Below are 49,652 nucleotides of genomic sequence, written 5' to 3' on the forward strand. Positions count from 1 at the left end.
GTAACTCGGAGCACGCTTCGGAGCCAGGGTCTGCACAGGCGGCAGCCATGGAGTCGACTGAAGCTGATTCCGCACCGGGCAACGGCGTCGGCAAAGGCGCCGAGAACCACGCTGCGGCTTCGGACACTGCGAGCGTGTCAGCGGCAGTGCAGACCACAGAGCCGGCCGTCGTGGAGCACGGCAATTCGGGGCACGATTTATCCTCGACCTCTGCAAACGCCGCGGATCAAGAACTGGTATTCCGCTTCGATAGCGAGGTAACTCCCTCCACTCCCGTCGCGGTAGCTGAGCCTGAAGAGCTGAATCATCCGCACGTTCCGCCCGGTCAGGAGAACCTCGAGGTCATCGTCAATATACTCCCCAATGCACTGGACGGACACGCGGCCGACCACGGCAATAGCGGTCTGCATCATGTCGTTATAGCTACGCCTCATGACTTGCTGATTTGAACTGTTGCATTGTCATTGACCGGAAATGGCAATTGTCAGTGACAATGCGCGCGTTCCTGGCAAAAGCTTTCGTCGGGCGAATGCCGGTGCATGTTCACTCCGCGATCCTCGACGTCGCCATGTCACCGGCGGGCTGGCGATAATCTCGGTGGCGGCGAGGCAACTCATCGCCTGGATGAGCCGGCTCCAATCGGAATTCGTGCCCCGGCCGCGGAGCGTCAACGCACCTGACAGATCGCCCCGAGGTCTTCTCTCGAAGGTATCGCCGACGAGATGTTGGTGATTTGCCGGCTACGGGCGCTCATGGGCTGAATACACTGTGGAGAAAGCGCTCCTTTTCGCCCGGCGCGTAACCCTGCGAAGCGCCAAAATACGGTTCACTTTGGCCTTGGTCGGGTGCGGGCCCGTAGTGCATCGGCGGCGCGGATTGTGCGTAGGCCGAACTCCAGGCGGGGTCCGAGGCGGGACGAACAACAACATGCGACCGGTGCGAATGGTGCACCGTAGCCGCGTTCGCAGCGCCCGCGAGGCTAATCAAAAGGCTCAACGCCAAAATAGAACGCATTGCTTCTTCTCCAATCGAGAGCCGCCCCCTGCCTAAATAGGAAACAGGTCACGTCGCTCCAGCGATGAGCGGGTTCACGATTGGTCACATCGTTGGCATCACGCGCGCGGGGCCCCATGCCAACCTTTGGCTGTCATCCCCTGGCTATTGGCGGATCGACCGGATTTTGCCTCCAAGCGGTCATCGCATTCCCACTTCACGTTACTCCGGGAGCCCGGCCGTCTTCAGCGCATCGCCAAGAGTTTCCGCAAGCGCCGGGGCACAGTTCACGCCCGCGAACTGGCGGCTGTAGCGAAAGGTCGGTTGAAGTTCGAGCACCCGCTCCGCGGCCGCCCTCGCTTCATCCAGCCGTCCGAGTTTGGCAAGCGCAGCGGCCAGTTGGACATAGGTGATGCTGTGTGCGGGATTGGCCTGAACGGACTTGTAGGCGGCGCGACAGGCCTCTTCGTAGCGGCCGCGCAGCAAATGACTCATCGCCTGCGCGTCGAATGCGGCGAAAGCCCACGGGTCGAACGGGCTGAGCCGCATGCCTCGCTCGCTCCACTCGATGGCGCGCTCGGGTTCTCCGCTCCATCCGAGAATGACGCTGCCGAGGATGTAGGTCAGCGCCGAGGAGGGGCTGACGGCAAGCGCGGCTTCGAATGCGGTGAAAGCCGCGTCGCGATCATGCCCATCCATGCCGATTGAAAAACCCGCAAGCGCCAGCGCAGTCGCGTCGTCCTGGCCGTGAAGGATCGCCGAACGGGCATGTCGGATCGAAGCGGCACGATTCGTCTCCCGCAAGCCGACGCGAAGGAAGAGGCAATGGTGGCACATCGCCGCGTTGCCATGTGCCAGCGCGTAGGTGGAATCGAGTTCAATGGCACGTTCGAGCAGCACGAGCGCTCGAGACACCTGCTCTGGCATCCCGGAATCGACGTCGAGCTGGGCCCGCAGAACGAGATCGTAGGCATCCAGGCTGTCGGGGCGCTTCCGCTTGACCCTGTCGATTTCGGCACGGCGCAAGCTCGGCGCAATCGCGCCCACCGCCGAGAGCGCAATCTCATCCTGGAGTGCGAAAATATCGTCGGAGCTGCGGTCGTAGCGCTCGGCCCATACATGAGCGCCGGTCGAGGCGTCGATCATCTGGCCCGTCACGCGCACGCTGCCTTCGGCCTTGCGCACGCTGCCTTCGAGAACGTAGCGCACGCCGAGCTCGCGGCCGACCTGCTTCACGTCCACGGCACGGTCCCTGTAGGTCAAGGTCGAGTTTCGCGCAATGACGAACAACCACTTGATGCGGGCCAGGCCGGTGATGATGTCTTCGACCATCCCGTCGGCGAAGTAGTCCTGCTGGGGATCGCCGCTCAAGTTCGAAAACGGCAGAACCGCGACGGACGGCTTGTCGGGCAACGTCGGTGCGTACGCCGCACGGGCGGCAGGTGACGCATCCGGACCATGGGTGGCGACGGGCGGTCCGACATAGCGATAGCCGCGGCGCGGCAGCGTTTCGATCCAGCTATCGGCCTTCTCGTCGGCGAGCACCCGGCGGAGGGCGGCGATCTGCACCGTGAGATTGTTGTCGGCAACGGCCAGTCCGCCCCAGCCGGCCTCGACCAGCGCATCCTTGGAAACCGGTACGCCCGCGTTCTCCAGCAGCAGCCGCAGCAGCGCGACGGCGCGCTGCCCGAGCATGGTGGGCCTGGCCCCATGGTAGAGAATGCCCGCCTCCGGGTCGAGGCGGAACGGGCCGAACTGGTAGAGATCCGCCGTTGCCATTCGATGCTTTTAGCAAATTTTTGGGAACTGTTTCACGACTTCCGACACAGATGGGCGATGTTGCTTCAGTGCCCGTGGGAGCACGCACCTGGACGATGGAGGAATGTCATGAGCGCCGATGCTGTCATTCGTATGCCTGACGAGAAGAAGGGCGTCATGCTCCGTGGTCATCCCATGGTTTTCCTCGTCACTGGCGAGGATACCAAATACACGAGCATGTTCGACTGGACGATCCCGGCGGGCTTCGCCACCGGGCTGCATGTTCATCGGGTGCAGGAGGAGACCTTCTATCTACTCGAGGGGGAGTGTGAGTGGCATGTTCGCGACAAGACGCTGCGCGCAAGCCCGGGGACCTATTTGTTCATCCCGCCGGGGGTCCCTCACAACATCACCAATGTCAGTGACAAACCGGCCCGCGTGCTGATGACCGTCTCCCCGCCCGGCCACGAGCACTATTTCGAACAGCTTGCGAAACTCGCGGCGCAGGGTGCGCCGGATCCAGAGGTTCTCTCCGACCTCCGCGACCGTTACGACACCGATCAGTTGTCGACTTTGACAACACGGGCGTAAGCCTTGGGGGCGGGCTTCGATGGTAGCTTGGCCCAGAGCGGACCCCGACAGAGTTACGTCGTCGATTCTATTTTTCACCGATGATCATGGAGTTTCCGCCTGGAAGATCGCGCACGGTAGTCTTTACGAACCCGGTAGAACGCATCCAGTCGGTGCATTCCGTTGCCGTATATCCAAACCCTCCCGACGTCCAAAGCAGCATGTTGAGAGATGAGAGCAGGCCAGTTGCGCTTGCGCGTCGGTCGTCGTCGATCAGCATGTCATAGACGACAATGGATCCACCTTTTGGGATTGCTTGATAGGCCTTATCCAACAGCATCCTTTTGGTCTCGAGGTCCCAATTGTGCAGGACGCGACCAAGCACGACAACGTCAGCCGGGGGTAACCGATCTTTGAAAAAATCGCCTTCCGTGAAGCTCACCCTGTCGGTGACGTTGCATCTGAGTGCGTACTCCTCGAATGCCGGACGCAGCGCCGGAAGGTCGAAGCCGACCGCACGGACGTGAGGATGCGCCAACGCAATTTGGACCGGCAGGCACCCCTGAGCAGTGCCGACATCACAAAGCGTCGCATGGTTCCGCCAGGGAAACTGTTGAGCGATACCTTGAGCGGCGAGCAAGCTGCCGGAAGTCATTGCTGTAACGAAAGTCCGGAATTTCGCCGCGTCGGCGTACAATGACCCGAAGTGATCTTGACCATGAGTCTCGGCGGCAGGATTGCCGGTCCGCAGCGCCTGCGTCAGCGATCCCCACATCCCGTATTCGCGACGGTTGTACTGATCGAAGCTTGCGCCGAGATAAGTTGGCTTCGCCTGATCAAGGTAGTGATCGCACTCCTCAGTGTTGCGATATAGCCCTTTGTCATCTCGCGTCAAGAGACTCATCGAGACAAGTGCATCGAAGAAGTCGCGAGCTGCGCGACTATGCACCTGAATGCGGCGGGTGAGTTCCCCCGCATCAAGCGGGCCGGTTGCCAGCTGCGAAAAGACTCCGAGCTCGATCGCGCTAAGTAGAATTTTTGCTTGTCGATAGGCGCTGCCGATCGCGAAAAGCCGATCAGTACGCGGATGCTCGCAGGTCATGAAGGTAGCTCCTAGCTCAGTGTTTTCACGCCCGCTATTGCGGCGCCGCCTTGGTGTAACGGGCGAGTGCCGCGCGCTCGTCTTTGACAATCTTTTGCAGCTCTGCCGGAGAGGTTACCCGTAGCTGCATGCCGATCGCATTGAAGCGCCCCGCCAGATCCGAAGCCGCGCCGATTTCATGCAGGTCGGCCCCGATGCGTTCACGTAGCGCTGCTGACATTCCGCGGGGCGCGAAAAAACCAAGAAACGCTTCGTACTCAAGGTCCGGGAAGCCCGACTCGCGCGCCGTCGGCACCTCTGGCAGGGAGGGTGATCGCCGACTGTTCGTAATCGCGATGATCTTGATCTTGCCGGTTTGCGCCATCGGCAATTGGGTCGCGAGGGCAGAAACATAGAATTGGAGTCGATCCTGCGAGAGGTCCTGCATCGCCAGGCTCACGTCCCGGTATGGGACGCGCAGGAGATCAATGCCGGCGCCTTCCAAAAACCCCGGCACCAGATAGTCGAGACTGCCCGGAGTTCCGCTCCAGTTGAACTGACCCTGCTTGAGGCGTGCCTGCGCGACAAATTCAGACAGCGAGGTCGTGGCCAGGGAGGCAGGCACCCCTATAGCCACATAGACTTCGGCGGCGGCCGCGACCGGCAGCAGATCATCGGGATTGTATGGAAGGCTACCCGGGTGCGTGAGCAGGTTGCTCGTGAGCGGCCCCCCGTTTGTATAAAGCAGAGTATGCCCATCGTTTGAGTTGAGCACTGCAGTTGCGGCGATGATGCCGTCAGCGCCTGGACGGTTCTCGACGATGACGGGCTTCCCCCATCGCTCCGCGAGCTTCTCGGCGAAGGGCCGCGCCGTGACGTCGCCGCCACTACCCGGCGGAAACGGCGTGATGATCTTCACGACCCGGGTCGGCCACGACTGGGCGTTGCCCGGAAACGCCGTAAGCATCAGGGCAATGATTGTAAGCATTCCCAGCGCCAAATTCGCGGTGCGCATGAAGGTGTCTCCTCGCTCCGACCGCCCACGCGGCGGTTTTGTCAGGCTCGATGGACACTAGGAGGGGATGCCTTTAAGGTCATTGTTTCAGGGTCTGAAGAGTTCTGAACAAGCATGACACTTAATCCGAAACCGGATCGAGGCACTGTTCGATTTGGGAAGTTCGTGCTGGATCTAATCGACCGGCGGCTGACCTGTTCGGAACAGCCTGTCAAGCTTTCAAGCCGGGCCCTCGATATCCTTTGCGAACTGGCTTCGGTCCCAGGCGAAGTCGTGAACAAGGATCGCCTGATGGAGAAAGTCTGGCCTAGCCGCGTGGTGGAGGAGAACGCAATCCAGGTGCATGTGTCCGCGCTGCGCAAGGCCCTCGAACCCGGAAGCGACGGTCACGTGTACGTCGTCACGGTTCCGGGACGAGGCTATCGCCTGGTTGGGATCGACAATGCATCAGACATGCCGACGTATCGGAGCTCCACAGATACACCGGCGCGCGGGACCTCGGTTGCCGTTCTTCGGTTTGTCAATCTGAGCGGGGATTCGAGGCAGGATTACTTCGCCGACGGCATCGTAGAAGACATCATCACCGGACTGTCACGTATCACAGGTCTGTCAGTAGTCGGCAGCACGTCGAGTTTGCTGTTCGAAGCCGGCTCCGGCGACCTGGCGAGTATCGGGCGGAAGCTTGGATGCCGCTATCTTGTGCAGGGAAGCGTGCGTAAGGCCGACAATCGGATAAGAATCACGGCGAGGTTGGTTGAATCCGACACCGGTGTCGCATTATGGGCTGAACGCTACGATCGCAGGTTTGATGATATTTTCGAGGTTCAGGATGCAATCGCGATGAGCCTGATCGGGGCTCTCGAACCGAATTTGCGCAAAGTCGAGATCAGCCGCGTTCGAAGAGAGCGACCCAACAGTCTCGACGCCTATGACCTTGTGTTGAGGGCGATCTCCTCGATGCGCACGACGATGCCGACGGGCGCTGGTGAAGCCATTCCGCTATTGCAGAAGGCATTGGAGCTGGAACCCGAATATTTGGCAGCGCAAGCGCAGCTTGCACGATGCTTTCAAATAAGATTTAGCCGGAGCGGTCTGAAGGAGGAAGACCGTGTGACTGCGGTCCGTTATGCTCGCGCTGCCACGAGAAGTGATGACGCGACCGCACTGGGTGCTGCGGGCCTCGTCATCTGGTTTGCCGATGCCGACTTCGGTAGCGCTTTCGAGGTCTTTGACCGTGCGCTGTCCATCAGTCATTCGAATGTCGTTGCTTTGGGAAACAGCGCGTTCGCTCATGCGTTTATGGGCCACGGGGAAATTGCCCTCACACTGGCGCAACGCGCTCTGGCGGTGAGTCCGTTAGACACGCTGATCGCTCATATGGCGATCGCGGTGACCGAGCTTCATGCCAACCGTTTTGACGAGGCGCTCAAGGCAGCGGCTCACGCCGTCGAAGCAAATCCGTCCTTTAGCGTGCCGCAAGTCCTTTTGACGGTCGCTCTCGTCCGGCTTGGTCGCCTTGAGGAGGCGAGATCAACCGCCGAACGTGTCTTGAGCCTGGATCCAACGTTCACGATGCCAGTCTGGGCAGTCACCGTACGGAAAAATCCCGCCGTTTTCGACCCGATGGCGCAGGCTTGGGCCCAGCTCGCCACTCACTGCTAGTGTCTGCTTGTGGCCCTTGTGCGCCATCCGGCATGGTTCGGCCGTGCTCAGCGCGTCGCGGCGTTCGTGTGATCAGCGCGTCCGGGGCGGAGCCGGCGGTCTGAACCTCACGCGCGGGTTCACAGCGCAAGAGGTGTTCCACCGTCCGGATGCCGAGGCCATGCACTGTTCTCGGGTCTCATACATGCACTCGCCGGAAGCGCCGAGCTCTCCGCCAAAGACGCACCAGGGGTAGTCGCGCTCGGCGTGTGCCGCGGGAGCAAGCCCCGCCACCATGAAGGCAACCAGCACGGCGATTCGCATGAGATACTCCATCATGTCAGCCGAACGGCGCCGGAAAAAGCTGGCGCCTGGAAAAGGGAGCCGGTCGCTGAATGGCTAGCGAATTGCTGCCCCAACGGCAAGCACCAATCCGGCATTGCGCGATATCGTTCCTATCGTATTGCAGAAGTTTGTCATCAGCTCCTGGGAGGTCCGAGTGACCCGAAGCGGGCATACGGCTTGCCCCGCCTTCCCGCGTCGTTCGGTTGCCGCTGCCTGTTCTATCACTGCTATTCAATCGTTGCGTTCACCGTCATGACCGATCTGCCCGAGCCGTACGGACCTTTTCCTTCGCCATATATGGCAAAGGTGTCGTTGCCCCTGTATCCGGATGTCGCCGTGTATCTGAACGTCGTTACGTTAAGCTGCCTCAGCGTCCCGTGTGCAGGCTTGCGGGAAACGCCCGAGCTATTCATCACGCCTGGAATTCGCATCGGGAAATTGCACGTTTCGCCCGTCTTGACCGCGACGTAGGCAGTCATGTCGACACCGAACGCTGATGGATGGCCTGTGACCCGGCAGTCAGAGACGGCAAAAGCCGAAACCGTCGTAAAGCTCAGCGCAGCCGCTATGACCCGCAACCACATGTGACTCTCCCGTCCGGGTGACATCGCCAGCAGTTGACTTCGAAGCGGTTGGACAACAATTGATTTGAATCAACATGCCGACCTGCGTCGGCGAAACGGTCGGAGGACGAATCGGCTTGGTTCCGCCCGTGGGCTCGTCGCGTCGGTGAAGAATTACGGCGAGAGTGCCGCGTCATTGCGGGGCGGTTGTTTCAGGGTTGCAGCCGTGAGAGCAGACGTTGTCGATCCTGATCGCGACGTCGCTGATCTATGCGCATCCGTTCAAGTTCGCCTTCTGCTTTGGTTGTCTCCTGGTTCTGGCGCTTCATCTCGATAATCAGCGCCTCTTGCTCTGCGAGTCGCCGTTCTCCTTCGACGACATCGCGCTCTATCTGGCTCAGCTCATCGTATATCGCAGTCGTGTACATCACGATCCTCGTGCGGCGGTGCCGCGCACGCTGGAGAGCATATTCCGCCCCTTGCTGGACCTCGACCAGGCCCGCGCGGTGCGGCCTTGTCCGGAGTGCGAGGCGCATGACTTTCAACTCAGCGAGCTTCTTGAACGTTCCTGTTGATGCCATTTTTTCCCGAGCTTTGATCGAGAGGCTATCTTGGTGACCGGAACTATCTTGGCACTATCTTGGCGAAAGCGGCCCGCCTGACACGGCGACAGCCGTCACTGCCCCGGAACGAACCTCGTCAACCGAACGGACCCGTTGCTGACGACCTGTACAACGCGTACCGTCGCCGATGCCGATGCAAGGAACCCCAATGACTGATCGAGAAAAGATTCTAATTGCCCTGCGCGAAAAGCCTCTGAAGACTTTCGAAATCATGAAGCGTGTGAACATAAAAAATCAAGACGACTGTCAATCGCTCCTGCTGAAGATGCGTGACGACGGCGCCGTGAAGTTCGATATTCACAAGGGGCATTGGCGCGTTGCGTGACGACGTTCGCTTCGTCGCCAGCGGCCGGTGGAAATGCTTCCAGTTCCTTTCAGTGGAGAGAACGACTGGCTGTCTCCGGGCCGTATTTTCCTTCGGCGGTAACTTCCGTGGGGGGTGGCCGATGTCCGCTATCGCGCCGTTCTCGGCGGATAAGCGGACATCGCGCGTCGGAGGTAGTACTCCGTTTCGATCCAATCAGGACGCGGCGTTAGGCGTGCCTACTCCTCGTCTTCATCGTCCTCGTCTTCATCCTCGTCGTCTTCGTCCAGTTCTTCCAGTCGCTCGAGCACGGCGAGCGGCAGCGTCTCGCGAAACAAGTCGCCTTCGACGCCCATCCAGAGGCAGATGACGTCGTCGCCTTTGACGTCCGCGACGGTCAGCGGCTGGCCGCCGGATTTCAGCATGACGATATCGCCGGCTTTCAGTTCCATGGATGGTCCTTTCGGGTTGATTGACTTAAGAAGCTAGCAGGCCGGCATGACACGCCGATCACGGATCGCCGGATCAGTCGATGTGCTGCGGCAGCGCGCATCCGCCACCAGACTGCTGAAACGCCGATGATGGAGCCTCAGGCCGGGAGCGGGACCATGACGGAGACAAGGTACCTGCTCGATGGGTTGCGCAGGGGCTTTTCCGTCCCATGCGCCGCGATGATGGCATCATGCGCCTGTTTTGCCCGACGGGTCAAATGATTTCGCAAAATCCGCAATCTGCCGCGTTTGCGGCAAGCCGTTGATTTTGCAGCAGCCGGCTACTGTGCATGGGGTTGTTTTCGAAATTGTTTCTTCGCGCACCAGTTAGAGCCGGTCCGGCACCAGCTCGGTCAGCGAGCGGATGATGCGGTCGGGCTTGACGGTCGAGCCTTCGGGCAGGCCGTCGCCGTGCACGTCGATCCAGATCGAGTAGATGCCGAGGCGCTGCGGCGTCACGACCTCCCACTCCAGATTGTCGCCGATCATCCAGGTGTCCTGGGCGGTGACGCCGAGCGCCTCCATCGCGTGCAGATAGGCGCGCTCCTCGGGCTTGCCGAAACCGTGCTCGCCCTCGATCTGGATGTGATGGAAGCGGTGCGCCAGCTCGAAGCGCTCGACCTTGGCGCGCTGGGTGTCGGCGGCGCCGTTGGTCACCAGCGCGAGCTTGATGCCGAGCGCCTTCAATTGGTCGATCGCCTCATGCGCGCCGGGGAAGACGAACATCTCCTCCTCACGATAGGTGGTGAAGCGGTCGGCGAGGCGAATGGCGAGGTCGTCGGGCAGGGCGCGGTGGCCGGCCGCCGCGAGCGCGGCGAAGCCGCCCTTGACGGTGATGTGCCGGGCCTCGGCAAGCTTCAGCCGCCACGCGGCTTCCGCATTGGCCCAGAAGTTTCGCGCGAAGGCCAGCACCGCGGTGGCGACCTGATGCGGCGGCAGCGGCGCGAGCTCCTCGGCGAACTCGGCCGTGATCGTATTCCACGCGATCTCGGGCCGGCCATAGGCCGACAGGATGGTGTCGTCCATGTCGATCAGCATGGCGCGCGGCAGCGGCGTCATGGCGGGCTTCATCGCGGTCATGGCCATTTCACCTCCGGCGGCAGCGACGACAGGATCGAATCGACATTGCCGCCGGTCTTGAGCCCGAAGATGGTGCCGCGGTCGTAGAGCAGGTTGAATTCGACATAGCGTCCGCGCCGGACCAGTTGCTCCTCGCGGTCATCAGCGGTCCAGGCGCTCGCGAAATTGCGCCGCACGATCTCGGGGTAGATATTCCGGAAAGCACGGCCGACGTCCTGGGTGAAAGCGAGGTCGGCGTCCCAGTCGCCGCTGTCGTGCCAGTCGTAGAAGATGCCGCCGATGCCGCGCGCCTCTTTGCGGTGCGGCAGATGGAAATACTCGTCGCACCATTTTTTGTACTTGTCGTAATCGGCGATGCCGTTCGGTTGCGCGCAGGCCTGTTTCATCGCGGCGTGGAAGGCGATGCTGTCGGCGTCGTCCTGCGTGCGCCGGCGGTCGAGCACCGGCGTCAGATCGGCGCCGCCGCCGAACCATGCTTTCGTGGTGACGACGAAGCGCGTGTTCATGTGCACGGCGGGGACGTGCGGATTGCGCAAGTGGGCGATCAGTGAGATGCCGGAGGCCCAGAACCTCGGGTCTTCCGCCGCGCCCGGAATCTGCGCGCGAAACTCGGGCGCGAACTCGCCGTGCACCGTCGAGCAATGCACGCCGACCTTCTCGAACAGGCGGCCATGCATCATCGACATCACGCCGCCGCCGCCGGCCGCGCCGGTGTGATCGGTGCGCTGCCAGGGTGTCCGCAGGAAACGGCCGGCCTTGCCCGGATAAAGGCTTTGCGGCGCGTCATCCTCCAGCCGCTCGAAGCTCGCGCAGATGTCGTCGCGCAAGGCTTCGAACCATGTTCGTGCGCGGCTCTTGCGGTCTTCGATCAAATTGGGGTCCATTGCAGATGTCATCGCGTCAACCCTTGCGGACCGTAATAGCTGCAGCTCTCGTTGCAACTGTCGCGATGGATGCTGACTCGGGTGAGCTTGCCGATATGGGCCAGCCGCTCCCAGACGAAGCGCGACAGATTCTCCAGCGTCGGCGTGCCCAGCGCCTCGATCTTGTTGAGGTACTTGTGGTCGAGCGTCAGCCTGACGTCCTCGATCGCGCGCTGGACGAGACCGAGATCGACCACCATCCCGGTTTTGGGATCGGGCGTGCCGCGCACCGTCACCTCGGCGCGGAAGGAGTGGCCGTGGATCTCTTCGCTGGCGGCGCCGAACGTCGTTCCCGACAGTGAGTGCGCCGCCTCGAAGCGGAACGATTTCGTCAATTCCCACATCTGTTCGAAAACCAATCCTATCTGATGCCGAGCGATTTATGCGTCTGCACGCTCAGCCGCCATTGCGGATGATTGAGGCAGTAATCGATCGCGCGCGCGGTGTTCTCGGTGACCTCCGGTCCGTCCATCGGCTGCAGCGAGAAGCGCTCGAAGGCGAGATCCTCGAAAGTCTCCGGCGCGGCGAGGGCCTGCGGATAGACCAGCTTCAGCTCGTGGCCGCGCCGGATCACCAGATCGCTGCCGCCCTTGGGGCTGACGCAGATCCAGTCGAGCCCCGCGGGCGGGGCGATCGTGCCATTGGTCTCGACGCCGATCTCGAAGCCATTGGCGTGGAGTGCGTCGATCAGCGCGTCGTCGACCTGGAGCAGCGGCTCGCCGCCGGTGAGCACCACGTAGCGGTTGGCGGTGGAGGCCGTCCATTGCGCGGCGATGGTGTCGGCAAGTTCCACGGCCGAGGCATAGCGCCCGCCGAGCGTTCCGTCGGTGCCGACGAAATCCGTATCGCAGAATTTGCAGGTGGCATCCATACGGTCGGCCTCGCGCCCGCTCCAGAGATTGCAGCCGGCAAAACGGCAAAACACGGACGCGCGCCCGGCATGGGCGCCTTCGCCTTGCAGGGTCAGGAAGATTTCCTTGACCGCGTAACTCAACCGTCTCTCCTCAATCCTGTGGGCCCTTCCTGTGGGCCCTTGGGGTTCCGGAGCTGCCGCAGCGCTTCGCCGGCGGCCATGGCCGCGGACATGGCGACATTGAGCGACCGCAGCCCGGCCGTGATCGGGATCACCAGCCGCGCATCGGCGGCCTCGACCACCGCGTCGGTGACGCCGGCGCTCTCGCGCCCGAATAGCAGGATGTCCGCCGTCTGGTAACGGAAATCGCGATAGTCGGTGGCCCCTTTGGTGGTGAACAGCAGCAGGCGGCAGCCCTGGGCCGCACGCCACGCCTCGAATTTCGACCAGGAATCGTGGCGGGTGATGCTGACCTGATCGAGGTAATCCATTCCCGCCCGGCGGAAATGCCGGTCGGAGACCGGGAAGCCTGCCGGTTCGATGATATGGGCGGCCACGCCCAGACAGGCGCAGAGCCTGAGAATCGTGCCGGTGTTCTGGGGGATGTCGGGTTGGAAAAGCGCTATCTGCATGGGCTGTGCTTAGGCTGTATCGGGGTCGGCGCGGGCCGGAAATGTCTCAATAAAACATCGCTAGCGCGGGAATTCGTGCATTGCACGCTTCCCCGCCGTTAGCGGGCTTGCGCTCGCCCGGCAAGGGTGCCAATAGAACGATTCTGGACTGCTGTTTTCGCCTTGTTTTGGCGGGGACGAGTGAAGTTCTGCCGCCGCGGGGGGCCGCGGGCGCCGGCAGGCTGTTCTGGGGACCTTGGGGGCTCCCGGAGCGGTTCCGCCGGCAGCATAAGAAGAAAGGGTTGGAATCGTGACGACAGCGTCTTCGGCGGACCATCCGACACGCCGTGATTTCTTATTCGTTGCAACGGGGGCGGCTGCAGCAGTAGGGGGCGCAGCTGCGCTCTGGCCCTTCATCTCCCAGATGAATCCTGATGCGTCGACCATCGCCGCCGGTGCGCCGATCGAGGTCGATCTCAGCCCGGTCGCCGAGGGACAGGACATCAAGGTGTTCTGGCGCGGCAAGCCGATCTACATCAGCCACCGCACCAAGAAGCAGATCGACGAGGCGCGCGCCGTCAACGTGGCGAGCCTGCCCGATCCGCAGACCGACGAGGCTCGGGTCAAGTCCGGCCATGAGCAATGGCTGGTCGTGATCGGCATCTGCACCCATCTCGGCTGCATCCCGATCGCTCATGAGGGCAATTACGACGGGTTCTTCTGCCCCTGTCATGGTTCGCAGTACGATTCGTCCGGCCGCATCCGCCAGGGGCCCGCGCCCGCGAACCTGCCGGTGCCGCCGTACCAGTTCGTTTCCGACACCAAAATCCAGATCGGCTGAGCTTCGGACCGCCGTCCGAAGCTTCGCGCCGTCTCGCCGTACATTTCCTCAGGATCGCATCATGAGCGGACCATCCGACTACCAGCCGAGCAATCCGGCCCTGCAATGGATCGAGCGGCGTCTGCCGATCCTCGGCCTCATGCACTCCTCTTTCGTCGTCTACCCCACCCCGCGCAATCTGAACTACTGGTGGACGTTCGGCGCCATCCTCTCCTTCATGCTGGGGATGCAGATCCTGACCGGCGTGATCCTGGCGATGCACTACACGCCGCATGCCGATCTCGCCTTCAAGTCGGTCGAGCTTCTGGTCCGTGACGTCAATTACGGCTGGCTGCTGCGCAACATGCACGCCTGCGGCGCGTCGATGTTCTTCTTCGCGGTCTACGTCCACATGCTGCGCGGCCTCTATTACGGCTCCTACAAGGAGCCGCGCGAGGTGCTGTGGATCCTCGGCGTCATCATCTACCTCTTGATGATGGCGACCGGCTTCATGGGCTACGTGCTGCCGTGGGGCCAGATGAGCTTCTGGGGCGCCACCGTCATCACCAACCTGTTCTCCGCCATTCCCTATGTCGGCGAGAGCATCGTGACGCTGCTGTGGGGCGGCTATTCGGTCGGCAATCCGACGCTGAACCGCTTCTTCTCGCTGCACTATCTGCTGCCGTTCCTGATCGCGGGCGTTGTCGTGCTGCACGTCTGGGCGCTGCATGTCGCCGGCCAGAACAATCCTGACGGCGTCGAGCCGAAGACGGAAAAGGACACGGTCCCGTTCACGCCCCACGCGACCATCAAGGACGGCTTCGGCGTCGCCTGCTTCCTGCTGCTCTATGCCTGGTTCATCTTCTACATGCCGAACTATCTCGGCGACGCCGACAACTACATTCCGGCGAACCCGGGGGTGACGCCGCCGCACATCGTGCCGGAATGGTATTACCTGCCATTCTACGCGATCCTGCGCTCGATCCCGAACAAGCTCGCGGGCGTGATCGGGATGTTCTCGGCGATCATCATCCTGTGCTTCCTGCCCTGGCTCGATGCCGCCAAGACCAAATCGTCGAAGTACCGGCCGCTGGCAAAACAGTTCTTCTGGATCTTCGTCGCGGTCTGCATCCTGCTCGGCTATCTCGGCGCGCAGCCGCCGGAAGGCATCTACGTGATCGCCGGCCGGGTCCTGACGGTCTGCTACTTCGCCTACTTCCTGATCGTGCTGCCGCTGCTCGCGCGCATCGAGAAGCCGCGGCCGGTGCCGAATTCGATCTCGGAGGCGATCCTCGCCAAGAGCGGCAAGGCGGTGGCCTCCGTCGCCATCGCGCTCGTCGCAGCCGGTGCGCTGTTCCTCGGCAGCCTGCAGGATGCGCGCGCCTCCGAAGGCAGCGACAAGCCGCCGGGCAACAAATGGTCGTTTGCCGGTCCCTTCGGCAAGTACGATCGCGGCGCATTGCAGCGCGGCCTGAAGGTCTACAAGGAAGTCTGTTCCAACTGCCACGGCCTGTCCTACGTCGCCTTCCGCAATCTCGCGGAAGCCGGCGGCCCCGGCTATTCGGTGGCGCAGGCTGCGGCCTTCGCCTCCGACTACAAGATCAAGGATGGTCCGAACGATGCCGGCGACATGTTCGAGCGCGCGGGCCGGCCGGCCGACTATTTCCCCTCGCCGTTCCCGAACGAGCAGGCCGCGCGTGCGGCGAACGGCGGCGCGGCGCCGCCGGATCTGTCGCTGATCACCAAGGCGCGGTCCTACGGCCGCGGCTTCCCGATGTTCATCTTCGACTTCTTCACCCAGTATCAGGAGCAGGGCCCGGACTACGTCTCGGCTGTGCTCCAGGGGTTTGAGGACAAGGTGCCGGAAGGCGTGACCATCCCGGAGGGCTCCTACTACAACAAGTACTTCCCGGGCCACGCCATCAAGATGCCGAAGCCGCTCAGCGACGGCCAGGTGACCTATGACGACGGCTCGCCGACCACGATCGCGCAATATTCCAAGGACGTCACCACGTTCCTGATGTGGACCGCCGAGCCGCACATGGAAGCGCGCAAGCGCATGGGCTTCCAGGTGTTCATTTTCCTGATCATCTTCGCCGGCCTGATGTACTTCACCAAGAAGAAGGTCTGGGCCGACTCCCACTGAGGGGCCGGAGGCGAGACGAGAATGAAGAGGCCCCCGCAAGGGGGCTTTTTTGTTGCACACGCGCGTGTGTTGTCTGGCGCGATTGCCTATCGCGCTCGCAGCGGCCAAAATGCCGCCAACCGCTCCCCAGAAACTCGTCGGAGGACACCATGGGAACCGCCATCACCTTCAAGCGCCCGGACGGCAAGGACGCCTCGGGCTATCTTGTCAACGCCGCGCGCGGCAATGCGCCGGGCGTGGTCGTGATCCAGGAATGGTGGGGCCTGTCGGACCAGATCAAGGGCCTCTGCGATCGCTTCGCGCTGGCCGGTTTCGATGCGCTCGCGCCCGATCTCTACAAGGGCAAGGTGGTGCCGTATCACGACACGGACGCGGCCGGCAAGGAAATGAACTCGCTCGACTTCATGGATGCCACCACGCAGACCGTGCGCGGCGCCACGCAATATCTGTCGCGCAACGGTGCCAAGGTCGGGCTGACAGGCTTCTGCCTCGGCGGCGCCGTCACCATCATCGGCTCGGTGCATGTGCGGGAGCTCTCGGCTGGCGTCGTGTTCTACGGCATCCCGCCGGAGCAGGCGGCCAAGCCGGCCGACGTCAAGATCCCGCTCCAGGCCCACTTCGCCAACAAGGACGATTGGTGCACGCCGGAATTGGTCAACGGTTTCGAAAAGGCCATGAAGGCCGCCGGCAAGTCGCTCGAGCTGTTCCGCTATGACGCCGAGCACGCCTTCGTCAACGAGCAGCGCCAAGCCGTGCACGACCGCGAAGCCGCCGAGCTCGCCTGGGGCAGGGCGACGGAGTTTTTCCGGAAGCATCTGGGATAGGGGCTGCGGGGCGCGCGTCGGTCATCAACGCTCTTGCCGCGTCGCTATTGAAACGAGCCTGATGCAATTATAGGCTGTAGTCGGGTGGCGTGTCGCCATGGCGACTGTGGGGGTGGTTGATGATTGTAGAGGGACGCTTGACGACGGTTGTCGTGCCTCGCAAGGCGCTGGAAGCGGCTCTGGACCCCGCGGAGGCCAAATATCTGACTGGCGCTGTGGTCGACTACGTCAACGAAATTCAACGTGTCGGCGTTTACTCGGGACGTGAGCTACCGGCCGTGGCTATACAAGCCTATCACGCGGACTTTTATCTCGCTCAGGTCAACAATGGCGGTCACAGTCAGTTCATCGGCAACACGGGCATCGCGATGCTGCCGACGACATCCGGCGATGCGGTCGCTGGATTGAAGGCCATGGGAGCGAGCGCGCAACACCAGATATTGCAGGAGATGATCGCGTGGGTGGAGGCACACCCCGGCGAGGCTGCGCTACAAAACGGTTTCGAAAATCGCGCTGCGGAACTCAACGCGCTTGACACTCGCTTCTATGAGGCCGAGCGACTTAAGCCGATGACGCCACTCGCGGCCCGATGGATCGCGAACTGGCCCGAATTGCGCGCCGTAGCAAAGGAGCAATACGCCTCCGAAATCGAGCGGCTTGCGCAGCTCAATCCGCATCTGTCGCAACGCCGGATCTGGCTGGGTGTTCGCCAGATCAGCTACCAGATGACCGACCGCCTGGAGCTGACCGTCGCCGCGGCGTGTGGGGCCGTGATGCCTGACCCGGAACTCAATCTCATGATTCTTCCGGGATTCGACATGGATGTGGAGGGAGAGCCATGCAGGGCCTTCGGCGTTAAGACCAACAAGGGCTCGCGGCTATGCGTCTTTGACGAGGCGGGTGGACGACTTTATGAACTTGCCACGCGCAGTCCGCTAGTGGGCGCGCGGCTGTCAACTGTGGGGGCTGACACAATCCGGAATTTCTCGAGAATCGCCGAGCAAAACTTTGCGGCCGAAGCGATCGATCTGCTGTTGCGGAAGTCAGGTCTGGATCCGGCGGCGATGATCACGGCATTGAACGTGAGCGACGACCGGGCGGCATGGTATGCGGTCACAGGGAATACCTGCGTTTTGATTGAAACCTTGAGCGACCGCGCCAACATGATTGGATCTGACGGCAAGGCCGCGCTCATAGTGACGCGAGCCGAAATCGAACGACATGCCGCCGAGGCGGCTGTGGGGCGCGACAGCCTGCAGATCCGGGCATAATCCGCAACGCGGTCAGCGCCATTTTGGTGATCGAGGCGGTCTGGCCACCCTTGACGCCATCCCCGGGCCATGGTGAGTATCCGCCCTATGAGCACCGCCGTCCGCCCAGCCCGTCTTTGGTGGCGCACCTCCTGAGAGGTGGCCGGTGCGATTTCTTTTCCCAAAATCGTCCAAGGTCGCCCACGCAGTGCGGCGGCCTGATCGTTTGTCCTGTGTGGCGTTCCCTCGGCAAGTTTCGTAAGAGGACGACATGAACAGGACAGTCTTTGCCCTCCCGCCCAAAAGCGATTACGTGACCCGCGCCGGTCTAGCGATCACGCGCGTGGCGGAGCAATTTACCGGCGGTGCCAACAGGCTCGACGACCTCGTCAACCTGCTCGACCGCCGCCGCGGCGTGGTGCTGTCGTCGGGCACGACTGTGCCGGGTCGATACGAGAGCTTCGATCTCGGCTTTTCCGATCCGCCGCTCAAGCTCGAGACCACGGGCTTCAATTTTGCGCTGGAGGCGCTCAACGAGCGCGGGCAGGTGCTGATCGCATTCCTCGCCGACGTGTTGCGCGATCCCTGCGTGGTGATCTCCGAGAAGACTGCCACGCGCCTTGGCGGCCATATCATCCGGGGCGACGCGCCGATCGAAGAGGACCAGCGCACGCGGCGCGCCAGCGTGATGTCGCTGGTGCGCGATCTCGTCGCCGCCTTCTCCGCCAATGACGACGGGCTGCTCGGCCTGTTCGGCGCCTTCGCCTACGACCTCGTGTTCCAGATCGAGGACCTCGTGCAGAAGCGCGCGCGTGAGAGCGACCAGCGCGACATCGTGCTCTACGTTCCTGATCGCCTGCTCGCCTATGACCGCGCCACCGGCCGCGGCGTCGTGCTCACCTACGATTTCGCCTGGAAGGGCAAATCCACCGCAGGCCTGCCGCACGAGACCGCGGAGAGCCCGTACCTCAAGACGCCGCGTCAAGGCTTTGCCGATCACGCGCCCGGCGAATATCAGGCCACCGTCGAGACCGCGCGCGCGGCTTTTGCCCGCGGCGACCTGTTCGAGGCGGTGCCGGGCCAGCTCTTCGCCGAGCCCTGCGACCGCTCGCCGGCCGAAGTGTTCCAGCGGCTCTGCGTCATCAACCCCTCGCCCTACGGCGCGCTGATGAATCTCGGCGACGGCGAGTTTCTCGTCTCGGCGTCGCCCGAAATGTTCGTGCGCTCCGACGGACGCCGCGTCGAGACCTGCCCGATCTCGGGCACGATCGCGCGCGGCACCGATGCGATCGGCGATGCCGAGCAGATCCGCCAGCTCCTGAACTCGGAGAAGGACGAGTTCGAGCTCAACATGTGCACCGACGTCGACCGCAACGACAAGGCGCGCGTCTGCGTTCCCGGCACGATCAAGGTGCTGGCGCGGCGGCAGATCGAGACCTATTCAAAGCTGTTCCACACAGTCGATCATGTCGAGGGCATGCTGCGCCCCGGCTTCGACGCGCTCGATGCGTTCCTCACCCATGCCTGGGCCGTCACCGTCACGGGCGCACCCAAACTCTGGGCGATGCAGTTCGTCGAGGATCACGAGCGTTCGCCGCGGCGCTGGTATGCCGGCGCGATCGGCGCGGTGAATTTCGACGGCAGCATCAACACCGGCCTCACCATCCGCACCATCCGCATGAAGGACGGTCTGGCCGAAGTGCGGGTCGGTGCGACCTGCCTGTTCGATTCCGATCCGGCGGCGGAGGACCGCGAATGCCAGGTCAAGGCGGCGGCCCTGTTCCAGGCGCTGCGCGGCGATCCGCCGAAGCCGCTGTCGGCCTTTGCACCCGATGCGACCGGAAGCGGCAAGCGAGTGCTGCTGATCGATCATGACGACAGTTTTGTGCACATGCTGGCGGATTATTTCCGCCAGGTCGGTGCCGACGTCACTGTGGTCCGCCATGTGCATGCGCTCGACATGCTCAAGCGAAAGACGTGGGATTTGCTGGTGCTGTCACCCGGACCCGGACGCCCTGAGGACTTTGGGATCAAGAAGACGATCGATGCCGCGCTGGAAAACAAGCTGCCGGTGTTCGGTGTCTGCCTCGGCGCGCAGGCGATCGGCGAATATTTCGGCGGCGAGCTCGGCCAGCTCACGCATCCCGCCCACGGCCGGCCCTCGCGGGTGCAGGTCCGCGGCGGGCGGCTGATGCGCAATCTGCCGAACGAGATCGTCATCGGCCGCTATCACTCGCTCTTTGTCGAGCGCGACAGCATGCCCGACGTGCTGAACGTGACGGCCAGCACCGAGGACGGCGTCGCCATGGCGCTGGAGCACAAGACCCTGCCGGTCGCCGGCGTGCAATTCCACCCGGAATCGCTGATGTCGCTCAGTGGCGAGGTGGGCTTGAGGATTGTCGAGAATGCGTTCCGGCTGGACGCACGCGTTGATTGAGAGGCACCAATGACCTTTGACCACGATCTGAAGGCGAGCGTCCGTACCATTCCCGATTATCCAAAACCGGGGATCATGTTCCGCGACATCACGACCTTGCTCGCGGACGCGCGCGCGTTCCGCCGCGCGGTCGACGAGCTGGTCAATCCCTGGGCCGGCAACAAGATCGACAAGGTCGCCGGCATGGAGGCGCGCGGCTTCATCATCGGCGGCGCGGTGGCGCACCAGCTCTCGGCCGGCTTCGTGCCGATCCGCAAGAAAGGCAAGCTGCCGCACACCACCGTGCGCATCGCCTACTCGCTCGAATACGGCATCGACGAGATGGAGATGCATGTCGACGCCATTTCGCCCGGCGAGCGCGTCATCCTGGTCGACGACCTCATTGCCACCGGCGGCACTGCGGAAGGCGCGGTGAAGCTGCTGCGCCAGATCGGCGCCAATGTCGTCGCTGCCTGCTTCATCATCGACCTGCCCGAGCTCGGCGGCGCCGCCAAGCTGCGCTCCATGGACGTGCCGGTGCGCACGCTGATGACGTTCGAAGGGCACTGAGAGGTTCAGATCGCTTCGGCCTTCAGCTCGGCCCGCCAGTGCAGCGCGCGCTCCTTCAGCAGCGCGTTCCTGACATAGGCCGTCTCCTCGTCCTCCAGACGCTCGCATTCGCCAAACGTCAGTCCCGCCACGCCATGCGCGTTCCACGCGGCCTGGAGGCTGCGGCAGGTGTGGCTGCCCTGGCGCAGCGCGAACCAGATGCGGTTCTGAATCGTCTCGAGGTTCGGGGCTTGGCCGACCCAGGCCTGGCCTGAGGCCGCGCAGCGGACGACGTAGATGCCCGCAACGGTCTTGCGCTCCTTGTAGGCGGCGATCGCAGCTTTCCGGTCGATGCTCACGGTGAAGGGCCTTGCTGAGGGACGCTGATGCGCACTCAGTACGGCTTGGGACGCCAGACGTCAATATTGCCCGGGTAAATATTCAGGACCGTTGCAGGATCAGGCTGAGCTCGAGCTCGCGGAAAGCAAGGTAATTGCGCCGGGTCCACTGGTGCAGCTCGGTCGAGGCGTCCTTCTCCTGGCGCAGATAGCCGGTGAAGGAAAAGTTGAGCCGGTCGACATAGGTCTTCAGGAAGCCGGGCAGCGCTGGCAGGCGGAATACCCGCCCGGTAGCCATCGCGACCGGCAGCTCGCCGCGCACGATGTACTCATTGTCCACGGTGATCAGGTTCATCCGCGGGATCTGGTCGCGCAGCATCTCGTGGGCGCGGGCCGAGACGCGGTCGGTGTCGGCAACGAACAGGATCATCGGCGCGACATGGCGGCGCGCGGCCTCCTTCAACAGGCCGATCTCGCCGGCCATCTTGAAGAACTCGTCGAAGGCGTGGAAGCCGAGGTCGATCACCTTGGCAAGGCCGTCATCGACGATGACGCGGTCCATCAGCTGCATCTTGCCGTAGGTGTCGATCACGTCGGCGGTTTCCGTGATCTTCGGCAGATAGTCGAGCAGTGACGGCTCCTTCAGGTTGACGTCGAAGGCCGCGACGTTGCCGTTCTTGAGCAGCAGGAATTCGGCGAGCAGCCGCGCCAGCAGGGTCTTGCCGACCTGCGGGCGGGGCGAGCAAATGATGTAGACGGGTGTCGCGGGCATCGACAGCTATATCAGGCCAACTTGCCGCCCAATCCAGCCGCATCCGCCCGGCTTGCGCAACTATTTTTCGCTGTTGCGGGAGCTGGGCTTGGATCCGACGATGTCAGTCAGGTGGATGCGGTCGAACTCGCTCCAGACGTTGGCGAGCCAGTGCCGGACATAACCGCGCAGCACGAACGAATAATTCGCGGCCTCGTCGTTGATGCCCTTGTTGGCGACGAATTTCAGGAACGGGACGGAGGACACCTCGACCTGCTCATAGGCCATTTCGTTGAGCTTGGGGATGGTCAGTTCGGTGGCGTCCTTGATGCGGTGGAAGTAGGAATTGTAGGTCGCCTGGTCCCATTGGAAGAACTGGGTGTCGTTGATGAAGTTCTTCACCAGGAAATATTTTGCGCCGGTCATGAAACCCGCAGTCTCGGCGATCTCGTCCAGCGAGGCGATCGAGGGTCCGAGAATGTGGAATACGGCAAAGGTGATCTGGCCGGCCTTGGCGGCGTCGAGGAAACCGATGTCACGCAGCGAGGCGAGCGCCGGCGAGAGCAGGCCGGCGCGGACGTCGATCACGGTGACCGACGGGCTCGTCGCGTTGAGCGTATCGAAGATCTTCATCTGATCGGCCGTCGTCGTCATGTCGACGATCTCGGTGATGTCAGGGTGGAAGCGCTTCAGGGTTCCGCGCGGCGACTCCGTGTCGAAGGCGCGGGTCGGCACGTTGTTGGCGGAAAAATAATCGAGCAAGGTGCGCGACACCGTGGTCTTGCCGACCCCGCCCTTGTCTGCGCCCACCACAACCACTGCCGGCTTTGCCATTGCTGTCCCCTAACGCGCGCCCCCGATCGCGAGGTCGCAATCGGCCGGGCCCCAAATCGATGTCCCAAGGATGTCCCAAGTCTGCTGTTGGGCGCGAACATGGCAGAAACAAGGGAGAATTCAATTCCGGAGGCCCCGGTTGCGGCAATTCCCGAGGTTTTTCCCAACCGCGGTGAAACTGTCGCGCGTGGCGGGAAATCGCCTGCTCAATGACGGCCCCAGGGACCCATGGGATTGTCCACCGGATTACCGCCCGCGGTTCCGGCGGAGCTGGGTGCAGGCACGGGCGGTGGACTGGCTGAGCCGCCTGTATCGTCCCAAGGCCCTTGGCGCAGCGGCGGCGGACCGTCCTGCTCGTTGGCCTGAGCCTCAGGCTCGTCCGGCTCGTCCGCAGGCGGCGGCAGCGGACCGGGATCGTGGCCGCCGGCAAACTTGACCAGCGCATCGACCCGTGACTGCACCGAGGGGTGGGTCGCGAACAGATCGGCAAAGCCCTCGCGCGGGTTGTCGACGCACAGTTCCATGACCGCCGAGGTCGCGCCCGGCAACTCGCCGCGGTTCTCGATCTTGCGCAGCGCCGAGATCATGGCATCAGGATCTTTCGTCAGCTCGACCGAGCCTGCGTCGGCGAGGTATTCGCGCGAGCGCGACAGTGCGAGCTTCACCACCTGCGACAGCAGCCAGGCCACCACGATCAGGACGACCGCGATGATGATGACGATCACGGCGCCGCCACCTGAGCTCTTGCTGTCGCTCGACGAAGAGGACGATCGCGACGACGAGGAGGACCCCGACGACCACGAGCCGCCGGAGCTCCAGCTCAAATTCGTGAACACGCGGAAGAACAATTCGCCGAAGAAGCCGACCACGCCGGCGATGATGACGGCGACGACCATCAGCTGCACGTCGCCGTTCCTGATGTGGGTCAGCTCGTGGCCCAGCACCGCCTCGATCTCCTTGTCGTTCAGCGCATCGAGGAGACCGGTGGTGACAGTGACCGAATACTGCCGCGGGTTCAGGCCGGTCGCGAACGCGTTCAGCGCCGGGCTCTCCATGATCTTCAGCTTCGGCATGGTGATGCCGCGCGAGATGCAGAGATTTTCGAGCAGGTTGTAGAGCCGCGGCTCTTCCTGCCGGGTGACGTCGTGGCCGCCGGTCACCGCGTCGATCATCGACTGGTGGAAGAAATAGGCGATCACGACCCAGACGGCCGCTGCGATCGTCGCGAACGGCGCGGCCTTAAGCAGGTCGTAGAAGGCCCGGTTCAGATAATAAGCGACGGTCCCGTTGCCGTTGATGACGACTTCGGCGACCAGCGCACCCGCGTAGACCAGCACGTAGACCAGCGCGAACAGGCCGGCGAGCAGCAGCGTCGAACGAAACTTGTTCGAGGCGATGTGCGTGTAGAGACCATACGCGGCCATGACGCGATGCCCTGCCGGCCTATCGGCTCAACTCAGAATTTCACCTGCGGCGTCGCCTCGACCTCAGTGCGGCTGGCGCCGAGATCGAAGAAGTCCTTCCTGGTGAAGCCGAACATGCCGGCGAACAACGCGGCCGGCATCTGCTGGATGCCGGTGTTGTATTCCTGGACCGCGCTGTTGAAGAAGCGGCGGCTTGCCGCGATCTTGTTCTCGAGGTCGGAAAGCTCGCTGGCGAGCTGCTGGAAATTGGCGTTGGCCTTGAGGTCGGGATAGGCCTCCGACAGCGCGATCAGCCGGCCGAGCGCGCCGGAGAGCTGGTTCTCGGCCGCCGACACCTGCGCCGGGCCCTGCGCCGACATCGCCGAATTGCGCGCCTTGATGACGTCGTCGAGCGTGCCGCGCTCATGCGAGGCATAGCCCTTCACGGTCTCGACCAGGTTCGGGATGAGGTCGTGGCGCTGCTTGAGCTGCACGTCGATGTCGGCAAAGGCCTGGCCGACGCGCTGGCCCAGCGCCACCAGGCGGTTGTAGGCGCTGAAGGCCAAGAACACGAGTACGACGATGACGCCGAGAACGATCCAGCCGGTCGACATGGAGAACTCCTGATGGGGGAAGAAGGCGAGCCTAGCCTAGACCAAAATGGCGCAGGGCGAGAGCCCCGGCGCGGAGGGGAGGTCGGATTTGGTCGGATGGAGAGCCATCCGAGTTCAAGGCAAAAGCGGGTGACGAGGTTAACTTTCGGACAGGACGGCATCGCCCCAGCGCCAGCGTCGGGCGCTTGCATAAGCGGCCCTGTCGCGGCGCGGCACCTTCGTCGTGGCGACGCCGCCCTCGGTGCAGAGCTTCGCCGTGATCTCGGCCTTGCCGAGATCCGGCGGCGCCAGCACGCGCGACGCGCGGCTTTCGGGCGGCGTGCGGGTCAGGGCGACGTAGATGAAGCGTTCGTCCTCGAACGGCACGTCGGCGCCCTTGATCTGGCGGTGCGCCTGTGAGCGTGGCAGGCGCTGGCTGAAATGGCACCAATCCGGCGCCGTGAGCGGGCATGGCTTTTCGTGCGGGCAGGGGGCGGCGACGAAGGCGCCGGCTGTGATCAGTTGCTGGCGGAGCGCGAGGATGCGCGCGTAGCCGGCCGGCGTGCCGGGCTCGATCACGACCAGCGCGTGGCGCGCCTTCGTCCACATCGCATCGGCGAGGCTGCGTTGATCGCCCTCGCTGAGCTCGCCGATGATATAGCTCGCGATGACGAGATCGGCTTGCGAGGCTTGGGCGAGGTTTGCGCCGGCATCGCCCGGCAGATAGCGACATTCCGCCAGACGCGTGCTGTCACGCGCGAGTTCGAGCGCAAGCCGGCTCAGGGTCGCGTTGGCGTCGAGCAGGGTGAAGTCCTGCAGCGAGGGAAACGCCTCCGCGGCGGCCCAGCTTGCGGTGCCCGGACCGGCTCCGACGTCGAGCAGTGTCTCCGGGACGAGGTCCGGCGCGATCTCGGTCAAAGCGTTCAGGCTCGCGGCCACGGCCGCGTAGGTCGCCGGCATCCGCGCAAGCGCGTAGGCGAGCGCATCGGCTTCGGACCTGATCGTGCCGGAGCCGCCGCCGGCGCGATAGGTGGTCGAGATTTTCTGCGATCGCTGTGCGGCGTCGGTGCGCGAAAAACCCTGGAGCTTGCCGTCGAGGGCGGCCTTCAGTTCAAAGGGGAGTGTGGGCGAGATCATGTCCGCCCACCGTCATTTCTGGGCCAGCCGTATCACGCCACGTTCTGGTCGAGAATGTCCACCGCCTCTGACAGGCTCACCGACACCAGTTGCGACACGCCGCGCTCGGCCATCGTGACGCCGAACAGGCGGTTCATACGCGCCATCGTGATCGGGTTGTGGGTGATGATGACGAAGCGCGTGTCGGTCGAGCTGGTCATCTCGTTGAGCAGGTTGCAGTAGCGCTCGACATTGTGGTCGTCGAGCGGCGCGTCGACTTCGTCCAGCACGCAGATCGGGGAAGGGTTGGTGAGGAACACCGCGAAGATCAGCGCCATCGCGGTCAGTGCCTGCTCGCCGCCCGAGAGCAGCGACAGCGTCTGCGGCTTCTTGCCCGGGGGCTTTGCGATGATCTCGAGACCGGCTTCCAGCGGGTCGTCGCTCTCGATCAGATGCAGCGCCGCCTCGCCGCCGCCGAACAGCTCGACGAACAGGCGCTTGAAATGGTTGTTGACGACCTCGAACGAGGTCAGGAGCCGCTCGCGTGCTTCCTTGTTGAGGCTCTGGATGCCCTGGCGCAGCCGCTTGATGGCTTCGACGAGGTCGTCGCGCTCGGTGACGAGGCCGGTGTGCTGGGTCTCGACCTCGCGCAGCTCCTCTTCGGCGCGCAGGTTCACCGCGCCCAGGCGCTCGCGATCGCGGCGCATTTTTTCGAGGTCTTCCTCGATGTCGTGCAGCGGCGGCAGCTCCGCGCCGGGCTCGATCTCGGCAAGGCCGGCCACGGCCTGCGGCTCGACTTCCAGCATGTCGCGGATCTCGCGCTCGATGTCCTCGAGCCGGCGCCTTGCGCCTTCCATGCGCTCCTCGGCGCGGGCGGTGGCCTCGCGGGAGCTGGAGAGCGCCTCGAGCGTCAGCTTGGCGACGCGATCGGTCTCCGCCATCGCGGTTTCCGCGGTGGCGAGCGCGTCGGCGGCCATGCGGCGGTCGTTCTCGGCGTATTCGATCTCGGTGATCAGCGCACTGCGCTTCTCGGCGAACACGGCGGGGGCGTTCTCGAGATCGCTGCGTTCGATCGTGAGTTCGGCAATGCGGGCCTGGATGGTGTCGATGTGCGAGGCCGCGCTCTCCTTGCGGTTCTGCCACTCGGTGCGTTCGGCGAGGATCGCCTGCACGCGGCGGTCGGCGAGCTCGGCTTCGCGCGCCAGCGCCTGCGCCTCGGCGCGGACCTGGGCGGCCATGCGCCGGTGGCCTTCGATGTCGCTGCGGACGGCGGCGAGACGGGTCTCGGTGTCCTCGCTCGACGGCAGCTCGGAGATGCCGGCTTCGGCATATTCGTAGGCGGCTTCGGCCTCGGCGCGGTCGGCGGCGAGACGGCTGTGCGCCTCCGACAGCGTGGCCTTGCGCGCGGCGCGGCGGCTGATCTCGCGCTCGGCGGTGGCATGGCGCTCGCGCGCGACGTTGAGCTCGCGCTGCGCGGCGCGCCAGGCTTCGCGGCTGGCGCCTTCGGTGCTCGCCGCCATCTGCAGCTCGGACTCGGCGTTGTCCAGCGCCTGGCGCTTGATCTGCGCGTCGATGCGGGCCTGCTCCAGCTCGTTCTCGATGTCGACGAGGCGGGCGCGCTCGGCAAGGCGCCGCGCCGCGCCGGTCGGTGCGTGAGCCGCGGCGACGAAACCGTCCCAGCGCCAGACGTCGCCTTCGGGCGAAACCAGCCGCTGGCCGGTCTTGAGCTGCGAGACCAGCTCGGCGCCGCGCTCGCGCGGCACCACGCCGATCTGCGCCAGGCGGCGGGTCAGCTCGGCCGGGGCCTGCACGTGGCTCGCGAGCGGAACGACGCCTTCGGGCAGCTCCGGATCGCCGTCGGTGATGCCGACATTGGTCCAGCGCATCGGCGCCGACGGGTCGATCGGCGCATCGAGATCGTCGCCGAGCGCGGCACCGATCGCCTTCTCGAAGCCCTTGTCGACGGTGATGCCGTCGATGATCGGCGGCCACAGGTTCTTGGTCTCGCCGTTGACGATCTTGGAGATCGTGCGCGCCTCGGTCTCGAGCCGCTGCACGCGCTTGTCGGCCTCGACCAGCGGCGAACGCGAGGATTCCAGCGTCTGGCGCGCGGCGACGTGGGCCGCTTCGCTCGCCTGCGCCGCGGCTTCCGAAGCCGCGAGTGTCTGCTCGGCGGTCTCGACCGTCGCGGTCAGCTCGTCGAGATCGCCGAAGCCGCCGGTCTCGTCGGCAAGCTTCTGCTCTTCCGCAGTGACATTCGCGATTTCCTGGTCGAGCCGGGCGAGCTTGTCGCGGTGGGTGCGGACGTTGGCTTCGAGTTGATTGCGCTTGGCGGTGAGGTCGGCGAGCGCGGTGGTGAGCTCGGCGAACTGCTGCTCGGTTTCGGTCAGCACGGCCTCGGCTTCCGCGACACGCTCATCGACGCCGGAGCGCTTCTCGACGCGCGACTTGATTTCTTCCTTCAGCTCAGCGTCCTCGGCGTCGAGCCGCTGCAGCGCGACATCGGCGTCCATGGTCTGCTGCTGGGCGCGCGAGATGTCGCCTTCGAACTGGGCGAGGCGGCGCTCGAGCTCGGCGACGCGCTCCTTGGCGCGCTCTTCCTCGCGGTCGAGCAGCTCGCGGGCATTGGTCAGGCGCTGAAGGCCTGCCGCGGCGCGTGCTTCGGCATCGCGCAGCGCCGGCATTTCGGCGGCGCGAATGGCCTGGATGCGGGCGGCCTCGGCCTGGTGCTGGGTGCGCTCGGCCATCTCGCGGACCGCAAGATCGTGAGTCTGGCCGGATTCGTTGACGTCGGCATGGGCGCCGATCCAGCGCAGATGGAACAGGGTGGCTTCGGCCTTGCGGACCTTGGCCGCGACCTCGCGATAACGCACGGCCTGGCGGGCCTGCTTCTTCAGGCCTTCCATCTGGCCTGCGAGCTGGCCGATCACGTCCTCGACGCGGGTGAGGTTGGTTTCGGCCGCCTTGAGCCGCAGCTCGGCCTCGTGGCGGCGGGCATGCAGGCCGGCGACGCCGGCGGCGTCTTCCAGCACGCGGCGGCGCTGCTCGGGCTTGGCCTGGATGATCTCGCCGATCTTGCCCTGGTGGACGAGGGCCGGCGAGCGCGCACCGGTGGCGGCGTCCGCGAACAGGATCTGCACGTCGCGCGCGCGCACGTCGCGGCCGTTGATGCGATAGACCGAACCGGCCTCGCGCTCGATGCGGCGCGAGATTTCGAGCAGCTGGCTGTCGTTCATCGCCGCCGGCGCGGTGCGATCGGCATTGTCGATCGTCATCGTCACTTCGGCGTGGTTGCGCGCCGGACGATTGCCGGAGCCGGCGAAGATCACCGCGTCCATGTCGGCGGCGCGCAACGACTTGTACGAGGTCTCGCCCATCGCCCAGCGCAGCGCCTCGACGAGATTCGACTTGCCGCAGCCGTTGGGTCCGACCACGCCGGTCAGGCCGGGCTCGATGACGAAGTCGGTCGGCTCAACGAAGGACTTGAAGCCGTGAAGGCGCAGGCGGGTGATTTTCATAAGCACGCATCTCTGTTGGCAGGCGCGAATCCCCCTGCCGGGACAATACCATGGAAGGCAGTGTCACTCTCTGGGTGAGTCGCGCGAGGCGCCTCATGCGGCTGGACAATGGCCGCGGTGCGCCGCGAGGGCAACCGGCGAAAGCCGCTTTTCCCAAGGGATTTACGCCGGGAAAGATTACGGCTTTGAGATGCGCGAATCAGGATTGTGGCGTGCGAATCAGCTCTTGAGCAGCGGATTGATCTTCTTGGCGAATTCCTCGAACGAGGTTTCGCCCTTGATCTTCTCGCCATTGACGAAGAACGTCGGCGTCGAATCCACCTTCAAGACCTCGCTGGCATATTTCTGGTCGGCGGCGATCTTGTCGAGCAGCGCCTGATCCTTCAGGCAGGCCTCGACCTGCTGCTGGGTGAGGCCGGCCTGCTTGCCGATCCGCGTCAGGGTCTCGGTGGTGTTCTTCATCACCCAGTCGCTCTGCTGGCGGAACAGCATGTCGGTGACCGCGAAGTATTTCGGCGCGTCGTCCTTGGCGATGCAGCGCGACAGCATCGAGCCGGCGGCGGCTTTGATGTCGAGCGGGAACTCGCGGAAGATGTAACGCACCTTGCCGGTGTCGATGTATTCCGACTTGATCTTCGGGAACACCTGCTCGTTGAACGCCGCACAGTGCGGGCAGGTCATCGAGGCGTATTCGGTGATGGTGACGGCGGCATCCTTCGAGCCGAGCATCATGTCGGGGAGCGACACCGGCTTGGCGACATCGGTGGCGGCCTGCGCCATTGCTTCGGAGATGAACCGCAGCGGCGAGAGCCCGGCGAGCGCGGCAAGCCCGGTCAGCGACAGCATCGTGGTGAAGGCGCGGCGGGTGATGGTCAAGGTCGGCTCCCGAATTGGCGTGGTCTCGCCCAGGGATCCCAACAAGGTCCTCCGGGCGGCCTGTCGCTAGCTTGAAACGACGTTTGAGGCAATGGCGAGCGGCGAGGGCGGGTCCAGATTAGCGGCGGAATGAGGCTCAATTTCGCTTGATGGCAGCCCCGAGCCGCGCCAGCGCCGACTTGAGCTGTTCATCTTCGATGTCGCCCAGGCTCCCCGCCACCTCCGCCACCGATTTGGCGTCCGGCGGGCCGGGACGGACCGGTCGCCGGGCGCGCGACAGCGGAGCCTGACGGAACGCCAGCTTGCCGACCGCGCTCCAGCCGAAGAAGCGGTTGACCCGCTCCAGGATGACGTCGGCGGAGTGCTGGATCTCCAGCGCCATCGGGCCTTCGACCCGCAGCACCAGCGTCGCCGGCTCCTGCGGCTGCCCCTCGACCGGCCGCGGCCATTGCATCTTCAGGGGCTCGGCATGGGCCGCGATCTCGGGTCCTGCGATCTGCGCCCAGCGCGTCACCAGCTCGCGCGCGGCAAAACCCTGCTTGGCATAGGCCTCGGCAAAGACGTCGTCGAGCAGGACCGCGAGCGGCTTGGCGCTGATGGGACCGGGTTTGGGGGGAAACTTCGACATGGACTCTTATAGCACTTCGGCGCGCGGACCACAGGCTCGTGGGGGCGAAGAAAAGCGTGGATGCCGGCGGCGAGCGCGGGCATGACGTGGAGAGATCGGTGCGACGCCGCTACAGTGACAGCATGAGCCCCAAAGCCGCCCTGAAGGCAAAATCGGAACCTCCTCAGCCGGGGAGCACGGCACGCCCGCAGGCGCTCCTCCAATGGTACGACCGCCACCGCCGCCGGTTGCCCTGGCGCGCCGCGCCCGGGGAGGCCTCGGACGCGTATCGAGTCTGGCTGTCGGAGATCATGCTCCAGCAGACCACGGTGAAGGCGGTCGGCCCTTACTTCGAAAAATTCGTCGCGCGCTGGCCGGATGTCGCGGCGCTGGGGCGGGCCTCGCAGGACGACGTGCTGCGGATGTGGGCCGGGCTCGGCTATTACTCTCGCGCGCGAAACCTTTATGCCTGCGCGGTCGCTGTGACGCGCGAGCACGGCGGCGTGTTTCCCGATACCGAGGAAGGCCTGCGCGCGCTGCCGGGGATCGGGCCCTACACGGCGGCGGCGATCGCGGCGATTGCCTTCGACCGCCGCACCATGCCGGTCGACGGCAATATCGAGCGGGTGGTGTCGCGCCTGTTCGCGGTCGAGGAGGAATTGCCGCAGGCAAAGCCGCGGATCCAGCAATTGGCGGCAACTCTGCTTGGCGACTCTCGCGCCGGCGACAGCGCGCAGGCATTGATGGATCTCGGCGCCTCGATCTGCACGCCGAAGAAGCCGGCCTGCTCGCTGTGCCCGTTGAACGAGGACTGCACGGCGCTCGCACAGGGAACGCAGGAGACCTTTCCGCGCAAGGCGCCGAAGAAAAGCGGGACGCTGCGGCGCGGCGCCGCCTTCGTCGTGACGCGCGGCGACGAGTTGCTCGTCCGCTCAAGGCCCGAAAAAGGCCTGCTCGGCGGCATGACCGAAGTGCCGGGTTCGGACTGGCTGGCCGGCCAAGACGACGCCCGGGCAAAACGGCAGGCGCCCGCGCTGAAGGGGCTGTCGCGCTGGCAGCGCAAGGTGGGCGTGGTCACCCACGTCTTCACGCATTTTCCGCTGGAGCTGGTGGTCTACAGGGCGAGGGCCGAGGCGCGCACGCGCGCGCCGGAAGGCATGCGCTGGGTGCCGGTCGCGACCCTTGCCGGCGAAGCGCTGCCCAACGTCATGCGCAAGGTGATCGCGCACGCGCTGGGCTGAAAATCGTCAGGCGGCGCGCGCGGCGCGCTCGTCTTCCGCCGGCATCAGGAAGATGCGGTTGCGCCCCGTTTTCTTGGCGACATAGAGGCCCTGATCGGCGCGCTCGATGACGTCCTGGACGTCGCGGTCGCTCTCGTCGAACAGCGCGAGCCCGACGGACACGGTGACGGGGATGACGGTGTCGCCATGGCGCACCGTCGCGCTCTCGATCGACGTCCTGATGCGATCGGCCAGCAGCACGGCGGTCTCCTGGTCGATCTCGCGCAAGAGCACCACGAACTCCTCGCCGCCGAAGCGGGCCGCCTTGTCGGTGGTCCGGATCGACTGGCTGATGATCTCGGCGATGCTCTTGATCGCGTCGTCGCCGGCGGCGTGGCCATGGCTGTCGTTGATCTTCTTGAAATGATCGATGTCGATCATCAAGGTCGCCATGTTGCGCTTGTAGCGGCGACAGAACGCCACCGCGTCGTCGGCGACGGCCAGGAACGAGCGGCGGTTCATCAGGCCGGTCATGAAATCGGTGTCGGCGAGCTGGCGCAGCTTCAGCAGGTCTTCCTGGAGCTGCATCGCGTTCTCGGTCGCGCGCAATTCGGCCTCCTTGGTGCGCTCCTCGGCAAGGCCGATGCGGCGCAGCAGCGAGCGCAGGGCGCGCGAGAGCTGGACGACTTCGGCAGAACCGCTCTGCCGCGCCAGCATGGTCGGACCGTGTGCGCGCCCGATGCGGTCCGCTTCCTGCGTGATGGCGATGATCGGGGCGGCGATCCGGCGCGAGACCAGCATGGCCAGCGACAGCGCAATCACGGCGGTGACGACGCCGATCGCCAGGATCGTCTGCGCCGACGAGATCGCCGTCGCCAGCGCTACGCTCGCCGGCTGGCTCGCGGTGACGATCCAGTTCAGCCCCTGATAATCGCGATAGCCGCTGCCGACGTGGAACGCCGTCAGGGTCTGCCGTCCCTCCGTCGTTTCCCGGAAGGTGCCGTCGCGGGCCTTCAAAATGCCGGTAAGCTCGTCGCCGCCATAACGGATGGTTTCCTGTCGAGGCCCGACCAGGACCATTCCGCCCTTGCTCAGGATCGAGAGCCGGGTGTCGGTGTTGCCGTCATTGGCTTCGACGTCCTTGATCAAATTGCTGGCCCAATTCCAGTCCAGATGCCCGCCGAGCACGCCGAGCAGCCGGCCGGAGGCGTCACGTACGGGAACGGCGATGTCGACGAAGCGATAAGGCTCGTTGTTGGCGCGCTGCGTCAGCAGCGAGGCCAACAGCATGGCCTCGTGCACGTCGCCAACGGCAATTCTCTCGAGACCTTGCTTGAACCAGGGGCGGGCGGCCACGGATTTGCCTTGAAGCAGGCCGCCGGTTGAGGCCACGACGTTGCCGTCGAGATCGGCAAACCCGATCCAGGTGAAATCGAAGGAGTGCTGGAGCGCCTCGAGCGCGCTGCGCAATTCATCGGGATTCCCCTGCCACAGCCGCTGCATCGGCTCGAGCTCCGCGAACAGCTTCATCTCCTGCTGCCGCGTCGCCATGAAGCGGTCGAGCCGGGCGGAGGTGCTGGACGCGATCCCGGCAAGGTTGCTCTCGATAAGGGAGGCAGTGTGCTTGTAGCTGATGAGAGCTGCGCCGGCGGCGAGCGTGCCCACCAGCACGATGGACATCGCGGCGAGGGCCGCAGCGATCTGCGTCCGAACGGTCAGTCGATCTTCGATCGCGTGCAGGCGATCTGCTGCCCGCTGCAAAAGGGCTCTCATGGAAGGCTCCGGTTTCGCCGCCGCTTGTCCCATGAGGTAACTTCTAACCGCTTACCGGCGGATCGGCCAATTGGATCGTATTGAATCGGTCGTGAAAACGCTTGGTTGAAGTGTGCTTAACGGGGTGCGGAATGCCTTGAATCCGTGCGATTTTCCGTAGTTCCCTGGAGCGATGCGGCGTGGCGCTGCTGCCACCATGGTGTCAGCAGGCATGATCTATTGGATGGCCGCACCGGAGGTTTGCATGGTCAAGACCGCGCTCGACAACTTTCCAAGGCCACCCTGCGCCGAGCTGCTCGGATGGCGCCTGCTCGATGCCCGCCCCCAGGAAGGCTGGATCAAGCTCGCCTTCGACGGCAAGCCGGAGTTCTGCAATCCGGCCGGATTCATCCAGGGCGGCATGCTCTCGGCCATGCTCGACGACACGATGGGCCCCGCCGTGTTGGTGATGAGCGAGGGCCGACTCTACACCACCACCATCAGCATGACCGTGAATTTCCTGGCCCCCGCAAAGCCCGGACCGATCATCGGCGAGGCCAGGGTGACGCAGCTCGGCAAGACGATTGCGTTCGTCGAGGCCAGGCTGACGGCGGAAGACGGGACTCTGCTGGCGACGGCAAGCGCCAACGAGCGATTGCTCGAAGCGGCGAGGGTGGTGCGGTGAGGCGAGCACCGGTCTCTCGCTCCCTCGCCCCGTTCTTACGGGGAGAGGTGAAGAGGACCCCGCGGCTCGACGGGCGGCTTGCTCAACCGCCCGCCCGCTTCGCACCCGCGCTCACGATCGCAGGCTTCGCATTCAGCGCCTCGACCTGGAAGCCGGCGACGCGCTTGTAGTTGGCAGCGATGTCTTCCAGCTCCTTCTGCGACAGCACGTCGGTGACGACCTCGAAGCCGTCGGGCGCGCGCTCCTCGACGAGCTGCATCACCTGCTCAGGCCCGTTCTTGCGGTTGAGCAGCACGAGGTCCGTGGTCGCCGGGCGCCGCTCGGCCTCATACGCAAGCAGGGCGGCCTGCGTCGGCCCGTGCGTCAGGATCTCGCGAGTGATGGTGCGGGCATCGAGGATCGCCTGGGACGCGCCGTTGGAGCCGATCGGATACATCGGATGTGCGGCATCGCCCATCAGCGTGACGCGCCCAAAGGTCCATTGCGACACCGGATCGCGGTCGACCAGCGGATATTCATAGGCGTGCGGGCAGTTCTTGATCAGGCCGGGCACATCGAGCCAGTCGAACTGCCAGCTCTCGAACCAGGGCAGAAACTCCTCCAGCCGCGCGGTGCGGTTATAGTCCTCGCGACGCCATTGATAGGTCGGGGGCATGTGGCGCTCGGCGACCCAGTTGATCAGATGATTGCCCGCCGCATCCGGCTGCTTCGAAATCGGGTAGCAGACGAATTTCAGGATCTCATGCCCGGCCATGATCATGGTGCGGCCGGTAAGGAACGCCTTTGCCGGCGTGACGCCGCGCCAGAGGATGCGGCCGTTCCAGATCGGCGGGCCTTCGTTGGGATAGAGTTTTTCGCGCGCGGCGGAATGGATGCCGTCGGCCGCGATCAGGATGGTGCCGTCGTAGGTCCCGGCGGCCTTGCCGGTCGCCCTGTCGATGAAATCGGCGCGCACGCCGTCAGCGGTTTCGCTCCAGCCGGTCAGATGATGGCTGGTCAGGATGTTGTCGCGGCCGAGGCGTTCGACTGCGGCGTCGAGCAGGAGTTGCTGGAGCGTGCCGCGATGGATCGAAAACTGCGGCCATTTATAACCGGCCTCCAGCCCGCGCGGCTCGCTCCAGATCGGCTTGCCGCGCTTGGAGAAGTAGGCGAGCTCCCGGGTGCGCACGCCGCTGGCGTCGAGCTTGTCCATCAGCCCGAGCTCGATCAGCTCGCGCACCGCGTGCGGCAGCACGTTGATGCCGACGCCCAGCGGCCGCAGCTCGGCGACGCTCTCGAACACTTTTACGGGAACGCCGATTCCGTGCAGGCTGAGCGCAAGCGTCAGCCCGCCGATGCCGCCACCGGCGATGAGTACCGTCATAACAAAACCCCTCCGACCGCGAGCGTCTTGGCACAGGCGGGCGGATGTGGGCAACTGCGAAGAGAATGTCGTGCTATGGACCTGAAGGCCCGCAGCCGTTAGTTTCCAATTTTACCATGAGGTCCGACATGCTCAAGCTCTACTACGCCACCGGCACCTGCGCGCTCGCCACCTACATGGCCCTGGAGGAGGCCGGCGCCGACTACACGGCTGAACGGCTCAGCTTCAAGGACAACCAGCAGACCAGCCCGGACTATCTCGCGATCAACCCGAAGGGCCGCGTGCCGGCCCTGGTGACCGACCGTGGCGTCCTCACCGAGACGCCGGCGATGCTGGCCTATGTCGCGCAGACCTTCCCCAAGGCGAAACTCGCGCCGCTCGACGATCCCTTCGACTTCGCCCAGGTGCAATCGTTCAACTCCTATCTCTGCTCGACCGTGCACATCAACCATGCGCACAAGATGCGTGGCGCGCGTTGGGCGACGCAAGAGAGCTCGTTCGCCGACATGAAGGCGATGATCCCGAAGACCATGGGCGCCTGCTTTGCCCTGATCGAGCAGAAGATGTTCAAAGGTCCCTGGGTGATGGGCGATCAGTTCACGATCTGCGATCCCTATCTCCATACGATCTCGCACTGGCTCGAAGGCGACAGCGTCGACATCAACGCGACACCAAAGATCGCCGATCATTTCAAGCGCATGTCCGACCGCCCCGCCGTGCGCAAGGTGATGGACGCCCAGAAGGCGTAAGAGCGCGGCCGCATATTCCCCTGTCGCCCCGGGCAAGCGTAAGCGCAGACCCGGGACGACACTATTTGCTTTGAAGCTGCGTCCTACCCGGCACGCCCCTTCTTCTCCAGCTCCCGTCCCGTTTCCAGCATCAGCCGCCCCAGCCAGATCGAGCCGGGGTCCATCTGCGCGCGGGTCGGATGGAACATGAACTGCTCGTCGATGCCGGGGTCGAGCGGCGGCGTCACCGTGACGAGGCCGAGCTGCTTCGACAGCGCCGCGATCAGCCGGCGCGGCACGAAGGCGACGAGGTCGGTGCGGGCGGCGACGTGCAGCGCCTCCAGATAGCCCGACACCACCAGCGAAATGTGCCGCTCGATGCCCTTGCTGCGCAGCCAGGTGTCGATCAGATCCTCGGGCTGGCCACGAATGATCACGCCGACATGGCGCGCGGCCAGGAAGGTTTCGCGCCGCTTCAGCTTCGCGCCCATGGGATGCCCGCGCCGCACCGCCAGTGCATCGCCGTCGGTGTAGAGCAATTGGCGGTGAAACCCCTTGAAGGCGTTGCCGATCGAGATCACGAGGTCGATGGTGCGGGCGAACTCGGCGTGGAAGATGGCCGGTCCCCGCCAAGGCACGACGTCGATGCGGACGTTGGGTGCGAGGCGCGTCACCTTCTCCATCAAGGGCGGCATCAACAGCTCGACCGCGAGATCCGGCATCATCAGCCGGAATTGCCGCTCGCTGCGTGCGGCGTCGAAATCATCCGGCACGAACAGCCCGCGCACCTGGTCGAGCGCCTGTGCCAGCGGCGTGCGCAGCGCTTGTGCCCGCGGGGTCAGCTCCATCCGCGCGCCGGTACGCACCAGCAGCGGGTCGCCGAAAATGTCGCGCAGGCGCTGCAGCGCGTGGCTCGCCGCCGGCTGCGACAGCCCGATCCGCAACGCGGCGCGGCTGACATTGGCCTCGCGCAGCAGCGCGTCGAGTGCGGTGAGGAGGTTGAGGTCAAGCGAATTCAAATTCATGAGACGAATAGATATCATATCCTCTATCGATTTGAAGAATTCTCCTCTCGCCGCGATGATCTCCCCGCGATGCCACCACAAGGAGATGCCGCCATGAGCGCGAGCGCCAACAAGAAACTGATGCAGGATATCTTTGCCGCTGCCGCCAGCCCCGATCCGTCCGTGCGCGACCGCGCTTTGTTCACCGCAAGCCTGGCCGACGACGCCAAATGGGTCGTGACCGGTCAATATTCATGGTCGCGCACGTTCGCGGGGAAGGAGGCGATCCTCAACGATCTGCACGGCTATGTGCGCACCCGCCTTCGCGACCGCACGCGCACGGTCGCCCATCGCTTCATCGCCGACGGCGACATCGTCGTGGTGGAAGCCAAGGGCGACAACGTCACGCCCGAGGACGTGCGCTACGACAACGACTATTGTCTGGTGTTTCGCCTTGAGGACGGCAAGATCAAGGAGATCCGCGAGTATTGCGACTCGATCCTGACCGAGAAGGCGCTGGGTCCTTTTCCGCAGGCAACGGTGAGGGCCGCGGGCTGACCCGATTGAACGACGTCGCGTCCGCCAGCCGATTTTGTCCGTCGCAGCCAGCGATGGTCGTGCGGGCCAGAGGAGTGGGCGCGAGCCGTCCTTCTTATGCCCGGTTTTTCCGGAGCTGGCGGAACCTTTGGATTCCCCCTGCGTTCCTTCGGCTCCGGGGCAATCGCGCGCCGGCTTTGCGCGCGTTTTGGGAATTTCATGCTGGCTGGGGCTTCGGACGTTTCGACACAGGTGGGCCGCAGCTTTCCCGGACTCCGCGAACGACTGAGAGATGAGACGGCTGCTGCGCACCGCGAGCTCGATGCGCAGCTTTCGTCGTTCGATCTCACCGTCTTTTCCGGCTACCGCCGCTTTCTGCAAGCCAGCGCCGGCGCGCTGCTGCCGCTCGAAGCCGCGCTCGACGAGGCCGGCGTTGCCCGGATGTTTCCGGACTGGCCGGAGCGGGTGCGCAGGGCCGCCATTGCGGCCGACCTCGGGCGGCTCGGCAGCGCCGTGCAATCCACCGTGTCGGTGCCGCCGCTGACGCGCAGTGGTGTGCTGGGCACCATGTACGTGCTGGAGGGCTCCCGGCTCGGGGCCAAGTTCCTGCTGAAGACGGTTGCGGATGCGGGCGATCCACGCATCGGCGAGGCCACCGCCTACCTCAATCACGGCGCCGGCAAGCGGCTCTGGCAGAGCTTTCTGGCAAGGCTCGCCAGCGAGGTGGCCTGCGACCAGGAAGAAGTGATCGAGGCGGCCCGCATCGCCTTCGCCGCGTTCGAGCAGGCGGCAGACCGGGCATGAACGAGGCCGTCAATCTCACCAATTGCGATCGCGAGCCGATCCACATTCCCGGCAGCGTGCAGCCGTTCGGCTTCCTGCTTACGGTGCTGTCGGATTTCACGATCTGCATGGCATCGGGCAACGTCGCGAGTTTTCTCGGCACTGACGCCGCCGACCTGCTGCAGCGACCGCTGTCGAGCGTCATCTCGGAAGCCGCCGTCGAGACCATTCGCAGCCGCGTCGACCATCTGAGCGGGCCGGACGCGACCGAACGCGTGTTCGGCGTCGAGCTCCGGTCGGGCAAGCCGCCTTTTGATCTCTCGATCCATTTTTCCGGCGCCTATCTGGTCGTGGAAGCCGAGCCGAGCGTCATCGAGCCCGGCGTCAATTCCGGCGAGCTCGTGCGCCTGATGCTGGAGCGGATCCGCAAGACGCGCGGCATGAACGAGCTCGCTCGGGAGGCCGCGCGGCAGCTCAAGGTGCTGACCGGTTTCGACCGCGTCATGGTCTATCAGTTTCATCCGGACGGATCGGGCGAGGTGATCGCGGAGGCTGCGGAAGCGGGGCTCGAACGGTTTCTCGGCCTGCATTATCCGGCGTCGGACATCCCGAGGCAGGCCCGCGTTCTCTATCAGCGCAACTGGCTGCGCATCATCGCGGACATCGATGCGCAGCCGGCCGCGCTGGTGTCGACGGCCACGCACAATGCGGCGCTGCTCGATCTCTCGATGAGCGTACTGCGCTCGGTGTCGCCGATCCACATCGAATATCTGCGCAACATGGGCGTCGGCGCCTCGATGTCGGTGTCGATCCTGCGTGACGGCAAGCTGTGGGGCCTGTTCGCTTGCCATCATTATTCGCCGCGCTACATCTCGTTCGAGAAGCGCACGGCATCAGAGCTGTTCGGGCAGATGTTCTCCTGGATCGTGGAGGGTCGCGAGCGCGAGGGCGACGTCGCCTACGAGACACGCGCCCACCAGGTGCAGGAGCGGCTGATCGAGACCGCGGCCCTGCACGAGCACAGCCGGCGCGCGATCGTCGATTTCCTCGGCGACTACGGGAACATGATCGATTGCGACGGCGTGGCGGTGTGGTCCGACAACAGGATTGCGCTTCAGGGCGAGACGCCGACCGAGGATGAGGTGAAGGAACTCGTTGCCTTCATCAACCGGACCACGCCGGGACGGATCTTCGCCAGCGCCGAGATCGCCAAGGTCTATGCCGCCGGCCAGTCCTTTCGCGACCGCGCGGCGGGCTTTCTCGCCATCCCGATCTCGCGCACGCCGCGCGATTGCCTGATCTTCTTCCGTCGCGAGGTCACACGCTCCGTCAATTGGGCCGGCGATCCCAACAAGGTCTACGACCAGGGTCCGAACGGGCCGCGCCTCACGCCGCGCAAGAGTTTCGAGCTGTGGCAGGAGACGGTGGCGGGCCAGTCCAAGCCGTGGTCGTCGGCCGACATCCGTATCGCCGAGAGCCTGCGGGTGACGCTGCTCGAGGTGATCCTGCAACTGTCCGATCTTGCCGCGCGCGAGCGGCGCGGCGCGCAGGAGCGGCAGGAGTTGATGATCGCCGAACTCAATCACCGCGTTCGCAACATCCTGAGCCTCGTCCGCGCTCTGGTGGCGCAGAGCAAGGACACCGCGGCCAGCGTCGAGGAGTTCGCCGGCGTGCTCGGCGGCCGCATCCAGGCCCTCGCCCGCGCTCACGACCAGATCACCAATCTGAACTGGGCGCCTGTCGCGTTGCGCTCGCTCCTCGAATCCGAGGCCGGCGCCTATCTGGGCGCGCGCGCAGACCGGGTGAAGATCGGCGGACCCGACGTAGCGCTCGATCCCAGGGCGTTCGCGACGCTGGCCCTCGTCGTGCACGAGATGATGACCAATTCCGCCAAATACGGCGCACTCGCCGATTCCACCGGCAGCGTCGAGGTGGCCTGGCGCCTCGATCCGTCGTCGAGCCTCGTCATCGACTGGAAGGAGAGCGGCGGCCCCCCGGTGCAGCCGCCGTCGCGGCGCGGCTTCGGGACCACGATCATCGAGCGCTCGGTCCCGTTCGACCTCAAGGGCGAAGCCGAAATCCGCTTCGACCTGCTGGGCGTGCAAGCGACGTTCATCATTCCCCCCAACTTCGTCCAACTCGTGTCATCAATCGCAGGAGCCGCCATGCGCATCGAAGAGCAGCAATCGTCCCGCCCGCGGATTTCCGACACGGCGCTGATCGTCGAGGACAATCTGATCATCGCGATGGCGGCGGAGGTCATCCTGCTCGACCTCGGCGCCCGCCACGTCGACACCGCCGCGAGCGTCGACCAGGCGCTGCGCTCGATCGAGCGCATGCGCCCGAGCTTTGCTCTGCTCGACCTCAACCTCGGCAGCGAGAGCAGCATCCGGGTGGCGCAGAAGCTCAAGGAGATCGGCGTGCCCTTCATCTTCGCGACCGGCTATGGCGAGCGCGCCCCGATTCCGGTGGAGCTGGCTTCGGCGCCTGTGGTTCAGAAGCCGTACACGCTGGAAGTGGTCGAGAACGCGCTCGGCAAATTGCAGCGAGAGAGCGCGCAATAGCCATTCGTCAGGCAACGCATGCTTTCAGGCAACGCATGCAGGACCCTGCATGCCGCCGCGGGCCACACCGCAATCTGTGCATGGCTGCCGATAAAATCAGCAGATTTCGGCGGGCGGATGCATTCGCACGCGAAAAATTGGAAGGTTCAATTAACAAGTGTCCCCCATTGTGCCGCGGTGCAGCGTGGGTCGCATGGATGCGACGCGCGGCTGCCAGGGTGGCCGGTGACGATCGCCGGACGTTCGGCCGCTCGAAGTGACATGCATCTGGGTGGATAGTGGGAATGCCGAAGTTTCGTTTGCGGATCAGGGGACGCCTGTACGCAGGCTTCATGGCCCTGGTGGCGGTCGGTCTCGTGATGGCGGTGGTTGCCGTCTGGAATTTGCGGGAGGTCCAGGATCAGGTCGGGCGACAATCGGCGCTTTCGGACAGCACCGCGCGGGTGCTGGAGATTTCGACCCACCTTCAGGCCATCCAGCGCGCCAATTTGCGATACATCTACGACGCCAGCGAGCCCGCGATGAAGGAGGCCGCGGAGCGGGAGACCGCAGCTACCGAGTTGTTGCAGGTCGGGGCGAAGGGTACGCTGTCGCAGGAGCGGCGAAAGCTTTACGAGGGGCTCATCGGCGACATCGCCAGGATGCGGAGCCTGCGCGACAATCTGAGTGACGCCGTCAACGAGGCGAGAACGGGCAAGGCGACGCTGCTGCCGAGTGGCGACGAACTGACCGTCAAGATGGCCAAGCTGGTCGACACGGCGCGTGCGGCCGTCGACGAAGACACCGCGTCCCTCGTCGCGGACCTCGAATCCAGGCTGCTTCTCGTCCAGATCGCGAACTGGCGTTTCCTGGCCCTGCGCGACGTCAAGGGGCCCGCGAACTTCAGGACCAACGTCGACAGGGCGATGCAGCGGCTCACGGCGATCGAAAAGAGCCAGCAGGCGACGGAATTGCGGACCACGCTCACGCCGGTGAAGACCTCGCTCGGAATCTACAAATCCGCGTTCGAGACGACATCCGCTGCGATGCTTCAGGCCGACGAGATCTATCACAAGAACCTCGCGCCGCTCATCGTCGAGAGCATCGGCAAGCTCAAGGTCGCGGAAACCACCTTGAAGAAGGACTATAAGGACTCGCGCAGCAATGCCGAAGCCGTGATTGCCGGAACGACGTCGATCCAGGAGATCGCGGGCGGCCTCGCCGTCCTGTTCGGCGGCCTCGTCGCCGTGCTGATCGCCCGCAGCATCGTCGGTCCCCTGACCTCGATGACCCGGGCGATGGGACTGCTTGCCGGCGGCAATCTCGCGGTCGAAATACCCGGTCGCGGCAGGGCCGACGAGATCGGCGACATGGCGATGGCGATCCAGGTGTTCAAGGACAACATGGTCGAGACCGAGCGCATGCGCCACGAGCAGACCGAGGTCGAGGCGCGGCAGGCCGGGCAGCGCAAAGCCGACATGGTCAAGCTGGCCGACCAGTTCGAGCAGGCCGTCGGCGAGATCGTGAACACCGTGTCGTCGGCGTCGAACGAGCTCGAAGCCTCCGCCGGCACCCTGACCACGACCGCCTCGCGTGCCCAGGATCTGTCGACGGAAGTCGCCTCCGCATCGCAGGAAGCCACGGCAAACGTGCAGGCCGTTGCCTCGGCCACCGAACAGCTGTCCTCATCGGTGACGGAGATCGCGCGACAGGTGCAGGAGTCGGCCCGCATCGCCGGCGAAGCCGTCGGTCAGGCGAGCAGGACCAACGCGCGCGTCGGCGAGCTCTCCAAGGCCGCCGCCCGCATCGGTGACGTGGTCGAGCTGATCAGCACCATCGCCGGCCAGACCAACCTGCTGGCGCTGAACGCCACCATCGAGGCGGCGCGCGCGGGCGAAGCCGGCCGCGGCTTTGCCGTGGTGGCCTCGGAGGTCAAGGCTCTCGCCGAGCAGACCGCGAAGGCCACCGGCGAGATCGCCCAGCAGGTCTCCGGCATCCAGGCCGCGACGGAGGAATCGGTCGGTTCGATCAAGGAGATCAGCGGCACCATCGAGCGGCTGTCGGAAATCTCCTCGACGGTTGCCGCCGCCGTGGAAGAGCAGGGCGCGGCCACGCAGGAGATCTCCCGCAACGTCCAGCAGGCGGCCCGTGGCACGCAGCGCGTGTCGTCCAACATCGGTGACGTCCAGCGCGGCGCCTCCGAGACCGGTTCGGCCTCCTCGCAGGTGCTGTCGGCGGCGCGCTCGCTGTCGGCCGACAGCAACCGGTTGAAGCAGGAAGTCGCAAAATTCCTGAGCTCGGTCCACGCCGCGTAAAAGCAAAAGGCCACGCGCATGCGCGTGGCCTTCCAAAACAATCCAATGCGATCAGGCGACCTTGGTCGTCATGTGCTTGAACATGTTGCCGCGGGCCTCGTCGTCCATCTCGGCCTTGAACGTGAACTTGTCCTTCAGCGCGATCGCACGCGCCGCCGCCGGCCGCGCCGAGATCTCGTCGACCAGCCGCTTCACGTTCGGGTAGCGCGCAAAGGCCTCGTCGCCGAGCTTGAACGGCACCATCCGCGCCCAGCCCCACAGCGCCATGTCGACGATCGAATAGGCATCGCCGACCATGTAGAGGCGGCCTTCAAGGTGGCCGTCGAGGATCTTGTAGTGGCGATCGGTCTCGTACTGGTAGCGGTTATGGGCGTAGTCGTGGTTCTGGTCCTTCGGCGCAAAATGCTTGAAGTGCACGGCCTGGCCCGAATAGGGCCCGACACCGGTGGCGATGAACATCAGCCATGACAGCGTTTCGCCGCGAACGGCGGCCGCGGGCAGGAATTTTCCGGTCTTCTCGGCGAGGTAGAGCAGGATGGCGTTGCTGTCGAAAACAATGGTGCCGCCATCGTCGATCGCAGGCACCTTGGCGTTCGGATTGATTTTCAGGAACTCCGGCGTGAACTGCTCGCCCTTGCGGGTGTCGATCTTGACCGGCTCGAAGGGCAGACCGGACTCCTCGAGATAAAGCGCGACCTTGGTCGGGTTCGGCGATCCGTTGAAATAGAACTTGAGCATCGGGCATCTCCCCATTGTTGCCGGCCGAGAGCGAACGCAGCGTCACTGTCGCTAACGGCCTCTCTTGCCTGAACCTTGTCCGGGAGGGCAACCGGCGAGTTTGCCGGGCGGTACCTGCGCGCCGCGCAGATCAGCCGGCGTAACAAAGGCCGATCGCCGCCGTAATGACCATGGCCGCGCCCACGGCCTCCAGCCGCAGCCCGAGCCGCGCCGCCAGATGCATGTCGGAAGCCCGCGCCGCGCGCTCCGATCCCCGCGCATAGCCGTGAACGATGACGTCGTGATTGAAATTGTCGTGCGCCTCGTTGCTGCCGGCGAGCCCGACGCAGACCACCAGCACGCCGAACACGGCGAGGCCGAAAAATCCCAATAGCGCGATCAGGAACATCGGAAACATGCCGACCAGGAAGATCGGCAGCAGCGGCACCAGCAGCAATGTCTCGGACTGTCGTCGCATGGGAGCCCGCCGGTCGGGACTGACCTGCTCAATCTAGTCCCGGCCGTTGCGTCATTCAAGGAGCCGCAGGGCGGGGCAAAGGCGCAAAGCGCCGTGCCCACCCTGCAAGATCGCGGAAAGCCTACCCTGCCGCCATGCCGGCACGGATCTCGGCGCGGAGCTCGTCGATCAGCTTGAGACCCTTCTTGGTCTCGACATGCCAGAAGGTCCAGCCGTTGCAGGCTTGCGCGCCTTGTGCGACCGCGCCCATGCGATGGATTGAGCCGACCTTGTCTCCCAGCATGATGGCGCCGTCGGCGCGCACGAGTGCGCCGAGCTTCTTCTTGGCGTCGAACAATTTCGTGCCGGGCATGATCATGCCGCGCTCGATCAGCTCGGAGAACGCCACCCGCGGCGCCTCGCGCGCGGTCATGAACGGGGCGAGGCTTGCTTCCGGCAGCGGCTCGACCGCGGCGATACGCGCTTCGGCAGCCTTGGCATAGGTCTTGTCGCGCTCGAACCCGATATAGGAGCGGCCGAGGCGCTTGGCGACAGCGCCGGTGGTGCCGGTGCCGTTGAAAGGATCGATCACGAGATCGCCGGGCTTGGAGGACGATAGCAGCACGCGCGCGAGCAGGCCTTCCGGCTTCTGCGTCGGATGCACTTTCTTGCCGTCGGCGCCCTTGAGACGCTCCTCGCCGGTGCAGAGCGGGATCAGCCAGTCGGACCGTGCCTGCACGTCCTCGTTGGCGGCCTTCAGCGCTTCGTAGTTGAACGTGTAGCCCTTGGCCTTCTCGTCGCGCGCGGCCCAGATCATGGTCTCGTGCGCGTTGGTGAAGCGGCGGCCACGGAAATTCGGCATCGGGTTGGTTTTGCGCCAGACGATGTCGTTCAGGAGCCAGAAGCCGAGGTCCTGCATGATCGCGCCGACGCGGAAGATGTTGTGATAGGAGCCGATCACCCAGATCGTCGCCGACGGCTTCATTGCGCGGCGGGCAGCGAGCAGCCACGCGCGGGTGAAATCGTCATAGGCGGAAAACGAATCGAACTTGTCCCAGTCGTCGTCGACGGCATCGACATGGGATTCGTCGGGGCGCTTGAGGTCGCCCTTGAGTTGGAGATTGTAGGGCGGATCGGCGAACACGAGGTCGACCGAACCAGCCTGAAGCTTCGACATCTCGGCGACGCAATCGCCGAGAATGATGCGATGCGCGGGAGACTCAAAATTTGTGCGGGGCGCCCTTGCAGACGCCCCGCGACGCGACTCTACCATGACTCAAGAACTCTGACTCAGGCGACGCTGTCGGCGACGCGGGACCAAACAACCGACTGACCGTTACATTGAAGCGGCAAAGTAAAAATCGACTTAACCCGCCGCTTTCGTGAGCAATTCTCGCATCGCGCGTGATGTGCGGTTTGTTGCGCGCAATCGCCGTGTTTTGCAGTGTATTTCGCGTGCCTTCGCGTTGCGGGAGCGGCCGGAGCGCAAAATGACTCCGGATTTCCCTCGGAAAAAAATGCACGACCCTCGGAAAAAATTGCTGGCATTGCCATGCTGTCGCACTAGGCAATAATTGCCGAGCGGGATATTGATTAACGCAATGGAAATTTTACGTGAGTGGCGCGTTGAGCTTCGGCGCCTTGCGCCCAAATGATGCCATCCAGGACCGAGGGAAGCCGCCATGCGCTATGATGATTTCCGCCGCAGCGACGATATCGAGGATCGTCGCGACGATGGCGGCGGGGGCGGTGGCGGAGGTGGGTTCGGCCTGCCGATGGGCGGCGGCGGGCTCGGCATCGGCACCATCATCGTGCTCGGCCTGGTCGGCTATGCCTTCGGCATCGACCCGCGCATCCTGATCGGGGGCGCCGAGATCCTCACCGGCGGTGGCCAGGCGCCGAGCTATCAGACCGATCGCCAGTCGACCTCTGCCAAGCGCGGCGCGCCAACCGACGAGATGGGCAGCATGATCTCCGGCATCCTCGGCGAGATCGACGACCGCTGGAGCGAGATCTTCCAGGCCTCGGGCCAGTCCTACACCGGTCCGAAGGTCGTGCTGTTCCGCAACGTCACCAACGGCGGCCGCTGCGGCCGGGCAGAGTCGGCGATGGGACCGTTCTATTGTCCGCCCGACAGGACCATCTTCCTCGACACCGGATTCTTCCGCGAGGTCGAGACGCGCTTCCGCGGCTGCTCCGGAAAGTCCGCCTGTAACTTCACCACCGCCTACATCATCGCGCATGAGGCCGGCCATCACATCCAGAACCTGCTCGGCATCATTCCGCGCGTGACGCGGCTGCAGCAGCAGGCCGGCAGCAAGGCCGAGTCCAATGCGCTGCAGGTGAAGGTCGAGTTGCAGGCCGACTGCCTGTCCGGCGTCTGGGTCAACCGCGAGGCGAAGAAGCGGCCGAATTTCCTGGAGGCGGGCGATATCGATGCTGCGCTGACCACGGCGAGCGCGATCGGCGACGACACGCTGCAACGCCAGGCCACCGGCCGCGTCGTGCCCGATTCCTTCACCCACGGCTCGGCGGCGCAGCGCAAGCAATGGTTCATGACCGGCTACCAGCAGGGCTCGGTCCAGGCCTGCAACACGTTCGGCGGCGGGCAGCAGTAGTTGTCCGACCTCGAGCCCCGGACCCAGCGCAGCGCTTCTTCAGCGGTGCGCTGCAGAGCCGGGGCCCACAACGCCGGTCTCCCAAGATCAGTGGGTGGGGTCCCGGCTATGCGCTGCACCGCCATAGCGCGTTGAAGACGCGCGTGAACGCGCTTATGACGCTGCATCGCGTCCGGGACACGTGAGGAAGCACCAATGGCCTCCATCGACGAAGCAAAACAATTCATCCCGCTCAACATCGCGGTGCTCACGGTCTCCGACACGCGAGCGCTCGCCGATGACAAATCCGGCCAGACGCTGGCGGACCGTCTCGCCGCTGCCGGCCATCACCTTGCCGCGCGCGAAATCGTCACCGACGATGTCGAGGCGATCCGCGCCGTGATCCGCCGCTGGATCGCGGATGCCGGCATCGACGTCGTCATCACCACCGGCGGCACCGGCTTCACCGGGCGGGACGTCACGCCTGAGGCGATCGAGCCCCTGTTCGAGAAGCGCATGGACGGGTTCTCGATCGCATTCCACCTGCTGAGCCATGCCAAGATCGGCACGTCGACGATCCAGAGCCGCGCCACAGCAGGCGTTGCTGGCGCGACCTACATCTTCTGCCTGCCGGGTTCGCCCGGCGCCTGCCGCGACGGCTGGGACGGCATCTTGGCTGCCCAGCTCGACTACCGGACGCGCCCCTGCAATTTCGTCGAGATCATGCCGCGCCTGGACGAGCATCTGCGAAGGCCGAAGGCGCAGGGCGCGACGGTGTAGCTTGCTCTTTCTTCCTTCCCCCCTTGTGGGGGAAGGTGGCGCGAAGCGCCGGATGAGGGGTATCTATCTGCAAGCGCCGAAGTTCGCGGAGGCATACCCCTCACCCAAGTGAGGTCGCGTCTACCAGCGTCGCTGCCCTCTCCCGCAAGGGGCGAGGGCGCATTCACGCGCATCGCGCTTATCGCAAATCGTTACAGATCCCGCTCCCAGGTCTCGCCCACCAGATCTGCACCGAAGCTGTGGTGCTTCTCTTCCTTCACGAGCTTGAAGCCGGCGCTCTGGTAGATGCCGCGGGCCGCCACCAGAATACTCTGCGTCCACAGCGTCATCTTGCCGTAGCCCCTCTCGCGTGCGCCCTGGATGCATTGCTCGACCAGCGCGCGGCCGACACCGAGCCCCCGTGCTTTCTTCTCCACCTGCAACAGGCGCAGCTTGGCGATCTCGTCGGTGGCCTTGACCAGGAATATCGAGCCGACCGCCTCGCCCCCCACTTCCGCGATCCAGCAGTGCTCGCGCATGGCGTCGTAGTTCTTGATGAACTGTGCGCAGATCTCGGCGACCAGCGCCTCGTAGCTGATATCCCAGTTGTAGTCGGCGGCATAGGCGGCGGCCTGCCGGGAGATGACCCAGCCCATGTCACCGACGCGATGGCTGCGCAGCATGAAAGCCGCAGGCTGGCTTCGACGTTGCTCCAGCACAGCCTCGATGGTCCCCATGGCCTGCGTGAGCCGCGTTGCATCGCTGGCCGAAAGCTGAGCCAGCATTGCGGCGACCTCATTTTGCGAGCCCAGGTTCAGCTTGGCAAAGGTCTGGCGGCCCTTTGCGGTGAGGCTGAGCTGGTATTGCCTGCGATCCGCGGGCAGGGGCCTGCGGGTGATCAGCCCCTTTTCGTCGAAGCTTTGCACGATGCGGCTGAGATAACCGGGGTCGAGGCCAAGCTCATTGCCGATCTCCTTTGCCGCGAGGTCGTCTCGCTGCGCGAGCTCGTAGAGCACGCGGGCCTCGCTGAGCGAGAACGGGCTCTTTCCAAGGTGCTGGTCGAGCACGCCAAGCTTGCGGGTGTAGAAGCGGTTGAAGGCGCGGACCGCTGCGATGGGGTCGTCGGTACCGTTAGATGACATGAGGACACCTCGATACTTGCCATTGTCAAATAATTATTTGATAATGGCAAGTATCGGTGGCCTTAGCCGATCATCACGATCCGGCTGCGCAGCATGATCCGGGACGAACGGCCCAGTCGCCGGAGCAGCCGCGCCTCGGAGTGGCGGGCCTGGGGCGG

Annotated in this window: 46 protein-coding genes and 2 pseudogenes; 20 read left to right on the forward strand and 28 right to left on the reverse strand. The window is 64.5% G+C overall.

The annotated features are described in order from the left end of the window. Nucleotides 1-499: 499 nt before the first annotated feature. Nucleotides 500-618 (forward strand): annotated as a pseudogene (locus NR187_RS24180) (sulfite exporter TauE/SafE family protein); the annotation flags it as partial. A 597-nt stretch (nucleotides 619-1,215) separates the two neighbouring features. Here NR187_RS24180 and NR187_RS24185 read toward each other — a convergent pair. Continuing rightward, complete coding sequence (locus NR187_RS24185) at nucleotides 1,216-2,772, reverse strand: winged helix-turn-helix domain-containing tetratricopeptide repeat protein (protein ID WP_211386830.1); 1,557 nt, start codon at nucleotides 2,770-2,772, stop codon at nucleotides 1,216-1,218. A gap of 108 nt (nucleotides 2,773-2,880) precedes the next feature. On the opposite strand from NR187_RS24185, the gene NR187_RS24190 reads away from it, so the two are divergent. Further along, complete coding sequence (locus tag NR187_RS24190) at nucleotides 2,881-3,342, forward strand: cupin domain-containing protein (protein ID WP_256807910.1); 462 nt, start codon at nucleotides 2,881-2,883, stop codon at nucleotides 3,340-3,342. 67 nt (nucleotides 3,343-3,409) lie between these two features. Here NR187_RS24190 and NR187_RS24195 read toward each other — a convergent pair whose 3' ends face one another. Together NR187_RS24195 and NR187_RS24200 are read right to left on the reverse strand one after the other, a co-directional pair. Further along, on the reverse strand, nucleotides 3,410-4,423 hold the full coding sequence (locus NR187_RS24195) for an acetylserotonin O-methyltransferase (protein WP_256807912.1): 1,014 nt from the start codon (nucleotides 4,421-4,423) through the stop codon (nucleotides 3,410-3,412). 34 nt (nucleotides 4,424-4,457) lie between these two features. Beyond that, on the reverse strand, nucleotides 4,458-5,417 hold the full coding sequence (locus NR187_RS24200; protein ID WP_256807913.1) for a tripartite tricarboxylate transporter substrate binding protein: 960 nt from the start codon (nucleotides 5,415-5,417) through the stop codon (nucleotides 4,458-4,460). 114 nt (nucleotides 5,418-5,531) lie between these two features. Between NR187_RS24200 and NR187_RS24205 the strand changes: the two genes are divergently transcribed. Further along, entirely contained in the window at nucleotides 5,532-7,079 is a 1,548-nt protein-coding gene (locus NR187_RS24205) for a winged helix-turn-helix domain-containing protein (protein WP_256807914.1), read from the forward strand. 72 nt (nucleotides 7,080-7,151) lie between these two features. Here NR187_RS24205 and NR187_RS24210 read toward each other — a convergent pair whose 3' ends face one another. Beyond that, entirely contained in the window at nucleotides 7,152-7,397 is a 246-nt protein-coding gene (locus NR187_RS24210; RefSeq protein WP_306235709.1) for a DUF3551 domain-containing protein, read from the reverse strand. 233 nt (nucleotides 7,398-7,630) lie between these two features. Continuing rightward, entirely contained in the window at nucleotides 7,631-7,987 is a 357-nt protein-coding gene (locus tag NR187_RS24215) for a hypothetical protein (protein WP_256807916.1), read from the reverse strand. A 218-nt stretch (nucleotides 7,988-8,205) separates the two neighbouring features. On the opposite strand from NR187_RS24215, the gene NR187_RS24220 reads away from it, so the two are divergent. Together NR187_RS24220 and NR187_RS24225 are read left to right on the forward strand one after the other, a co-directional pair. Beyond that, complete coding sequence (locus tag NR187_RS24220) at nucleotides 8,206-8,541, forward strand: hypothetical protein (protein ID WP_211386826.1); 336 nt, start codon at nucleotides 8,206-8,208, stop codon at nucleotides 8,539-8,541. Nucleotides 8,542-8,737: 196 nt separating this feature from the next. Beyond that, nucleotides 8,738-8,914 carry a hypothetical protein gene (locus tag NR187_RS24225; protein WP_211386825.1) on the forward strand — a complete coding sequence of 59 codons (177 nt, stop codon included), beginning with the start codon at nucleotides 8,738-8,740 and terminating at the stop codon, nucleotides 8,912-8,914. 218 nt (nucleotides 8,915-9,132) lie between these two features. On the opposite strand, the gene NR187_RS24230 is transcribed toward NR187_RS24225, so the two are convergent. From NR187_RS24230 to NR187_RS24255, 6 genes are all read right to left on the reverse strand, one after another. Beyond that, on the reverse strand, nucleotides 9,133-9,345 hold the full coding sequence (locus tag NR187_RS24230; RefSeq protein WP_211386824.1) for a DUF2158 domain-containing protein: 213 nt from the start codon (nucleotides 9,343-9,345) through the stop codon (nucleotides 9,133-9,135). Nucleotides 9,346-9,711: 366 nt separating this feature from the next. Then, nucleotides 9,712-10,470: an HAD family hydrolase gene (locus NR187_RS24235; RefSeq protein WP_256807917.1), complete on the reverse strand. Its 759-nt coding sequence runs from the start codon at nucleotides 10,468-10,470 to the stop codon at nucleotides 9,712-9,714. Then, complete coding sequence (gene hemF / locus NR187_RS24240; protein ID WP_211386835.1) at nucleotides 10,461-11,348, reverse strand: oxygen-dependent coproporphyrinogen oxidase; 888 nt, start codon at nucleotides 11,346-11,348, stop codon at nucleotides 10,461-10,463. Before hemF ends, NR187_RS24235 begins: the two co-directional genes overlap by 10 nt. A gap of 8 nt (nucleotides 11,349-11,356) precedes the next feature. Beyond that, complete coding sequence (locus tag NR187_RS24245; RefSeq protein ID WP_211386834.1) at nucleotides 11,357-11,731, reverse strand: 6-carboxytetrahydropterin synthase; 375 nt, start codon at nucleotides 11,729-11,731, stop codon at nucleotides 11,357-11,359. Nucleotides 11,732-11,748: 17 nt separating this feature from the next. Further along, nucleotides 11,749-12,381: a 7-carboxy-7-deazaguanine synthase gene (gene queE / locus NR187_RS24250; RefSeq protein WP_211386822.1), complete on the reverse strand. Its 633-nt coding sequence runs from the start codon at nucleotides 12,379-12,381 to the stop codon at nucleotides 11,749-11,751. Next, on the reverse strand, nucleotides 12,378-12,872 hold the full coding sequence (locus NR187_RS24255) for a tRNA (cytidine(34)-2'-O)-methyltransferase (protein ID WP_256807918.1): 495 nt from the start codon (nucleotides 12,870-12,872) through the stop codon (nucleotides 12,378-12,380). The genes queE and NR187_RS24255 overlap by 4 nt, the downstream gene beginning before the upstream one ends. A 289-nt stretch (nucleotides 12,873-13,161) precedes the next feature. Here NR187_RS24255 and petA point away from each other — a divergent pair, with 289 nt between their 5' ends. The 6 genes from petA to NR187_RS24285 all read left to right on the forward strand — a co-directional run bounded on the left by petA (nucleotide 13,162) and on the right by NR187_RS24285 (nucleotide 20,877). Beyond that, nucleotides 13,162-13,692: a ubiquinol-cytochrome c reductase iron-sulfur subunit gene (petA, locus tag NR187_RS24260; RefSeq protein ID WP_128924114.1), complete on the forward strand. Its 531-nt coding sequence runs from the start codon at nucleotides 13,162-13,164 to the stop codon at nucleotides 13,690-13,692. Between the two features lie 61 nt (nucleotides 13,693-13,753). Further along, on the forward strand, nucleotides 13,754-15,817 hold the full coding sequence (fbcH, locus tag NR187_RS24265; RefSeq protein ID WP_211386820.1) for a cytochrome b/c1: 2,064 nt from the start codon (nucleotides 13,754-13,756) through the stop codon (nucleotides 15,815-15,817). 149 nt (nucleotides 15,818-15,966) lie between these two features. Beyond that, entirely contained in the window at nucleotides 15,967-16,641 is a 675-nt protein-coding gene (locus NR187_RS24270; protein ID WP_256807919.1) for a dienelactone hydrolase family protein, read from the forward strand. Nucleotides 16,642-16,778: 137 nt separating this feature from the next. Further along, complete coding sequence (locus tag NR187_RS24275) at nucleotides 16,779-17,912, forward strand: DUF4375 domain-containing protein (protein WP_249129594.1); 1,134 nt, start codon at nucleotides 16,779-16,781, stop codon at nucleotides 17,910-17,912. Between the two features lie 250 nt (nucleotides 17,913-18,162). Beyond that, on the forward strand, nucleotides 18,163-20,328 hold the full coding sequence (locus NR187_RS24280; RefSeq protein WP_256807922.1) for an anthranilate synthase component I: 2,166 nt from the start codon (nucleotides 18,163-18,165) through the stop codon (nucleotides 20,326-20,328). A 9-nt stretch (nucleotides 20,329-20,337) separates the two neighbouring features. After that, complete coding sequence (locus tag NR187_RS24285) at nucleotides 20,338-20,877, forward strand: adenine phosphoribosyltransferase (RefSeq protein WP_211386816.1); 540 nt, start codon at nucleotides 20,338-20,340, stop codon at nucleotides 20,875-20,877. A gap of 5 nt (nucleotides 20,878-20,882) precedes the next feature. On the opposite strand, the gene NR187_RS24290 is transcribed toward NR187_RS24285, so the two are convergent. The 9 genes from NR187_RS24290 to NR187_RS24330 form a co-directional block, all read right to left on the reverse strand. Then, a complete protein-coding gene (locus tag NR187_RS24290; protein ID WP_211386815.1) occupies nucleotides 20,883-21,215 on the reverse strand; it encodes a GIY-YIG nuclease family protein in 333 nt (110 codons plus the stop codon). Between the two features lie 82 nt (nucleotides 21,216-21,297). After that, nucleotides 21,298-21,966, reverse strand: coding sequence for a hypothetical protein (locus tag NR187_RS24295; RefSeq protein WP_211386814.1), 669 nt, complete (start codon nucleotides 21,964-21,966; stop codon nucleotides 21,298-21,300). 60 nt (nucleotides 21,967-22,026) lie between these two features. After that, complete coding sequence (locus NR187_RS24300; RefSeq protein WP_211386813.1) at nucleotides 22,027-22,779, reverse strand: hypothetical protein; 753 nt, start codon at nucleotides 22,777-22,779, stop codon at nucleotides 22,027-22,029. A gap of 206 nt (nucleotides 22,780-22,985) precedes the next feature. After that, nucleotides 22,986-24,203 carry a M48 family metallopeptidase gene (locus tag NR187_RS24305; protein ID WP_211386812.1) on the reverse strand — a complete coding sequence of 406 codons (1,218 nt, stop codon included), beginning with the start codon at nucleotides 24,201-24,203 and terminating at the stop codon, nucleotides 22,986-22,988. Between the two features lie 32 nt (nucleotides 24,204-24,235). After that, nucleotides 24,236-24,796 (reverse strand): LemA family protein, encoded by a 561-nt coding sequence (locus NR187_RS24310; protein ID WP_211386811.1) that lies wholly within the window; start codon nucleotides 24,794-24,796, stop codon nucleotides 24,236-24,238. A gap of 138 nt (nucleotides 24,797-24,934) precedes the next feature. After that, nucleotides 24,935-25,912, reverse strand: coding sequence for a small ribosomal subunit Rsm22 family protein (locus NR187_RS24315; protein WP_256807926.1), 978 nt, complete (start codon nucleotides 25,910-25,912; stop codon nucleotides 24,935-24,937). Between the two features lie 32 nt (nucleotides 25,913-25,944). Next, nucleotides 25,945-29,409 carry a chromosome segregation SMC family protein gene (locus NR187_RS24320; protein ID WP_211386809.1) on the reverse strand — a complete coding sequence of 1,155 codons (3,465 nt, stop codon included), beginning with the start codon at nucleotides 29,407-29,409 and terminating at the stop codon, nucleotides 25,945-25,947. A 219-nt stretch (nucleotides 29,410-29,628) separates the two neighbouring features. Then, nucleotides 29,629-30,285, reverse strand: a complete 657-nt coding sequence (locus tag NR187_RS24325; protein ID WP_256807929.1) for a DsbA family protein — start codon at nucleotides 30,283-30,285, stop codon at nucleotides 29,629-29,631. Nucleotides 30,286-30,421: 136 nt separating this feature from the next. Continuing rightward, nucleotides 30,422-30,913 (reverse strand): DUF721 domain-containing protein, encoded by a 492-nt coding sequence (locus tag NR187_RS24330; RefSeq protein WP_211386807.1) that lies wholly within the window; start codon nucleotides 30,911-30,913, stop codon nucleotides 30,422-30,424. 122 nt (nucleotides 30,914-31,035) lie between these two features. Here NR187_RS24330 and mutY point away from each other — a divergent pair, with 122 nt between their 5' ends. Then, complete coding sequence (gene mutY / locus NR187_RS24335; protein ID WP_211386806.1) at nucleotides 31,036-32,133, forward strand: A/G-specific adenine glycosylase; 1,098 nt, start codon at nucleotides 31,036-31,038, stop codon at nucleotides 32,131-32,133. A 6-nt stretch (nucleotides 32,134-32,139) separates the two neighbouring features. Here mutY and NR187_RS24340 read toward each other — a convergent pair whose 3' ends face one another. Further along, nucleotides 32,140-33,885, reverse strand: coding sequence for a sensor domain-containing diguanylate cyclase (locus NR187_RS24340; RefSeq protein WP_211386805.1), 1,746 nt, complete (start codon nucleotides 33,883-33,885; stop codon nucleotides 32,140-32,142). A 244-nt stretch (nucleotides 33,886-34,129) separates the two neighbouring features. Between NR187_RS24340 and NR187_RS24345 the strand changes: the two genes are divergently transcribed. Beyond that, nucleotides 34,130-34,549 carry a PaaI family thioesterase gene (locus tag NR187_RS24345; protein WP_256807931.1) on the forward strand — a complete coding sequence of 140 codons (420 nt, stop codon included), beginning with the start codon at nucleotides 34,130-34,132 and terminating at the stop codon, nucleotides 34,547-34,549. Between the two features lie 82 nt (nucleotides 34,550-34,631). Here the strand turns inward: NR187_RS24345 and NR187_RS24350 are convergent, their stop codons facing one another. Beyond that, nucleotides 34,632-35,912, reverse strand: coding sequence for a flavin-dependent oxidoreductase (locus NR187_RS24350; protein WP_211386803.1), 1,281 nt, complete (start codon nucleotides 35,910-35,912; stop codon nucleotides 34,632-34,634). 128 nt (nucleotides 35,913-36,040) lie between these two features. Here NR187_RS24350 and NR187_RS24355 point away from each other — a divergent pair, with 128 nt between their 5' ends. Further along, on the forward strand, nucleotides 36,041-36,661 hold the full coding sequence (locus NR187_RS24355) for a glutathione S-transferase family protein (protein WP_256807932.1): 621 nt from the start codon (nucleotides 36,041-36,043) through the stop codon (nucleotides 36,659-36,661). An 83-nt stretch (nucleotides 36,662-36,744) separates the two neighbouring features. Here the strand turns inward: NR187_RS24355 and NR187_RS24360 are convergent, their stop codons facing one another. Next, nucleotides 36,745-37,665, reverse strand: a complete 921-nt coding sequence (locus NR187_RS24360; protein ID WP_256807933.1) for a LysR family transcriptional regulator — start codon at nucleotides 37,663-37,665, stop codon at nucleotides 36,745-36,747. 93 nt (nucleotides 37,666-37,758) lie between these two features. On the opposite strand from NR187_RS24360, the gene NR187_RS24365 reads away from it, so the two are divergent. From NR187_RS24365 to NR187_RS24380, 4 genes are all read left to right on the forward strand, one after another. Then, the gene (locus NR187_RS24365) at nucleotides 37,759-38,202 is read left to right on the forward strand and encodes a nuclear transport factor 2 family protein (RefSeq protein ID WP_256807934.1); all 444 of its coding nucleotides are present in this window, start codon (nucleotides 37,759-37,761) and stop codon (nucleotides 38,200-38,202) included. A gap of 198 nt (nucleotides 38,203-38,400) precedes the next feature. Beyond that, nucleotides 38,401-38,985, forward strand: a complete 585-nt coding sequence (locus NR187_RS24370) for a biliverdin-producing heme oxygenase (RefSeq protein WP_211386799.1) — start codon at nucleotides 38,401-38,403, stop codon at nucleotides 38,983-38,985. Beyond that, on the forward strand, nucleotides 38,982-41,528 hold the full coding sequence (locus NR187_RS24375; protein WP_211386798.1) for an HWE histidine kinase domain-containing protein: 2,547 nt from the start codon (nucleotides 38,982-38,984) through the stop codon (nucleotides 41,526-41,528). The genes NR187_RS24370 and NR187_RS24375 overlap by 4 nt, the downstream gene beginning before the upstream one ends. A 284-nt stretch (nucleotides 41,529-41,812) precedes the next feature. Then, a complete protein-coding gene (locus NR187_RS24380; protein WP_256807935.1) occupies nucleotides 41,813-43,822 on the forward strand; it encodes a methyl-accepting chemotaxis protein in 2,010 nt (669 codons plus the stop codon). A 51-nt stretch (nucleotides 43,823-43,873) separates the two neighbouring features. Here NR187_RS24380 and NR187_RS24385 read toward each other — a convergent pair whose 3' ends face one another. The 3 genes from NR187_RS24385 to NR187_RS24395 all read right to left on the reverse strand — a co-directional run bounded on the left by NR187_RS24385 (nucleotide 43,874) and on the right by NR187_RS24395 (nucleotide 46,269). Continuing rightward, nucleotides 43,874-44,560 (reverse strand): glutathione S-transferase family protein, encoded by a 687-nt coding sequence (locus tag NR187_RS24385; protein ID WP_256807936.1) that lies wholly within the window; start codon nucleotides 44,558-44,560, stop codon nucleotides 43,874-43,876. Nucleotides 44,561-44,690: 130 nt separating this feature from the next. After that, nucleotides 44,691-45,017: a hypothetical protein gene (locus NR187_RS24390; RefSeq protein WP_256807938.1), complete on the reverse strand. Its 327-nt coding sequence runs from the start codon at nucleotides 45,015-45,017 to the stop codon at nucleotides 44,691-44,693. Nucleotides 45,018-45,138: 121 nt separating this feature from the next. After that, nucleotides 45,139-46,269, reverse strand: coding sequence for a site-specific DNA-methyltransferase (locus NR187_RS24395; RefSeq protein WP_283814105.1), 1,131 nt, complete (start codon nucleotides 46,267-46,269; stop codon nucleotides 45,139-45,141). A 409-nt stretch (nucleotides 46,270-46,678) separates the two neighbouring features. Here NR187_RS24395 and NR187_RS24400 point away from each other — a divergent pair, with 409 nt between their 5' ends. Next, on the forward strand, nucleotides 46,679-47,614 hold the full coding sequence (locus tag NR187_RS24400) for a neutral zinc metallopeptidase (protein ID WP_211386793.1): 936 nt from the start codon (nucleotides 46,679-46,681) through the stop codon (nucleotides 47,612-47,614). A gap of 195 nt (nucleotides 47,615-47,809) precedes the next feature. Further along, the gene (gene moaB, locus NR187_RS24405; RefSeq protein ID WP_211386792.1) at nucleotides 47,810-48,373 is read left to right on the forward strand and encodes a molybdenum cofactor biosynthesis protein B; all 564 of its coding nucleotides are present in this window, start codon (nucleotides 47,810-47,812) and stop codon (nucleotides 48,371-48,373) included. A gap of 191 nt (nucleotides 48,374-48,564) precedes the next feature. Here the strand turns inward: moaB and NR187_RS24410 are convergent, their stop codons facing one another. Further along, nucleotides 48,565-49,494 (reverse strand): helix-turn-helix domain-containing GNAT family N-acetyltransferase, encoded by a 930-nt coding sequence (locus tag NR187_RS24410; protein WP_211386791.1) that lies wholly within the window; start codon nucleotides 49,492-49,494, stop codon nucleotides 48,565-48,567. Nucleotides 49,495-49,556: 62 nt separating this feature from the next. Then, nucleotides 49,557-49,652 (reverse strand): annotated as a pseudogene (locus tag NR187_RS24415) (glycosyl transferase); the annotation flags it as partial.

Source organism: Bradyrhizobium sp. Bra64, from assembly GCF_024519875.1.
Lineage (GTDB): Bacteria > Pseudomonadota > Alphaproteobacteria > Rhizobiales > Xanthobacteraceae > Bradyrhizobium > Bradyrhizobium japonicum_G.

What these genes read in the sequence shown, in the direction of transcription:
- NR187_RS24270 (WP_256807919.1), top strand. Translation starts at nt 15,967, where the DNA reads ATGGGAACCGCCATCACCTTCAAGCGCCCGGACGGCAAGGACGCCTCG.
- NR187_RS24340 (WP_211386805.1), bottom strand. Translation starts at nt 33,885, where the DNA reads ATGAGAGCCCTTTTGCAGCGGGCAGCAGATCGCCTGCACGCGATCGAA.
- NR187_RS24205 (WP_256807914.1), top strand. Translation starts at nt 5,532, where the DNA reads ATGACACTTAATCCGAAACCGGATCGAGGCACTGTTCGATTTGGGAAG.
- NR187_RS24185 (WP_211386830.1), bottom strand. Translation starts at nt 2,772, where the DNA reads ATGGCAACGGCGGATCTCTACCAGTTCGGCCCGTTCCGCCTCGACCCG.
- NR187_RS24285 (WP_211386816.1), top strand. Translation starts at nt 20,338, where the DNA reads ATGACCTTTGACCACGATCTGAAGGCGAGCGTCCGTACCATTCCCGAT.
- NR187_RS24230 (WP_211386824.1), bottom strand. Translation starts at nt 9,345, where the DNA reads ATGGAACTGAAAGCCGGCGATATCGTCATGCTGAAATCCGGCGGCCAG.
- NR187_RS24200 (WP_256807913.1), bottom strand. Translation starts at nt 5,417, where the DNA reads ATGCGCACCGCGAATTTGGCGCTGGGAATGCTTACAATCATTGCCCTG.
- NR187_RS24195 (WP_256807912.1), bottom strand. Translation starts at nt 4,423, where the DNA reads ATGACCTGCGAGCATCCGCGTACTGATCGGCTTTTCGCGATCGGCAGC.
- NR187_RS24375 (WP_211386798.1), top strand. Translation starts at nt 38,982, where the DNA reads ATGAACGAGGCCGTCAATCTCACCAATTGCGATCGCGAGCCGATCCAC.
- NR187_RS24315 (WP_256807926.1), bottom strand. Translation starts at nt 25,912, where the DNA reads ATGATCTCGCCCACACTCCCCTTTGAACTGAAGGCCGCCCTCGACGGC.
- NR187_RS24395 (WP_283814105.1), bottom strand. Translation starts at nt 46,269, where the DNA reads ATGGTAGAGTCGCGTCGCGGGGCGTCTGCAAGGGCGCCCCGCACAAAT.
- NR187_RS24295 (WP_211386814.1), bottom strand. Translation starts at nt 21,966, where the DNA reads ATGCCCGCGACACCCGTCTACATCATTTGCTCGCCCCGCCCGCAGGTC.
- NR187_RS24320 (WP_211386809.1), bottom strand. Translation starts at nt 29,409, where the DNA reads ATGAAAATCACCCGCCTGCGCCTTCACGGCTTCAAGTCCTTCGTTGAG.
- mutY (WP_211386806.1), top strand. Translation starts at nt 31,036, where the DNA reads ATGAGCCCCAAAGCCGCCCTGAAGGCAAAATCGGAACCTCCTCAGCCG.
- NR187_RS24305 (WP_211386812.1), bottom strand. Translation starts at nt 24,203, where the DNA reads ATGGCCGCGTATGGTCTCTACACGCACATCGCCTCGAACAAGTTTCGT.
- NR187_RS24280 (WP_256807922.1), top strand. Translation starts at nt 18,163, where the DNA reads ATGAACAGGACAGTCTTTGCCCTCCCGCCCAAAAGCGATTACGTGACC.
- NR187_RS24410 (WP_211386791.1), bottom strand. Translation starts at nt 49,494, where the DNA reads ATGTCATCTAACGGTACCGACGACCCCATCGCAGCGGTCCGCGCCTTC.
- NR187_RS24255 (WP_256807918.1), bottom strand. Translation starts at nt 12,872, where the DNA reads ATGCAGATAGCGCTTTTCCAACCCGACATCCCCCAGAACACCGGCACG.
- NR187_RS24210 (WP_306235709.1), bottom strand. Translation starts at nt 7,397, where the DNA reads ATGATGGAGTATCTCATGCGAATCGCCGTGCTGGTTGCCTTCATGGTG.
- NR187_RS24215 (WP_256807916.1), bottom strand. Translation starts at nt 7,987, where the DNA reads ATGTGGTTGCGGGTCATAGCGGCTGCGCTGAGCTTTACGACGGTTTCG.
- NR187_RS24350 (WP_211386803.1), bottom strand. Translation starts at nt 35,912, where the DNA reads ATGACGGTACTCATCGCCGGTGGCGGCATCGGCGGGCTGACGCTTGCG.
- NR187_RS24345 (WP_256807931.1), top strand. Translation starts at nt 34,130, where the DNA reads ATGGTCAAGACCGCGCTCGACAACTTTCCAAGGCCACCCTGCGCCGAG.
- NR187_RS24300 (WP_211386813.1), bottom strand. Translation starts at nt 22,779, where the DNA reads ATGGCAAAGCCGGCAGTGGTTGTGGTGGGCGCAGACAAGGGCGGGGTC.
- NR187_RS24225 (WP_211386825.1), top strand. Translation starts at nt 8,738, where the DNA reads ATGACTGATCGAGAAAAGATTCTAATTGCCCTGCGCGAAAAGCCTCTG.
- NR187_RS24380 (WP_256807935.1), top strand. Translation starts at nt 41,813, where the DNA reads ATGCCGAAGTTTCGTTTGCGGATCAGGGGACGCCTGTACGCAGGCTTC.
- NR187_RS24330 (WP_211386807.1), bottom strand. Translation starts at nt 30,913, where the DNA reads ATGTCGAAGTTTCCCCCCAAACCCGGTCCCATCAGCGCCAAGCCGCTC.
- NR187_RS24355 (WP_256807932.1), top strand. Translation starts at nt 36,041, where the DNA reads ATGCTCAAGCTCTACTACGCCACCGGCACCTGCGCGCTCGCCACCTAC.
- NR187_RS24365 (WP_256807934.1), top strand. Translation starts at nt 37,759, where the DNA reads ATGAGCGCGAGCGCCAACAAGAAACTGATGCAGGATATCTTTGCCGCT.
- moaB (WP_211386792.1), top strand. Translation starts at nt 47,810, where the DNA reads ATGGCCTCCATCGACGAAGCAAAACAATTCATCCCGCTCAACATCGCG.
- NR187_RS24400 (WP_211386793.1), top strand. Translation starts at nt 46,679, where the DNA reads ATGCGCTATGATGATTTCCGCCGCAGCGACGATATCGAGGATCGTCGC.
- NR187_RS24245 (WP_211386834.1), bottom strand. Translation starts at nt 11,731, where the DNA reads ATGTGGGAATTGACGAAATCGTTCCGCTTCGAGGCGGCGCACTCACTG.
- NR187_RS24390 (WP_256807938.1), bottom strand. Translation starts at nt 45,017, where the DNA reads ATGCGACGACAGTCCGAGACATTGCTGCTGGTGCCGCTGCTGCCGATC.
- NR187_RS24190 (WP_256807910.1), top strand. Translation starts at nt 2,881, where the DNA reads ATGAGCGCCGATGCTGTCATTCGTATGCCTGACGAGAAGAAGGGCGTC.
- fbcH (WP_211386820.1), top strand. Translation starts at nt 13,754, where the DNA reads ATGAGCGGACCATCCGACTACCAGCCGAGCAATCCGGCCCTGCAATGG.
- NR187_RS24385 (WP_256807936.1), bottom strand. Translation starts at nt 44,560, where the DNA reads ATGCTCAAGTTCTATTTCAACGGATCGCCGAACCCGACCAAGGTCGCG.
- NR187_RS24360 (WP_256807933.1), bottom strand. Translation starts at nt 37,665, where the DNA reads ATGAATTTGAATTCGCTTGACCTCAACCTCCTCACCGCACTCGACGCG.
- NR187_RS24310 (WP_211386811.1), bottom strand. Translation starts at nt 24,796, where the DNA reads ATGTCGACCGGCTGGATCGTTCTCGGCGTCATCGTCGTACTCGTGTTC.
- NR187_RS24235 (WP_256807917.1), bottom strand. Translation starts at nt 10,470, where the DNA reads ATGGCCATGACCGCGATGAAGCCCGCCATGACGCCGCTGCCGCGCGCC.
- hemF (WP_211386835.1), bottom strand. Translation starts at nt 11,348, where the DNA reads ATGGACCCCAATTTGATCGAAGACCGCAAGAGCCGCGCACGAACATGG.
- NR187_RS24370 (WP_211386799.1), top strand. Translation starts at nt 38,401, where the DNA reads ATGCTGGCTGGGGCTTCGGACGTTTCGACACAGGTGGGCCGCAGCTTT.